We start from the raw sequence: 48420 nt of genomic DNA on the forward strand, positions 1-48420 counted from the left end.
GCCACCAGCGGACAGCACACGCGCACGCAAACGCCCGGCCGGGAACATCCCGGCCGGGCGTTTTCGCGTACCCGGCCACCGAACTACGCGCGCCGCCGACCATGGCGGCGTCTTCCGGCACCCGCCGTGCAGGACGTGCCGGGGTTCGGGGCGGGTCCGGCCGAGGCCGCAGGTTGAGCGAGGATGCGCCGCGGTGAGCTCCGGACTGTGGAGTCTCATGGTGGGCTCGTGTCGGTGTCGTGGCTGCCGTGACTGTCCGGGCCTTTCTTGGAGAAGGGGTGGAGGCCCAGGAGGTCCCTGGCTGCCTTTCCCCGGGTGCTGCCGGGGCTGATCAGCACGATGATCACAAGCACCACGTAGGAGCCTGCGATGGTGGCGGCAAGGATGAGAGCGGCGCTGGTGCCGCTGTGGAGGAGTTCGAAGATAGTCACCGTCGCTTGCCCGGGTAGCCCCCTTCTTTGCAGGCGCCCGGGGGAGCGTTAGGGCCTAGGAGGGGAGCGACCGGGCGCCGAGTCGGTCGTGGCCATGAGGGGGGCGAAGCATCGATTCGTCTTGAGAGCCATTGCGGCGGGCCTTTGGCGGTTGGGGGTCGGTGGTCGGCGGCGGTTGACCCGCGCGCTTTCGTCTACGTCCCATTTCGTCGCACTGGCGGCGTCAGGTCACGTCACGGAGACTCGTGACTTGACGGCTCGGAGTACGACGATCACCACCGGGACCGCACTCGCCGACCGAAGAGCACCGATGAGCAGCGGCGCGTCCGCCCTACCGGCAGCCTCCTGGCGCCCGCGGCACGCGCGGACACTCCGCCCCAAGCGAAACGTCACCCTGCGATGACGCCAAGTGATTCTCGGGAGGCCTGGGCCGAGCCGCGCGGCGTGCGCCGTCGGGATCCGCCGACTCGTCGAAACCTGCCCGAGCCTCGTGGGGCGGCGCAGTGTCGGCGGCAAGTGGCCTGACCGTGGCTCGGCGAGGGTTCAGGCGGCCGGTTCCAGGCGGACGCAGCACCGGCCGGGTTCCGCTGCCAGGCGCGCATCGAGGCGATCGTCGCCGAGTCCGGCAAGGATGCCGTGCAGCAGGTGGAGGTTCATGCCGCAGACGGTCCCGGTGTGGTGCCGGGCCAGAGCGTGGAAGGGGCAGTTGGCCAACGCGATGGCGTCGCCCTCGCGCCGCGGCTCGAAGCCGTGCTGCTCCAGCGTCTCGACGATTCCCCCCGACGCGTCCCGGCCCAGTTCTTCGCCCAGTTCCTCGGCCTTGCGGTGGAGGACGGCCCGCACTGGTTCCCCGGTGGCCTCCGATACCTCGATCGCCTGCGCGAGCAGTTCCCCGGCCAGCTCGTACCGCCGGTCGGGCAGGCTGACGGCGATGTGCCGGTCCGAGCGCAGGTAGAGCTTGGCCGGCCGGCCTGCGCCGGGTCCCGTGCGTCCTGTGCGCCGCTCGTAGACGACGTCGAGCAGTGATGCGTCGGCCAGGCGGTCCAGGTGGAACGCGGCGGTCTGCCGTGCCAGCCCGAGCGCGGCCGCGGCTTCGTCCCGGCTGACGGGCTCCGGCTGACGCACCACGTGCTCGTAGAGACGTCTGCGGGTCGGCTCGTCCAGCGCGGCGACGGCGGCAACGTCAGGGTCGGAGGTGTCCTTCGGCTGGTCCACAAACCCAGTGTAAAACCAACAACTCTTGACTAAAGAAGGAATCGGAGTTTCTATCGTTAATGAAGCTTGTTGATAGAAGGAGGGTGTCATGACAGCCTCGAACACCACGCCCGTCACTCGCCGACGCGCCGAGCTCAGCGAGCCGGGACGCCAGGCGTTCTGGATCCTGCGCGCCGGCTTCACGGTGGCCCCGATCCTGTTCGGCCTCGACAAGTTCACGAACCTGCTCGTCGACTGGCCTTCCTACCTCGCGCCCTGGATCGACGATGTCGTCCCCGGCAGCGCGCAGGCCGCCATGTACGCCGTCGGCGTGATCGAGATCGTCGCGGGCATCGTCGTGGCCATCGCCCCGCGCTTCGGAGGCTGGCTGGTCGCCGGTTGGCTCGCAGGCATCATCGTCAACCTGCTGACCATCCCCGGCTTCTACGACATCGCGCTGCGCGACTTCGGCCTGCTGCTCGGCGCCGTCGCCCTGGCCCGCCTCGCTGAGCACTACCACCGCGAAGACCGCTGAAGCGCCCGACCTGCAGCGGCCCAGAGCGCCCGGGCGGTACGGCCCGCCGCGCGGCCCGGGCGGAAATCGATGCAGCCAGTCGCGACCCCGTGGAACTGTCGCAACCAGTTAGCGCACCGTCCGACTCCTCGCCCTCGACTGTGCAGCCCAACGGCGCTGGTCTACCCCTGGCAGAGCGACTGGTGGATGATCTGCCACGTGACGGAGGAAGTGGAACCAGGAGCGGGCGCATGCGGAGATGAGGCCCAGGCCTGGCGCGCCCGGTTCGGCTGGGCGGTTGGGCTGCTCTCGGACGATCTCGCTGAGCGGGCTGCGGCACTTGCGCATCTGGACAAGGCCAAGAGGAACGTCTGGGACGCCCTCGATCGGTTCAACGACGTGTGGCAGCTGACGAGGCCGCTGGGGGCGGAGGAGCAGTACCGGGAACCGGTCTTCAGGCGGGCGAGGGAGGCGTACTCCGATGCCTGTGAGCACTCACTGCCCGAAGGGTTGTGTCACCGCCCGCGCGGTGCCGACATCACGGTGTGGCCGGGTCTGCCCTACGCTCTCCTCTTCCTGGAGTGGGAGGCGCGGCACCCCGAGGAGTGGACGCGGCATGCGAAGGCGTGGGGCACGAAAGAGGCGCTCATACGAGATGTGGCTGTTGCTGACCACGATGCAACGGTCAAGGCGAAGCTCACCGATCTGATCGAGGTCGTCGTACAGCGGGCCTACCGCTGTAAGGACCGCGAGTACGTGCGCGTCGCACGGGCCGTCGACAGCGAGGATCTGCGTGGCAGGCTCGGTAAGGCTGCTCAATCGGATGATCCTTGGGCGCGGTGCCAGGCCGGGTATGTTCTCTGGCTCCTCGATCGCCCCGAGGTGCCGAATACGCGCCACGTCTGGCGGACATGGATCGCGGCACCTTCCGGAAGCTGAACTCGGGCCGATTCATGCCTCGGGCTGCCGGGCCGCCCGCAAGAGGAGCAGGGCGATGTCGTCCGTGCGGGGTGCGGTGTGTTGGGCGTGCCGCAGGAGGGTGTCGGCCACATCGTCCAGGTTCTGCGTTCCGGACCGGTCGAGGTGCCGGGCGAGGCTCAAAGTCGCCGCTTCGATATCGGCGCCGGGTGTTTCGACAAGCCCGTCGGTGTAGAGGACCAGAAGCGCGCCCGCCGGGAAGGAGATCTCACGCGTGGGGTACTCGGCGGATGGCTCGATGCCGAGCAGCAGTCCGGGTGGCACCTGCAGTACGTCGGTGGCTCCGCCCGGGTACTGCAGCAGGGGTGGCGGATGGCCGGCGCTGGCGAGCCGCGCCCGCCCGAGCGCGAGGTCGATCTGGGCGATCAGGCAACTGGTGAACAGGCCCGGGTCGAGGTCGGTCAGCAGGCGGTTGGTCCGGGCGAGGAGTTCCGAGGGCGGTGTGCCGGCGGTGCCGTGGGCGTGGACGGCGGTGCGGACCTGCCCCATCAGTGCGGCGGCATTGACGTTGTGGCCCTGGACGTCGCCGATGGCGGCGAGGACTGTCGAGGGAGTGGGTCGGATCAGGTCGTAGAAGTCGCCGCCGATGTCCATGCCGTGCCCCGCCGGCCGGTAACGAGCGGTGACCTCCAGATTCGGGACGCCCGGCAGGGTGTGGGGGAGCAGGCCGGTCTGCAGGGTATGGGCCAGGGCGTTCTTGGCGTCGTAGAGCCGGGCACGGTCCAGTGCCTGGGCGATCAGCCCGGCCAGCGAGGTCAGTAGGGCCCGCTCCGCCGGCGGAAAGGGCCGGGGCCGGTCGTACGAGAGGACCAGCAAGCCCACCGCGTGGCCGGAGGCGGTGAGTGGCAGGAACGCCCAGGCGTTGCGTCCCTCCTGGCGCGGCGCGGTGGGGTGGGCGCGCCGGAACTCCTCGTAGCTGGGGAAGAAGACCGGGGCACCGGTGGCGAGCACCTGCGCGTTGGTGACGCTCGACGTCAGCGGCGCGCCGTCGAACCGTTCGATGAACCCGGGCCGGTAGCCGCGGTGGCCGATGATCCGCAGCCGTCCTTCCTCGACCGCCATGAGTACCAGGCCTTGCGGGCCGAGTGCCGGAACGATCTGATCGGCCAGGCGTTCCATCACGTCGCGGACGCCGATGGCCTCGGCAAGGGCGGCGGCCAGGTGCGTCAGGTGGTAAAGCCCCAGGGCGCCCACCGGCTCCTGTGCCACGTGCGACATGCGTGCCGTAGCCGGGGCGGGGGCGAGAGCGGCTGGGTCGGCCTTGCCGGCGGTGACCGATTCGGCGGGCGAGATGTGCAGGCTGATGCCGCGCTCGTCGGGATAGAGCTGGAAGAACAAGCGTACGTCAGGTGGGCGGACCGCGGTGAAGGCCGTCGGCTGGCGGGCCACCACGGCGGCCCGGTAGCGGTCCTCCACGAGGGGATCGCGCAGCCACGGCAGGACCTCCCAGGGGCGCCTGCCCAGGAGCTGGGACGCTTCGCTGCCGACCAGGACGGCGCCTGCCGCGTTGATGAAGGTGATCTTGCCGTCGAGGTCCAGTGCGCAGCAGCCCAGGGGCATCCGTTCGGCGAAGTCGAGGGCGGCCGCCGCCCGGGCGGGGTCCTCCTGCAGCCGCACCGGTGCGGGGACGAGACGCGGCTCACCTTCGGGCGGCCACTCCGCGCCACCCTCCACCGCAGCCTGCCGCAGACGCTGCCCCGCGTGGCGGGCGAAGGTGTCGATCGCCTCCTGCTCCCGCTCGCTGAGCCGCGGCGGGTGCCAGACCGGCCACAGGAGGACGATGCCGCCCCGCACCTCGTCGTCGCCGTCGGCGAGCGGAGTCGCGGCGAGGAGGAAGTCGTACGGGAGCACCAGCCCCAGCCGCGGGTACCGGCGGGCGATCTCCTCCTGGCCGCCGCCCAGCCAGACGAGTCGCCGCTCGCGGATCGCGTCGGACACGGGGATGGCCTCGTCGAGGGAGACGCGTGCCCACGGAGCGGTGATGGGCGGGGGTACCCCCGCCACGAGCCCGAGCCGCAGGACCCGCTCGCCCGACCCCAGCAGGTACACCAGGCCCACGGAGGCGCCGGTCTCCTCCATGAGGTCGGCCAAAGGCCCGTCCAGCCGGTCCCGACCTCGGTCGGCTGTCCAGTCCGTCCCGCCCGTGTGCCGCACCGGCGCTCACCCGGCCTTTGGGTGAATATCGCTCATAAGAGGACGATAGGCCCGGCCCTCCGTAGCGGCATCACCCGGGCGGTCCGTAGCGGGTGCCCGGTGAAGACGGCGCGGATGCCGGCGCGGCGACGAGCCGGTGGCGGCTGGGGCCGACCAGTGCTCTGTAGGCCGTTCCGCTGCGCAACGGCCACCGGCTCCCGCCTCTGCCGAGCCGGAGCCGGTGGGTGAGCTGGAGACGCCTACCGTGCGGATGACCGACCGTTGCTGTGCGCCAAGCCCGGCAGCGGTCTCGTACCCGATTCCCTTGGTCGCGCCGGTGACCCTGTACACCCTGATTCCGCATGCCAGTAGCGTGCTCGGACTGGCAGGGTTGCGGCTATGTCGAGAGATCCGTTGCTGGCCAGAGCCCGGCGGCTGTGGGAAGGTCTGGCCCGGGTGCCGGTGTCGTTCGCGCCACTGGGTGGGGTGAGCGTGGTCGTCTCGACGGAATCGGCGTTGAGCCCGGTCGGCTGGGTCGGCGTCGTGACTCTGGGCGGGTCGGCGATCGTGACCGCGCCAAGCGCGAGTACGGCTGCGATCGTTCGGGACGCTCTGGCGATGCTGCCGGTGGAGGCAGTCGCGGACGCCGAAGCGGTCCGCGAGGTCCTGCCGGTGGCTCGGGTGCTCGGTCCGGCGGCATTGTCGTACGTGTCCCCAGCGGGCTTCCGCCGTGCAGAGCCTGATGTGCTGGCGGTGGAACAGCTGCCGGGCAGTCATCCGGAACTTCGGAAGCTGGAGAAGCTGGCAAGCCATGAAGACGCGGGCGAGGCCGCTCTGGACGAGATCACCTCTCCCGCCTTCGTGGTCCGCGAGCGCGGTCAGGTAGTCGCCGCTGCTGGATACCGGGCTTGGCCGGGCTGGACCGCCCACATCAGTGTGCTCACCGCGCCGGAGTCGCGGGGGCAAGGGCTGGCCCGGTTGACGGGTTCGGCGGCGGTAGCACACGCGCTCGCGGCAGAACGGCTGCCGCAATGGCGTGCCCGCCCGGCGGCCTCCCGGCGCGTCGCGGCATCACTGGGGTTCGAGGAACTGGGTTCGCAACTCAGTATCGAGATCGCCTAGGAGAATTACTTGGCAGAGGTGTCGGCTCGTCCACGAGCCGACATCGAACAGATGGCAATCCGATCGAGTGGGGGCGGGGACGCTACCGCCACGACGGTCGGCGGAAGGAGGCCGTGGTGTGCAAGGTGGACCACCAGGCGGCGGCAGCGGCCGCAATCGCGGAACTGACGACGGCGCACCCGTACCTGGCGGGGGATCCCACCCCGCACCCCGCACTGGCAGGGTGCGAGGAGGTCGCCTGGTCGACCCTGCCCGGATGCACGGAGGGTGTCCCGGCCGTGCTGTACGGACTGGTGGACCCCGAAGCCGCCGAGGTCGCGGGACGGGCGCTGCGCTGGCTGGTGCTGGCAGGGCCGATGCGCATCACCGCGGCGATGCCTGCGGTAGTGCCGTTCCTGCTCCGTCTGGCGGCCGACCCCGCGGTGCCCCACCGGGGCAAGCTGTTCGACGTCGTGTTGGTGGCCGCGGCTTTGTCCGAGGCGGTGGACCCCGGTAACTCGTGGGACTTGGCCATCAGCGGCCCCGAAGAAGAGCACCCCGAGCGAGCCCTGTGCCGCGCGGCCTTCGAGGCTAACGCGGCATGGGTGCGCCAGCTGCTGGTCGAGGACCAACTCCCGGCGGGCGAGCCGCTGCACCAGGACGAACGCGCTTCGCTGCTACGGGCCGCCGGACTGCGGGGATCGTCTTCGGGGCGCCGCTGGTGAGCGCGTCCGTATGGCCGTCCAGGCAGCGAAGCGCCGTCGCACGGTCTACTGCTGGCAGCGCCCGAAGGTCACGACATAGGTTCCGCCCTGGCTCGCGCCGGCCCCGGCCGGGTCCGCCGAACCAGGCTGGGCCCAGGCGCCGATCTCTCGCATCGACGGGTCCAGGATGATCTGGCGGTGGCCCCACGTGCTGACGTTCATCCACCAGTTGACCGCGGCGTTCGGGGTCCCCGAGCCGCCCCAGCCGGTGTACGTGATCTCGGCGACGGCCCATGACGTGGGGTTGGGGCAGTAGCCCGCGGCGAGGATCCGGCTTTGCGGTGTCGATCCGGTCTGCGGGTTGCGGTGCGAATCCTTGCCGGGGCCCCACCACTTCAGCTGCACGGCGGCGGCGGAGTGCTGCTGCGCCGCAGTTGTCAGGGCCTGGTTCGTGGTGAGGGCAGAGAGCCCCCTCTGTGTGCGCTGGGCGTTGATGAGGCAGATCAGCGCATTGCGGACGGCGCTGTCGTTGCTGCTGCTCGGGGCTCGGGCAGCGGCCGCCGCGTCGCACGCGACGGCCGTCGCCGGTGCTGCCGAGACCGGCACGAGTGCGGCCGACAGGACTCCGGCCACAGCGAGGCTCCGTGCGGTTCTGGTGAGCGAAGCGTGGCTGCTCAAAGAGGTCCACCTCCCCTTAACCCGAAGAGTGGTTCCCAGCGGTCGAGGCGCCACGTCGCTCAAGTTGCGGCACGTGGCATGGCCCGCCGCTACGGCTTCTCCTCCAGGCTGCCAGCCGTCGCGTCGACTCGCCATCCGTACCGCCACGCGCGCCGGTTCGGGTCTGCCACGTATGCCGTCTGGCGAGGGGTGTCCGGCAGCCCTCGGACGCGCATGTGAGGCTGCCGGGCCGGACGACGGCCAGGTTGTCAGTCCCCCTTGTTAGGGTCACGCACTCCGTGATCCAAAAGGGAGAGGGAGCCCCTGATGAGCGACAACGACGTGCGGAAGCTCGGCGTCCGCATCTACGACCAATGGACGGCGATGTGGAACGGCGATGTGCACCTCGCCGAAGAGATCATGGCTCCGGAGTTCACCCTGCGCTATGCACAGGCGGGTACGGAGGCATTTGACGATGCCCGCACTCCGGCGCAGCTCGCCGACATCATCGCGACCTGGCACCAGAACCGCCGCGGGCTCCGCTTCGCGGCCGAGGGCATGGCGGTAGTGGACCTGGCACTGGCCGACGGCGTACCGGCCGGGTTGGTCGCCCGCCCCTACGTCGCGAGCTTCACGGGCGAGGACGGCCAGACCGTCGCCAGGAGCGGGACCGATACCCTCAGGGTCTCCAGCGGCTTGATAAGCGAGGTCTGGTCGGTTTCCTCCGGTGTCGGGGGTAGAACTTTCTACCGGTAGGCCTATCCCTGCGATCAGTTGCGGGACCGGATGAGCACCGGGACGAGCTGGAGTGCGGCCTGGCAGGCGAGGGCGAGTTCGTCGGTTCGTGTGGCCAGGCCGCGCCCCGCTTGAGGCGGTTGATGCAGCGTTCGGGACCGCGCAGCACCCGATGTCGCTCAGGGGTTGGTCGAGGCGGATCGCGTCGAGACCAGCTGCACGGATGCGTTCGGCGGTCTCCGCCGCCGTCACTGCAATCCGACGCGGGCATCAACGGCGGTCATCAGGAGCGCAGGCCGGCTTGCCTGAGCGCCACCCGGGACAGGTCACCGATGACCTGCTCGTCTGCTCGGCGCCAGGCATCGGCGAGTCCACCCGGCGGAACGGAGACCGCGGCGAGGTCTCGTACCGGCCCGGTCAGGGCCCGCAGGGCGAGCAGATCAGCACCGCCGGGAGTGTTGAGAAGGTCTCGGATCAGAGCAGTGCGCCGGATCCAGCGCACGCGCGGGGGAAGCCAGAGCGCCAGCACGAACGCCACCGAGGTGAAGATCAGGGCGAATGCGGTGAGGTCGGCCACACGACCCACCGCGTCCTGCATCGACTGCCCGGCATCGGAGAGCCCGTTGCTGGCCTCGGCGGCGGATTGCAGCGGCTTCTTCAGGATGCCCCCGACCAGCGGCACGTTCGAGGCGGCGTCCCCCGCATCGCCGAGGCCGGAGGCAAGACTGCCGCCCGCGTCCTCTACCTTCCGCCCCGGCTCGGCCAGCAGCATGATCCCATCGTGGACCGCCAGCGCGAACCTCACCGAGGCGATCACCAGGACCACGGCGATCAAGTCAGCGAGTACCTGTCGGCAACGACGTGCTCGAGTCTGGGCGTAAAGGCGCATCGGCGTGCTCCTGTTCCGGCGACATCAGCGGACAAGACCGGTTTCCAACCGGGTGACACACGACAGCCGTGACAGCAGGCCACGGCCCACCGCACGACCGTACGCGGCAACCGCCTTGTCCGGGCGTCTTCACATGCCGACGGCACCGGCACGTTCACACCGGACCGGGACCGCGGACAGGTCCGCTCGCGGTCGCGGGTGCCGCGCGCTCGGTCACGACACCGCGTCCCGGTTGGCGCCGCCGTGTGCAGGACAGACAGCAGCTCCAGGACGCCGTGGCCTCGTCCCCGGACGTGCGCGGGCTGCGCCCGGGCGTCCGCCTGCGTGCCTGGCGTTCGCGTACGTGTCCGTCGCCGTGCCGTAGGGCGTCGCGCGCTCCGTCAAGCTGTCTGCCGGGCAGCGGCACGCGTTCCGCCATCTGACAGCGGGGGAACGCTGGTTCGACGCTGACACCGCTGACGCACACGACGTCCGCAACAGCCACGTCCACATCCGAACCCCCGCCCCCTCCGGGACCGCGCCGAGAGCGGGTGACCCGCTGGACGGCCACGCCGTCCAGCCCGTTCCCCGCTCAGGTAACCGGCGAGAAGGCCGCCGGCCAGCGCCGCGCAGCGCGGGCCCGGGGCGGCTTGCGGAAGGCCCAACACCCACGACAGCGATCCGCCTCGTCACATGGGACACGGTCCAAGCGGATGGCCGGAGGCCCTGCGCCCCGGCAGGCGAGGGGAGAGCCGGTGGAGCAAGATGGACGTGTCCGGACCTGTCAAGCTGAGAAAGCCGTGGTCCTGATGCCCGATAGAGGTACGACGCTCAGCGGCAAGCGGCAATTGGTCCAGGTGGTAGCCACTGCCACGCTCGCTGCCTGCACGCTGTTGCCGGCCAACGGTTTCGCGCTGGCCGCGAGGCAGGCCCACGCCACCACGACGGTCGCGAGTTCACCCGCGGCGCCATCCCCGGCTCAGACTCAGTACGACCGGATCGCCACTCAGACGCTCGACGACATCGTGAACGGCAACTTCACCGCGGCCACGGCCCACTTCGATACGACGGTCCGTAAACTACTGCCCCCTGACGCCCTCGCGTCGGCCTGGGAGACCTACCAGGATGGGTTCGGACGCTATCAGTCACACGGGGCCCCCAAGGACCTCGCATTCGGCGAGTTCACCGTGGTCAACGTGCCGTTGAGCATGGAACGCAAGCCCGGGGAGTTCCGTGTGACCTTCCACAAGGACGGCAGCATCGCCGGACTGTACTTCCTCGGGACAGGAGCGCCGATCTCGTAGACCAACCTGCAAGCGTGCCGGCTCCGCTCCGGAACAAGAGCGGCCCCACGTGGAGCTGGAAGCCGGCCCGGCCGTGCACGGCTGGAGTGAGAGACGGCGCTGGCGTGTGTTGCGCGAACGGAATTGGCCGAACGGAAGTAGCCGCGCGGCCCGGCGTGGCACCGCTCCAGACGGGCTTCGGCCACGCGGATGCGGGCGTGGGCGTGCCGCGGGCGTGCCGGGGCGTGCCACGGCTCGCCGGTACGTGTCTTCGGCATCACCCAAACCCTCCGGGAGTTCGGCATGGCCCGTATCACCATCAACGGCGTGACGGTGGACCCGCTGGTCCAGGCTGGAGAGATGGCCACCGCATCGCTGGTGTCCGAGGACGCCTCCGCGTCCAACCATCTGCTCGTGCAGACCACACACCCACCCACAGCCGAGGAGAAGGAACGACTCGCCGAGCTCGGGTTGGTGATCCACGAATACGTTCCGGACGACACCTATCTTTGCGGCTACCGGCCCACGGATCTGGACGCCGTGCGCGCGCTGCCCTTCGTGGCCTGGGCGGATGTGTACCTCAACGGCTTCAAGATCGCCCAGTCGCTCCGGTCCACCCGGCTGAGCCCGGGTGTCGCCGTCCTGGCCGGGCCCCTGGAGACGGGGGGCGCCCGGACCCGCACCGTCGACATCGTCCTGCACGAGGACGTCGACGCGAGCACGGACGGAGTACGGGACCGGATCGCCGCGGCAGCCGGAGTCAGCCCCGGCGACGTACAGCCCGGTGGCCGCAAGGTACGCATGACGCTCCGTGAGGAGGACCTGCCCGCACTGGCCGCGCTCGACGAGGTGAGGGAGATCGAGGAGGTCCCCGAGAGGGTGCTGTACAACACCGTGGCGGGGACGCTGATGCACGCGCAGGTGTCCTTCAACGGCACGAAGTTCCGGGGCGGGGGCCAGATCGTGTGCGTCGCCGACACCGGTTTCGACAAAGGCTCGGCCACCAACGTGCACCCTGCCTTCACCGGTCGGGTCAAGCGCCTGATGGCCTTGGGACGTACGAGCCCCGCGCGGGCGGACGACCCCGACGGGCACGGCACCCATGTGGCGGGCTCGATCCTCGGCGACGGGACGTCTGCGTCGATGGGCGGCGCCGTCACGGGCACGGCTCCCGGGGCGAGGCTGGTCCTGCAGTCCGTGATGGCCGAGGACGGCTCCCTCTCCGGTATCCCGGACGACCTGCGTGACCTGTTCGAGCCGCCGTTCGTGGAGGACGGGGTGCGGATCCACACCAACTCGTGGGGACCGGAGATCCCGGGCTTGCCGTACAACCAGAGCGCGCGCGAGGCCGATGAGATGGTCTGGGACAACAAGGACTTCGTCATCTGCTTCGCCGCGGGCAACGACGGCACGGACCGGGACGGTGACGGCCGCGTGAACCTGAGGTCCGTCAGCGGGGAGACCGGGGCCAAGAACGTCATCACCGTCGGTGCCAGCGAAGGCAACCGCCCCGAGATCTCCCGCACCTATGACGAGCTGAGGCCGCTGTCGTTCCCCGCCTCGCCGATCCGCGGCGACAGGATGGCGGACAACCCCGCCGGGATGGCGGCCTTCAGCAGCCGTGGCCCGACCCAGGAGGGGCGGATCGCGCCCGATGTCGTCGCCCCCGGCACGTCGATCCTGTCGACGCGCTCGCGCTTGGCACCCGATCTCCGGCGCTTCGGTGTCTCCACCGACCCCGCGTACATGTTCGACAGCGGCACCAGCATGGCCACCCCTCTGGTCGCCGGCTGCGTGGCGGTGCTGCGCGAGACGCTGGTGAAGAACGGCACGCCGAAGCCCAGCGCCGCGCTCATCAAGGCCATGCTGATCAACGGCGCCGAGGAGCTTCCCGGCCAGTACAGCCCCACCGAGGCGGGTGCCTGCCCGAACAACAACTCCGGCTTCGGCATCGTCAACCTCCAGCGTGCCGTGGTCCTCCCGACCGACGCCCGCATGGCGGGCTTCACCGATGCGAAGGAGCTGGACCGGGGAGAAGAGCGCGCGTTCCGCATCACGATCCCGGAGGGGGCGGCCCCCACCCTGAAGGTCACCCTCGTCTGGACGGACCCCCCTGGCAGGGCCCTGCAGAACGACCTCGACCTGACTGTCCGCACCGGCGGTCAGGAACGCCACGGCATCATGGGCACTGATCCCGGTTTCGACCGTGTCAACAACGTCGAGCAGGTCCACTGGCGAGTCATCCCTGCCGGGGAGGCCGAGATCGTCGTCAGCGCTCACCGGATCACCCGGTTCGCCCAGCCCTACGCCGTCGCCTGGCGCATTCTCTGACGTATATGACGTATATACGGGCAATGCCCGGGCCCGGCGGATCTATGAAGGGATCGCCCGCCTCGCCCGCCTCGCCCGCGCCGGACGTCCATCACCAGGCGGCCATCGGGCGCAGAGGCGTCGGTGGGGGAGCGGGGTGGTCACGGGGAGCACGAGACCGAGTGCAGACAGTCGTTCGTTCGGGCCCGGCTCCCTGCACCGGCATCCGGGGGCGACCTACCATGAAAGACAAGGTCTTCTTGATCCCCGCACCTGCCCCGGCGAAATGGTAGGGAGGGCGGAATGGAGTTCTGGAACGGATCCGGGCGAGTGGACGGCTCGCGCTATCTGCCGATCTCCGAGCACGGCCTGATCGGTGATCTTCGCACCGCCGCGCTCGTCGGGACCAACGGCACGATCGACTGGTACTGCTGCCCGCGCTTCGACGCACCGAGCGTGTTCGCGTCCATCCTCGACGCCGACCGGGGCGGATCGTGGGAGCTGGCAGCCGAGGTGCCGACCCGTACTCGGCAGTTCTACTTCCCCGACACCAACGTGCTGATCACGCGGTTCTACGCCGCCGACGGGGTGGCGGAGATCCAGGACTTCATGCCGGTCGTCGACGAGTCGCGCGAGGCAGCCCGGCACCGGCTGATCCGGCGGGTGATATGCGTTCGGGGAACCCTTCCGTTCGGAGCGCGGATAGCTCCCCGCTTCGGCTACGGCGCCGAAGCGCACACTGTACGCACGCAGGCCCACGAGGCAGTCTTCGAGTCCCCCTCGATCTCGCTGGCGCTGACCTCCACCGCGCTGCTCGAGACCGACGGCACGGACGTGTGGTCGCACTTCAAGCTCCTCGAAGGCGAGTCCGTGGTCTTCGCCCTCGACCAGATCGGCGATGACGTCCGCCCGCGGGCTTGTCCGCACGCCGAGGCGGAGGTGCAGTTCGAGGCGACGGTCCGGTTCTGGCGCCACTGGCTGGGCCGCTCGCGCTACCGCGGCCGGTGGCGGGAGATGGTGCACCGCTCCGCGCTGGTGCTGAAGCTGCTCACCTACGTGCCGACCGGTGCGATCGTGGCCGCGCCGACGACCAGCCTGCCCGAACGGATCGGTGGTGAGCGCAACTGGGACTACCGCTACGTGTGGGTCCGCGACGCCGCCTTTTGCATCTACGCCATGCTCCGCCTCGGCTTCACCTCGGAGGCCGAGGCATTCATGGGCTTCCTGTCCGACCGGGGCATCATGCGGGGCGCCGGCCCCAACGGTCCGCTGCAGATCATGTACGGCATCGACGGGCGCACCGACCTGCCCGAGTCCGAGCTGCCTCACCTAGAGGGCCACCTGGGATCCGCTCCGGTGCGGGTGGGGAACGCTGCCACCAAGCAGCTCCAACTGGACATCTACGGAGCGCTGATCGATTCCGTCTACCTGTACGACAAGTGGGGGCAGCCCATCAGCAGCGATCACTGGGACGAGGTCGGCGCTGTGGTGGACTGGCTCTGCGACCACTGGGACCAGCCCGACGAGGGTGTCTGGGAGACCCGAGGCGGCCGGAAAAACTTCGTCTACTCGCGGCTGATGTGCTGGGTGGCGATCGAACGGGCCATTCGGATGGCCAACCGGCGCGGCCTGCCGGCCGATCTTCCCCGCTGGCAGCACAGCCGGGACGCGATCTACCGGCAGGTCATGCGAGAGGGCTGGTCGGCCAAGCGCGGGGCGTTCGTCCAAGGGCTGGGCGACGACGTACTCGATGCCTCCGTGCTGATGATGCCGATGGCCAAGTTCATCTCACCCAGCGACCCCAAGTGGCTCGCGACCCTGGACGCGCTCACCGCGGATCTTGTCTCCGACTCGCTGGTCTACCGCTACGACCCGGAGGCCAGCCCGGACGGCCTGCGGGGTTCCGAGGGCACGTTCTCGATCTGCTCCTTCTGGTACGTCGAGGCGCTCACCCGCGCCGGGCGCATGGAGGAGGCCCGGCTGGCCTTCGAGAAGATGCTCACCTACGCCAACCACCTCGGTCTCTACGCCGAGGAGATCGGCCGGACCGGAGAACAACTCGGCAACTTCCCGCAGGCGTTCACCCACCTTTCGCTGATCAGCGCCGCCTTCAACCTCGACCGTGCCCTCGGCTGAGCCCCACGGCCGAAGGCCCCGGCCGCCCCGGCCGCTGGGTACGGTCATTGGCGGCTGACCGTACGGGTCACCCCCGCGACGATCGTCGTCGCCAGGATCCAGCCGGTGATGATCAGGGCGTACGACAGCCACTGGTACCAGCCGTCAGGGGCGAACGCCGATTCCTGGCCGAAGCTGACGACCGGGAGGAGCAGGTCGAGGGTGTAGAAGACGGGGTTGAAGCCAGGGGCCTCGTCCGCCTTGACGGGGCGCGGGTGGTGCAGGCCGTACGCGATCGATCCGACGGCCATCAGCGACAGCAGCCAGACAGCCGCGCGCGCCGGGCGGAAGCCGTAGCCGACGGTGACGTCCTGGACGTACCCCCACAGCCTGCCGTACCAGGTGAGCGTGGTGCGTCGGCGGCGCTGCTTGGCGAGTTGGACGAGCCGGGCCGCGTCGTCGTCGCCGACGTGGCGGTAGGCCGCCATCAACTGCTCGTAGGAGTGCGGCTCGTACCGGTCGCCGTCCCGCTCCAGCATCGGCAGGCGGCGCTCGGCGGGCTCGTGCGGGGTGAGTACGGTGTACGTGAGATTGGTGAGATGCACCTGGTCCGGCAGCATCTCCGGTTCGAGGGTCAGGATCTCTATCTGAGAACGCCGGAGATTCAGGGCTCCCTCGATGCGATCGCCATCGTGCAGCCACAGTTCACCGATGACACAACTACTCGCCCGAAGGGCCGTGTCCCCCGGATGCGACAAGTGGGCGTGGAGCAGGTCGAGACGGCCCGATATGCGCGAGCCGCGGAGCTCGATCCGGCCCTGCGCACGGATGCGTCGCGTCCGTACGTGGGCTCCCACGTTGAGGTTCTGCGCGTCCAGCGCGGTGCCATCGGGCTGGTTGAACTCGGCTTCCTGAACGTTGATCCGCCCGGCGACGGAGGCGCCGGTGAGCCGTACCTGTCCCTGGGAGCGCATCTGCGGCGCCCACAGGTCGCCTCCGATCACCGCCTGGTTGAGCTGCAGTACCGGCTCGGAGTCGTCCGGCGCCGTGAACTCCGCCCGCTCCATGAACAGTGCCCCGGAGATCTGTGCCCCGCCGAGCCGCACCGGCCCCCGCGTACGGCAGTCCGTCATCCGCAGCACCCCCTCGACCCGCAAGGTCTCCGAGGCCAGGCCCGGCAGTACGGACCAGCTCAGATCGAGCTGGCGCAGCTGGGCACCGTACAGGTCTGGAACGCCGTCGAACCGGCAGTGGCTCAGCCGGATGGCGGCGTCGATCGTGGCGTGCTTCAGGTCCAGTACGCCGGTGATCCGCGCCCCCGTGATCTCGAGCGCGGTGATCTCCCCCTCCTCCTGCGGAGCCTTGAGCAGCAGTGCCCGCAGCACCCTCGCCCGCACGGTCCGCTCGGCGCCCAAGGTGTTGCCGAGCGCCGGATCCTCGTTCTCGGCCGCACGGAAGTCCACGGACTCGCCTCGTGGAAAGGCCCGCCATATACGTGCCTCGGCCGGCGTCAGATCGTTGGTCTCACTCACGCCGGGACTCTGACGTGCCGCGTTCGGCCTGTCAACTGCCTTACGGAGCACGCCATGGTGTCCGACGACGTCTTGGCCGCATGAGTCACGCCTGCTCCTCCCTGTAGAGGACGAGGTGCTCGTGGAAGAGCACACCGTCGCGGAGGTCGCCGGTGGCGGTGAAGCCGGTGTCGTCGACGTAATCGATGTGGTTGCCGGTGACCGTGTAGCGGCCGGTGTAGGCACTGCTGCGGTTGCCGCGCGCCTCGTCGTAGCGGCCGTCGGCGCGGAGCTCCTGTCGAATGTGTCCGTCTCCGGTCACCCACATCCCGACCACGTTCGCGTTACCGGCCCCTCGCCCGGCGGTTTCCTCCGGCGGGCCCGATTGGTTCCTCACCATGTGTTCCTCCTCGCTCGCGGGTGCTGATCACCAGCCTGGGCGGCCCCGGGGAAGGGAGCCAGGACGGGTCGTGCCTGGGTGTGGGGCACCCAGGCACGTGGCTGTGGAACGCCATAGCCTGATGGGGTGACCAGCAACGATCTCGGAGACTTCCTGCGCGCCCACCGCGCCCGACTGAGACCCGATGACGTCGGGCTCGCTTCCTACGGCGCCCGCCGGGTGGCGGGGCTGCGACGTGAGGAGGTCGCCGTACTGGCCGGCATGAACAGCGACTACTACGCCCGCCTCGAACAGGGCCGCGAGCGCAGCCCTTCCTCGCAGATCCTCGAGGTCATCAGCAACGCGCTGCGGATGGATGACGAAGCGCGGGAGCACATGTTCCGGCTGGCGGGCACCACCCCGGACGGTGAGCGTCCGCAGCCGAGGGAAACGGTCGATACTGCGCTGCGGCAGCTGCTGGACGGATACCCGAACGCCGCGGCGTTCGTCCTGAATCCGGCCACCGACTTCCTGGCCTCGAACGCTCTGGCCGACGCACTGTTCGCGCCGTTCGAGAACGCGGACAACATGGCCCGCATGGTCTTCCTCGACCCGGCCGCCCGGAGCTTCTTCACGCAGTGGGGGCGGGCAGCCGAGGCTGTGGTTGCCGGACTGCGCCACGCCACGGGCCTCGACCCGCACTATCGGCGCCTGCACGACCTCGTCGACTCCCTGACCGAGGCGAGCGAGGAGTTCGCAGCCCTGTGGTCCTCGCACACCGTGCACGGGAAGACCCGTGACGGCAAGGAACTTCTCCACCCCGACGTCGGGCCTCTCGCGCTCACCTTCCAGACCTTTGACGTACGCGGAGCGGCGGGCCAGCAGTTGGTGATCTACCACGCCGAACCGGGAAGCCCCAGCGATCAGGCGCTGTCCCTGCTCGGCAGCCTCCACGCCACACGCGGCGCACAGGCAGCAGACTCAGGGCCATGAAGGCGGCGCTGCTGAGGAACACGGCACGGCGTGGTCAGCGGCGGGTGAAGCGGTATCCGGCGTGGTGCAGGCTGCCGTCCTGGAATTCGCCGAAGGCCCAGAAACCCAGGTCATCGAGGTAGTCGATTCGGTTGCCGGTGATCCAGTAGCGGCCCTGGTAGGCGCTGGGACGGTCCCCACGTCTCTCGTCGTAGCGCCCGTCGGGCAGCAGTTCCTGCCGAACCAAGTCGTTGTCGTCGACCCACATCCCCAGGAACGGGTGCGCCGGGTCGTGGGCGGGCGCGCCTTCGGAGGCCGCCTCGGGGGTGGTGTCGGCTGCCTCGACAGGGCGGCCGTTCCAGAGGCGGATCTGTCCGCCGGTGACCAGGATGTTCGGCACGCCGTGACGACAGCGTCCTACGCGATCTGCGCGCCCCGCGGGCTCACCCGGGGAACGGTGGTCATGTCAGGACCTGCTTCGGTCATCGGGAAACCGTGGAGAGAGATGGGTGGCGGGGGTCAGACGGCGGGGGTGTTGAGCACGTACTCGCGGGAGGCGTGGACCTGCTCGCGCAGGGCGGGCAGGTCCACATCGAGGACCTGGCCGTTCCACTTGCGGGGCTCGCCGTTGATGAGGACGGCGCTGATGTTGCGGGCGTCCGAGCCCAGCACGACTGTGCCGATCGGGTCGTTGAGCGGCATGTTGTTGAGGTCCTCGGCCTGGATCACCAGCAGGTCGGCCTTCTTGCCCGGGGTGAGCGAGCCGGTGACCCCTGCCAGCCCGTTGGTGCGGGCGCCCTGGAGGGTGGCGAAGTCCAGGACGTCGTGGGTGGCGATGCGAACCGGCTGTTGGCCGGTGCCGTAGACGGCGTTGACCGCGCGCATCCGCTGGATGGCGTGCAGGGCCCGCATCTGCGTGAACATGTCGCTGACCAGCGCCACCTCGACGTCGATGCTCAGGCCGGGCCGGACCCCGACCGCCAGGGCCTCGTCGATCGCGGGGATCGCGGTCTCCAGCCCGATCTGGGCGTCCGAGGTCGGGGCCAGGGCGATGGTCGTGCCGCTCTCCCCGATCGCCCTCCACGCTGCCCGGGTCAGACCGGTGGCGTGGATGAGGGTGAGGTCCGCGCCGAGAAGGCCGTCCTGCTCCCACCCCAGGATGGCGTCGGAAGAGGAGGTGCCGAAGACGGCGTCGACGCTCACACCGATGCCCAGGTCCTTGGCCGTGCGGGCGAGTTCGGTGCCGTAGGCGAGGGTGGGCCCGGCGATCTCGTCGGTGGCCAGGGCGGCCAGGCGCAGGCTCAGAAGCTGGTCGTCGCTGGCGAAGTACTTCTCCTTGAGGCGGGCCAGGTCGCCGGGCCACTGCTTGTCGCAGTCACCGAAGTGCGGGCCCATGGAGGCGTGCACGCCGCGTATACGGGTGTCGATGAGGGCCTGGACGGCGGCGTCGGAATGCTCGGGGGTACGGGAGTTGTGCGAGAAGTCGAGCATGCACGTGATGCCGCCGTCGATCGCCGTCAGCGCGGCCAGCTTGGTGCCGACGTACATGTCTTCGGGCCGGTAGACAGTGGCGTAGCCGGCGAGGGTGGACATCACATAAGCACCGAGGTCATCGACGTCCGGCATGATCCGGCGCAGCTGGGTCTCCCAGGCGTGCCGGTGCGTGTCGACGAAGCCCGGCGTGAGGATGGTGCCGGAGGCCTCGACGACCACAGCGCCGTCCCGGTTCAGGTCAGAACCGATCGCGGTGATGATCTCGCCCTCGACGAGCAGGTCGGAGCTGTGAAGGACACCTAGGTCGGGGTCCATGGTGACGATGGTCGCGCCGGTGAACAGGATGCGCTGCTTCGGGTCGGCGGACCGGTGTTGAAGCTGTTCGAGTACGGCGGGGCTGGTGGTGCCAGTGGGAATCAAGGGGAGGTCCTGTCCTTCCTGCCAGGCGGTGGGCCGGCACGGGGTGAGTGGTGACCCCAGCCTCGGCCCATCCGGCAGCGGCAACCAGGCCGCCGTTTGCCCTGGTACAGCGCACCCATGCAGGCGTCCCGGCATCAGCACGTGTCAGGAGCAGCGCCAGTGCTCCTGGTACCCCATCGGCAGAGCCCTGCAGTGGATCGAGAGACCCAGACACCGGGCAGCCCCGACCGAGAGGGCGAAAGGGTGTCGCACGGCGGGCGCAGGTCTGCTGCAGCGCCGCGTGCCAACGCGCGACCATGTGCGCGCCGTTGCGACGGCCTTGTCGGTTCCTTAGCGTGCTGGACGCAGGTCTGGCGGGGGACCGAAGTCTCTGCCGGACCGTCGTACTCACGGGACTCAGGGGGCGACATGCCGGAACCGGACGCGACTTCGCATGACACGCCGGAGCAGCAAGGGCCGCGTGCACGGCCCAGGGGGCGAATCTTCCAGACCTCGACGATGACGGCCATGCTGGAAGGTGTCTACGAGGGAACGACAACCATCGCCGAGCTCCGCCGCAACGGAGACTTCGGCATCGGAACCTTCGACCGGCTCGACGGTGAGATGATCGTCCTCGAGGGCCGGTGCTATCGGTTACGCGCCGACGGGAGCGCTGGTGAAGCCGACCTGGCCACGCGAACGCCCCTCGCGGCGGTCACCTACTTCCACGGCGAGCACGACTGGCGGATCACGGAGCCGACGGACGCCGCAGGGCTGCGCACGATGATCGACAACTGGCTCCCGACCCCCAACCTGTTCTACGCGGTCCGCGTAGACGGACATTTCGACCACATGGTCACCCGGATGCTCCCCGAGCAGCACCGCCCTTACCCCCGGCTGATCGACGCGGTGGCCGGGCAGATCATCTCCACCCACACCGACCTCCACGGGACGTTCGTCGGTTTCCGCAGCCCCAGCCACATGCTCGGGGTGGCCGCAGCCGGCTACCACCTGCACTTCATCTCCAACTGCCGCACACGTGGGGGGCACGCCTACGACTTCGTACTCCGCTCCGGACGGGTGCGCGTCGACGTGGGGTACGAACTGTTCCTGCGCATGCCGCGTACACAGGACTTCCGCTGTGCTCAGCTCGGCCGGGGCGATATCGCAGGTGAGATCGAGGCGGTGCTCCAGGGTGGCCCGAAGCCGTAACCGGGGGTTCGCAGGGCGCCGTTGCCGCAGGCCCTCCGCATGGAGGCCCCGGGCTCGGGCCTGGGGTGTCCTGTGCGTCGCACGGGACACCCATAGACCGTCTTCCACGGCCCGAACCGCTCGGGCAGGTCTCCCGCCACTGCACCCCGGTCCACACCCGGTGCAGAGCCCCGTCAATCACATGCCGGTGATCCCGCCACCATGATCGGACGGGTAAGTCCTGGCTAGGCCGTCGGGCTCGGATCAACGCCACACGAGCCCCCCACGCTGGATGCACGCAGCATTCCGCGCACGTCCTCGTAGCGGTCCACGTGCCCTCGGATCTCCCGTTCAGTACCAAAGGTGAAGATCGCCCATGGCCCGTCCACCACCACAGGGTCACCCCACCACACCTCGACATCGGGTTCGGAGGGCGGCGGCGGTGTCCAGCCGGGATCCACCGCGGCAATGCTGGCGAACAACCGCTCCATGTCAGGAGAGGCAGGACCGTTGAGCAACATGCCGAAGTTGGCAGGCCGCCGGAACACGGTCCCCTCACCCCATATGACCCACGCCTCGCGCTCGTCCTCCGACATCCCGTCCCGTCCCTCGTGCCGTTCTGCCTCTGTCAGCCCATTCGAACAGTAGGGGCTGGGCGGCATCATGCCGCCACCGCAGCACCCCTGGTCATCCGGCTCCTCGCGTGATCGCCCGGACAAGTCCTGGTCGTCGACGGCTAGCGGGGGAGCGTTGATGTGGCCGTGGCGTTGTCGACTTGGTGTGCTCACTGTTGGGGAGCGGCATACCGACATACCACCTGTCACTTGTGCGGCCCATGTTCACGCTCGTGGAAGCCCGGCCTGCGGTGCGGGGTTGTCGCGGCGGGCGCGGCGGGTTCCGATCAGCAGCAGGACGCACGCGAGCGCGAAGAGCGGCCAGGGCGTGAACGGGAGGACCGCGGCGTCGACGACGGTCCAGCTCACCAGCGTCCAGGCGATGAATGCTGGCGGGATGATGCCGCGGCGGTCCAGCCACAGCACCGTCAGACCGACCAGGACGAGCGGTATGCCGAAGCTTTCCAGGCTCAGCCATAACGCGCTGCCCGCCGGGCTCATGTCGGCGAGGTCCTCGCTCCACAGTCCGCCGCTGAACCATGTCCCGGCGTGGCGCGCGGCTTTCTGCACTGTCAGGGCGCCGAGCGTGTGTGCGGTTCCGCAGAACGTGATGATCCAGCCAGCCCATTTGATCATCTGGGTCTCCCTTGTTGTCGCGAAGCCGCGCGGTGCGACTTCATCACGGTTGCCTCTGCGTAGCCGGGGCTCGCAATCCCGGCAGCCATAGTTCCGATACTGTAGTTTCGATACTCTAGTTCCGTATCATGTGGGCATGACAGTGAGAAGGCAACGGGGTGGACGCCCCCGAGACAGTCGCGTGGATCACAACATCCTGCAGACCACGCGTGAGTTGATCGACGAGGTCGGCTACCCGGCCCTGACCGTCGACCAGGTCGCGGCGCGCGCCGGGGTGGGCAAGGCGGCGATCTACCGCCGCTACGCCTCCAAAGCCGAGATGGCGTTCGTCGCGACCATGCACGAGCAGCAGTTGCCTCCATTGGCCGGCGCCGGCTCCTTGCACGGGGACCTGCTGGCACTGGTCCGCACGTTTCACGTGCGCATGGCCGCCCCGGCGGCCCGACAGCTGGCACCGGCCCTGATCAGTGAACTCGCCGTCAATCCCGAACTGAATACCCGGTTCCAGGACACGTTCCTGGCCGCCGAGCAGGCCGCCTTCGCCGAAATCATCGAACAGGCCGTGGCACGCGGCGAGCTGGCCGGGACCGTCGACCCCGCGATGGCCCACCTGCTGCTGCTCGGCTCCCTGGCGTCCGCCCTGTACATCCTCAACCTGCCAGTCGACGACGCGATGGTCACCGACCTCGCCGCCGCCGCCACAGCAGGAATCACCGCCCTGGCCGACCGGCACCGCAGCGACCACGACGAAGCCGCCGAGCCGCGCTGACAGGGCCGTTTCTCCTGGTCAGGTGGCCGTCGGGGACCCAAAGAACCCCACCGGCCCCGCGCTGGTTCTCACCAGCCACCAGATGAGCCACGCGCTCCACGAGGGGCAAGACCGACTGACCCCGGGCCGGCGTCACCTCCGCGGTGATGGCGGTCTTGCCGAACAGTCGGCTATCCGGGAAGGCTCGGGTTCACGCGCCTGCGACGCAGACGAGGGGGAACGGCGCCGCTCTCCTTCCACGGAGAGTGACGCGCCCAATGGCCGTACGTGGGAATTCGCGCTGGCCGCTGTCACCTGGTGGATGCGTCGAACGCCCCGTCGACAGCCGTCCGCAGTTCGACAACGACCCCTTACGCCCGGCGACGGTTCGGCCCGGCTCTCCCGGATTCGGATTCGGTCAATCTGCTGCTGCTTTGGCTGATATGGCCCGACTGATGCACTTTCAGGGAAATCTGACCGAAGATCATCCCACTTCGCGCGCTCCGTCCCTTCATGATTCCCTACGGGCGCCCACCCGGGCCGTCACGGGCGGCACGCAGCCGTCGGCAGCAGTGTGGGAGGGCGGAATTGACACACGTACTGGTCGAACGCGACGACGTACTCCGGGCCGCGGCTGCTGCCCTGGCCCGGGCGCGCTCCGGGAGGGGCAGTTGGCTGATGCTGGCCGCGCCGCCAGGCCGGGGCCGCACCGCCATGCTCGACGCCGTCATCCGACGAGCGAGCGCCGACGACGGCATACGGGTGCTGTCGGCGCGCTGCGCACCCGAGGAGACGGCCTTCCCCTTCGCCCTCGTCCGCCAGGTCTTCCCGACCGCCGATGGAATTCCCTTCGGCGACCTCGCCGCCGAGCAGGAGCAACAGGTCTTCCACCAGCTGCTGGACCTGCTTTCCCGGACCGCCGAGGCCAATCCCGTGCTGCTGGCCGTCGACGACCTGCACTGCGCGGATCCGGTGTCACGCCGCTGGACCGGGTACCTGGCGCGCCGGATCGCCCGGCTTCCGGTCCTCCTGCTGGCCACCGAATGCCGCGAACACACCGACGTCACCTGGCTGCCCCGGACCACGGGCGCGTGCCACCCGCTTCCCCCGCTCGGGCCGGACGCCGTCACGCAGCTCGCGCGCGATCGCGGACTGGCCCCCGAGCGCCATGCGATGTGCCGGGACGCGACCGGCGGCAACCCGGCCCTCGTACAGGCCCTCCTCGCCGACCTCGCCGACTCGACCGGCCCCGCTGCCCTCGCCTCCCTGTCCGACCCCACTGGCCCAGCAGCCGGCCGACCCCCGCACCACCCGGAGGGCGGCGCCCCGCTCACCCGCTACCGCGACGCGCTCGCGCGCTGGATCCGGCACCGTGCCGACGACGAAACCCGCCACATGGGCCTCGCCCTCGCCGCCACCGCCCAGTGTTCTCCAGCCACAGGTTCCGCCCTGCTCCAGGAGGCACTGGCGTTGTGCCCCGCCCGTCACGCGGGCGCGCCGAGCGCTCCGCGGCTGGCCCGGCTGTTCTCCCACCCGCTCGCTCTGGAAGCCGTACTGGAGGCCGCCGACCCCGCCGAACTGGCCGCCCTGCACACCCATGCCGCCCGGCTGCTCCACGACCGCGGCGCTCCCGCCCCAACCGTCGCCGACCGGCTGCTGCACCTGGACCGCCCGTGTGAGGCATGGATGGCCCGCTGCCTCGAGGACGCGGCCGACGAGGCCGTGCGGGCCGGGCGTATCGGAGAAGCCGTCGGCCTGCTGCGCCACGCCCTGCGCGCGCAGCCGCCACTGGCCCGGCACCGGCACGCCGACCTCACCCTGCGCTTGGGATCACTCGAGTTCCCGCACAGCGCGCAGGCCGGCATCCGCAGGCTCCGCGAGGGCCTCGACCTGCACCCAGAGGGCCACGAGCGCGCCGCCGCCGCACCCGCCCTCGGCGCGGCCCTCGCCGCCAGCGGCCGTACGGACAGTGCGCTGAGCGTCCTGCACCGGGCGAGCAGCAGCACGGACGACGACGAGCTGGTGCACATCCTGCGGACCGTCACCGCCCTCATCTCCTCGCACGACGCGGCCGCCTGGCGCGATGCCGTAGCAGGCCTGCGCGCCCTCGTTCCCACGGCCCCGGCCACCGTCGAACCGCTGGTCTGCGGTCTGATCACCGAGTACGAGACCGGCGCCGGGCTCCTCTCCGCAGCCGAGGTCCTCGCCCGGATCCGGCCCCGGCTCGCTGCGGCACCGGTCCACCCGCTGCTGCGCACCGCCTGGATGGGCAGCGCTGCCACCCTGCTGCAGTGGGCGGACCAGCTGGAGGACGCCCGGGCCCTTGCCGAGCAGGGGCTGCCCGCACCGCCCGCGTCGCCGGACCTGACCGACGTGGGCCTGCAATGTCTGCTGAGCGCCCGGGCGGAAGCCGCGCTCTGGGCCGGTGACTTCCGGCGCGTCATCGCCGAGAACACCCTCCTGGCGCACACCTGCACCGGACGCGGCATCCGCGCGCCCCACCTGGTCTCGATGGTGGCGCTCGCCCGGTACGAACTCGGGCAGCACGAACAGGCCTGGCAGCTACTTTCAGCACCCGACACGACCACCGCGGACAGCTCCTGGGAGTGGAACGAACTGCGCTACGCACGCGCCCTGCTCCACAGCGTGGAAGGACGCTGGCAGGCCGCCCTCGACGACTACCTGGCCTGCGGCACCGGCCAGAGCGCTCGCGACTTCGTCAGCCCCGTAGCCACACCGTGGCGCTCCGGCGCGGCCCTCGTTCTGGCCCGCCTCGGCCGTGCGGGCCGGGCCCGAGAGCTGGCGGAGGAGGAACTGCACCACGCGCGCCGCTGGGGAACCCCTCGTACGGTCGGCAGGGCGCTCCGGGCCCACGCCGCGGCCGTCGGCGGCCGACGGGGCCTGGACTCGCTCGTCGAGGCGGCCGCCCTGCTCGAGGGAGCGCCCGCACCGGTGGAACGCATCGAGACCCTGATCGACCTCGGCCGAGCACGCATCGAGGCGGGGCTCGGCCGCAGGGGCCGGGACGATCTGCGAGCCGCGGAGGCCGAAGCGGTCCGCCTGCTGTCCCCGACGGGTGCCGACGACGGCCCGGACCACCGCCTCGGGCAAGCCCCGGACGACCGCCTCGGGCATGGCCAGGACAACCGCCTCGGGCCAGGCCCGGGCGACGGCGGCCCCGAGCCGGCAGCACCACCGACGGGCCGGCTCGTGCGGGCCACGCGGGCAGCGCTGCGCGCCGCGAACGCCCGCACCACGACACGGGCCCGGACCGGCCCGAGCGCATTGACCGGAGCGGAACGCCGGGTCGTCGACCTCGCCGCCCTGGGGCACACGAACACGCAGATCGGCGAGGCGCTCCACCTGACCCGGCGCACGGTGGAGTCTCACCTCACCAGCGCCTACCGGAAACTGAAGGTGACCCGCCGCACCCAGCTCGCGGTCGGCCTGGCCGGAACGGACACCGCCGGGGGAGTGCCACCGGGGTGACCACGAAAACTAGGGGAGCGTCGTGTTCGTGGTCTTCCACGATGTGCGCGGACACCGCTGCCGGACAGAGTGGGCACCGCGCCGGTCCGGCCCCCACGGACCGGCGCCACCTCCATCCGACCGGCGCCGTAGCACCCGCAACGGGGTCGCGTACGAAAGGTACCGAGCATGATCTTCACGATGCGCACGTCCGCCAGTTCGGCCCTGGTCGCCCTGATCGCGGTCGCGGGGACGACCCTCCCCGCGACCGCCGCCGAGGCCCGCCCCGCCGCCGTTCCCACGGCGCAGAGCGCCTCGGATCTGGGGGCCATGCTGGCCCCCAACGAGCTGTGGCAGCTGCGCAAGCGCGGCAGCCGCTACGAGATCGCCAACGCCCACAGCGGCATGTGTCTGAAGGTGAAGGGCGCCTCGAACGACAACGGGGCCCCGGTGGTTCAGACCGAATGCGGCACCGCGAGCGAGCAGTTGTGGAAGTCGGAGGTCACCGACGGCGGTACGTTCATCCAGCTGCGCAACGCCAACTCCGGCAAGTGCCTCGACATCTCCGGGGGTTCGGCGCGCAAGGGCGCCAAGATCGTCCAGTGGGACTGCAGCGGCGGCCTGAACCAGAAGTGGTGGGACACGGACGGCATCGACGGCAACCCCGGCTACTGGATCAGCGGTACCACCCCGAGCGGTGCCCCCACCTGGATGTGCCTGGACATGCCCGGCGCCAGCACCACCTCCGGCACGCAGGCGGCCGTATGGGAGTGCGTCTAGGCTGCCGATGCCCCCGCCTGCCCGGCCGGGGAGGGCAGGACCGCGGCCAAGCGGCGGTGAGGGCGTCGACCGACGGGAGGCCGGGGGGCCGTATGCGATCGCCGAGCGGCTGTGAGCCTGCGAAATCTGCACTCCGGCGAACAGAGCGACCCTGTGACCGAGCACCAGGCCCGTCCGATGAGCACTGGACTTGTCGTGCGGTGTGGTGAAGCCGGCTTCCGGCGCGGCGATGAGTTTGCGGGCACCCGCAGGTCTATCTCTTGACGGAGACAACCGACTCATCGGGAGTAAGCCATGGGCCTCATTCACATCGAGCTGTTCGCGACCCTCGACCTCGTCGGGCAGGCGCCCGGCGGTCCCGACGAGGACCCGGTGGGGTTCCCGTTCGGCGGCTGGCAGGCGCCCCTGCTGGACGAGGTCGCCGGGGCGCAGGTCGGTGCCGCGTACGAGGGCACGGACGCCCTCCTGCTCGGCCGGCGGACGTACGACATCTTCGCCGCCTACTGGCCTCACCAGAAGGGCGGCGAGGACAACGAGATCGCCACGCTCTTCAACAGCGTCCCGAAGTACGTGGCCTCTCGCGGCAGGCCCGACCTCTCGTGGGCCGGGTCCACGCAGCTCGGCCCGGACCTCGCCGACGCGGTGCGCGAGATCCGGGACCGCCACGAGCACGTGAAGGTCGTCGGGAGCCTGAACCTCGTGCAGACCCTCCTGCGCGAGAAGCTCTTCGACCGTCTCGACCTCTGGCTGCACCCGATCGTGCTCGGCGTCGGGAAGAAGGTGTTCGACGGTGGCGCGGTGCCCACCAACGTCAAGCTCCTCGCACCCCCGGCAGCCAGCCCGAAGGGCACCGTGTACCTGCGCTACGGGCTCGCCGACGGCACGCCCGCGACGGGGGACATGAGCGCACCCGATCGCGGTGTCGGAAGCGACGACTGAAGCCACCCTGCGCCTGGCGGGTCCGTGTCCCTGCGGAACAGGTGCCGGGATGCCGGCTACCCGCCCTGCCCCGTGCCCGAGAGACCGCGGGCGGTGCTGGAAGTCCCGAACGTCATCCGTGGGAGACCTGGGGTGGGCGGGCCTGTGCTGATGCGGCCCGCCCACCCCGGTGCTCACCCGCCGCTCACGATCTCGTTCACGATCCAGGCGCCGAGTTCTTCGGTCATGGTGGTGTGTCCTTCATTGCGGCTGGCGCACACGAAGGCGTCGAGGGCGCTGTCGTCCTGTGTGGTCGGACGGTAGAGCGCCTTTGTGTCGTTGATGTCGCCGACGGCGACGGCGCTGATGCTTGGGATGAAGCAGGACGTGCTGATGACGTCCGGGTCCACGGTGTTGCCGAGGAGGCCCATGAGGATGGCGGCCAGGCCGAAACTGCCGGTGTCGCCGACAGGGGACGGCATGGTGAACATGCCTCCGGGAGCGCCGTCGATCTCGGGCAGACCGCTGGTGCGAACCGACGTCGGCTCGTCGCCCGTCTTCTGCAGGCGGGCGACGACCTGGTCACCCTGTGCCTGCGTCTTGAGCCATGTGTCGTGCAGCGTGTCGCCGTCACACCTCACCGCGGCCGCGCCGGCCTTGACGCCGTTCCCGGCACCGGTGTCCACTCCGTTCGCGACGCCGATCTTACGGACGGTGCGCGGCCATCCCCCGAGCTCGTCGAGCTTCTGGAGGAACGCCACCCGCTCCGGCGCCTGCTGGGGGGTTTCGTCGGCCTTTTCGATGTGCCACCGTGCCATCTGCCGTGCGGCGGGGCTGTTGAGCAGTCCGGAGAGCTGGCGCAGGACGGGGCCCAGGGTGGGAGCGTCTCCCCAGTTGTCCGTGGCGAAGTGCGCGAAGGCCTGGAGGGCGATGGGGAACCATGCGCCGTGGTGGGGGGAGTCGTAGGAGATGTAGGTGGAGGTCTCGTGGTCGGGAAGCTCGGGGGCGTGCTCCATCTTGGCCAGTGCGTAGCGGGTGACCAGTCCGCCCATGCTGAATCCGCCTACGGTCAGCTTCGCCCGGCCCACTCGCTCGGCGATGGCGCGGCGGATGCATTCGATGGCGGTGTCGGCGTTGTCCGTGATCGATGCCGTCCGGTCGTCGTACCCGAGGATGATCACGTCGCGACCGGCCGCGTGGAGTTCGGAGACGAAGCGGTAGTCGCCGTTCTCCTCCAGACCGTGCCAGAGCTGGTCGAGGTTGCTCGACCCGCTCGAGAAGCCGTCGGAGAGGATGACGGGCCTGACGAGCTGCCTGCGGTTCAGCGGGCTGTAATAAACCCAGGCCGTTCCGCCGGCAAGGCGCCATTCGTCATGCGGTTCCGGCGCGGGAGGAAACGAGGAGCGGGTCCCGGGGGAGACCGGACCCCAGATGTCAACGACGGGGGTGGACATGCTCAGTTGACTCCTTGCGTACGTCGCGGATACACGGAAATGAGCTGGTCCCGCTCACGCAGCGCTGCGCGGGGGCGTGACCACTCCACAGCATAGTCACAGATTGAATACAAATGGCTACTCTGAGTAGGGAAGGGGTGGCGTCGTCCCCTGTCACCACCCGCAGCCCGGCCACGCGCGGTTCCGTCGGCCGGGCCCTCAAGACCCCGTGGCCCGGGTCCGTCGGCCAGCCGTGGTCAGTCTCCGGTGCCGCCGTCGTACGTCGGGCAGGTCATCCCCGACACCCCACCGCGGCCCCCAGCCAGGACGCCATGGGCAGCAAGGGCCGCACCGCCGTCAACTCCCCGTCCGTCATGTCCGGCGGATACCGGCGCTGCCGGTCGCGGTGGTCGGCAGCGGTTGCCGTACACGTGGGGCCCTGCGCTCACGCAGTGAGTTTGCGACGCATTGCAGGGCGCCTCGCGAAGGCAATCGCTCTCAGATCTGAGCCTGCAAGCTACGCAACACCGTGTGGGTCTGCCACATTTCGGCGCGAACATCATCGGGCATCATCTGGGTCAGATGCCTGGGTGCTCAACGGGAGAGGGAGCCACGATGCAACCGATCATCATCGTCCTGATCATTCTGGTGGTGCTGGTCTTCATCGCCCTGATCAAGTCGATTCAGGTGATCCCGCAGGCCAGCGCCGCCATCGTCGAACGCTTCGGCCGCTACACGCGCACCCTCAACGGGGGCCTCAACTTCGTCGTCCCGTTCATCGACTCCATCCGCAACCGCATCGATCTGCGCGAGCAGGTCGTGCCGTTCCCGCCGCAGCCGGTCATCACCCAGGACAACCTGGTCGTAACATCGACACGATCATCTACTACCAGGTGACCGACGCCCGCGCCGCGACCTACGAGGTCGCCAGCTACATCCAGGCCATCGAGCAGCTCACCGTCACCACGCTGCGCAACATCATCGGCGGCATGGACCTGGAGCGGACCCACACCTCCCGCGAGGGGGTCAACGCGGCTCTGCGCAGTGCTCTCGACGAGGCCACCGGCGAGTGGGGTATCCGGGTCAACCGCGTCAAGCTGGGGACCATTGAGCCATCCGCTTCTGCCCAGGAATCGATTTCTACCCAGGACTTGGAGAAGGGGGAGCGCGCCGAGGCCGACAAGCGGGCCGCGCTGATACGGGCGGAGACAGAACGCAAAGTAGCCGCCGTCATCGCCGCCGGGCAGAGGACGGCACCGATCGCACCACCGTCGCGACCACAGGGGAATTTCCAGCGTCCCGGGCACCAGTCGTTACGGGAGGGCGATCCCCGCCGTATCGACCGTTACCAGCTGACGGCCCGGCTGGGCCAGGGCGGCATGGGGACGGTCTATCTCGGTCGCTCCCCCGGGGAGCGCATGGTCGCGGGCAAGGTCATCCAGCCTGAATTGGCTGCCGATCCCGCCTTTCGTCAGCGGTTCGGTCGCGAGATCGAAGCCGCACGTCGTGTTGGAGGATTCCACACCGCGTCGGTGGTCGCCGCCGGACGCACACAGCGAACCGCCCTGGCTGGTCACCGAGTACATCCCCGGCCCGTCGCTGCACGACGTCCTGCGGCAGCTCGGTGCTCTGCCCGTCAAAACCCTCCAAGTCCTGACCGTCGGTATCGCCGAAGCCCTTGAGGGCATTCACGCCTGCGGCATCGTCCATCGTGACCGCAAGCCCAGCAACGTCATCATTTCCGACACCGGCCCTCGCGTCATCGACTTCGGCATCGCCCGAGCCCTCGACGGCACCGCGATCACCCGCACCGATCAAGTCATCGGCACGCGGGGCTTCCTCGCCCCGGAGCAGCTCCCCGGCGCACCGATCACCTTTGCCACGGACGTCTACGCCTTCGGCATGGTGCTGTGCCACGCCGCGGGGGCCGTGCCATCCGAGGACGGCGAATCCCTCGAGTCTGCCCTCAGCCTGCTGCCGTCCCGCCTGTTCGACCTCATCACTCGCTGCCTTGACCGTGATCCCGCATGCCGCCCGACGCCCACTCAGGTGCTGAACAGCTCTCTCACAGCCGACCATCGGCCGGCGACTGGCTGCCGCCTCCCGTACGTACGATGGTCGATCTACACAATGCCCCTACCGCGGCCTCGGCGGATTGACAGTCCCGGCTGCCACAGGACGGTACGAAGCGGGGCAAGAAGCCGTGCACGGTTTCGGTCAGCGTGAGGGAGGGGTTCGGCGTCCGGTGGATGCTTGATCGTCAGGGGTGTCGTGGCGGCGCCGTCGCCGTGATCGGCGGGGCCGGCAGCTTCGTGGCCGTCAGCGAACTGCTGGGATCCTCACTGGTCGGCGCCTTCCCGCTGAGGGAGGCCACCGAGCTGGGCGGCCCGACCGGCCGGGGGACCACCGTTGGATTCGCCATCGGGATCGGCGCGAAGACGGTGGCGATACTGAAACTGCCCATGACCTCCGTGTGCTTGCCACCTTGCCGCTCGGCGCGGACGGTCTGACCGTGATGCCGCTGTTGATCGTCGCCGTCGTGGCCGCATACGTCGGCACGCTCCGGCCCACCCGGCCACCCCCCCCGGCGGGGCCGCCGCCCGGAGCGCGACCACGGCCGGCAGTGCCCGCCGCGTAACCACCAACGCCACGCGCTGAGCGGAGCCGCTCTCCAGGTGGTCACCGCGATGAGCCTGCATCTGCGCCTCGCGACCAAAGGCGCACCGCAGCCGCCCCGCCCTGACGTTCACCCCCACCGAAGGGCCGCCTTCACCGCCTGCCGTTGTCCGTGGCAGGGCAGAGGCGTTCGGGGGGCACCGGCGTGGCCCGCTTGACCCGTCGGGCCAGGGGCCGCGGAGTCGGGACGCGGCGCCCCGCGGGCGCCGGCACCCCTGCCCGCCGGGGCCGCCCGTACAACACGCTGTCCGGGGACACCAGGCGGCCCTGACCTCCGGGAGCGGTTGTGCCGATGGTCGTCGACCTGGTCGTGATCGGCACGGCCATCACCCTCGGACCGCTGCACAACAGCGCCTTCATCCTGCTGCTCGCGTCGCGCCGCGGTGTTCGCAAGGGGCTCGCCTTCCTGCTGTCCTGGCTGGCAAACCTGGTCGCGGTGGTCGCCTGCGTCGTGCTGCTGACCGGTGGGACGCCGCCCGTCCACCACAGCACGCCGTCAACCGCCGCGCTCGCCGCCAAGCTGGCGATCGGCGTAGGCCTGGTGCTGTTCGGCGGCTACCGGCTCCGCCAGCCGTCCCGCCCCTACCGGCCACCGAGCTGGGCGGCCCGCATCGACAACGCCTCGCTAGGCACCTCTGCCGCTCTCGCCTGGTTGCTCCAGCCGTGGGCCCTGGTCGGTGCCGGTGCCGCCACGGTCGTCGACGCCGACCTCTCCTCCCTCTCCGACTGGCTCGCGCTGACCGGCTACTGCCTGCTGGCCACCCTCAGCCTTCTGGTCATGGAGATGTACACCGTCTGGGCGCCGGGCGCCGCGCAGACTCGGCTGAACGCTCTGCGGACCTGGCTCGAGCACCACCAGGACCAGCTGATCGTCACCCTCGCGCTGCTGGCCGGACTCTGGCTGACCAGCAGCAGCATCTACGCACTCGTCGCCTGAGGGGTGTCGTGTGATGTGCGCTGGGTGTACGTCAATCCTTCCCGTGGACGGGCGGTCGTGAGCGGTCGGCAGTCGGCGCAGGCGGAGGACCTTTCCTTGCGGGGCGGGAGCGGTTGCGGATCCGGCAGGCGCAACTGCTTGCGCTCACACGGCGCTGAGCCCTACGAGAACGCTGATCGCAACCACAGTCAATGAATTCACCTGAGTGGAGCAATCGAGAGGTCGCCGGGCGGGTGGATGTACGCCGAATGGGCGATGGTGATCTCACTGTCCGGCGTGCGGAGGTCTCCACGCCGGATTCACCAAGTGCAGCCGATCCGGGGCTGCGGAGTTCGGTAACACGGCCTGCATTGAAACCCGTAACGGGGTGTCCCATGAAACGGAAGTCTTTCGCAACGGCGACTGCGATTCTGTGCGGTCTTGTCGTGATGGGTCCGACGTCGCCTGCTTCCGCGCATGTGCGCGCCGCATCGGCGCCTGCTTCTGGCGAGAAATCTCCTACCTGCCCCTCGCCCAACGCCCCGCCCGGAACAGGCTCACAGATCAGCGCCGCCGACGCTGCCGAGATCGTCCGCATCCACAACGATGCGCGCCATCAGGCCGTCCAAAAATACAACCCTGGCCTTCCCGTTGTTTCGGTTGTGTGGAATCCCAAGCTTGCCTGTGACGCGCAGGCTTGGGCCGATGACCCGGCATCCAGCCAGGGCGGCGGGCTCCATCACAGCAGCCGTGCCACAAATGGAAACGAGGGTGAGAATCTTTTCAATGCTTTCCCTGGTCCGGCACGGCCCATGATGGCGCTGGACCCTTCCGTGAGCTTCAGCTGGATAGCCGAGAAGCCCAAATTCGACGCCGATAACAACGCCCCGATCAACATCAATGCATCCTCGGGTGCCAACTATCGTGCGTGGGGTCATTACTCTCAGATGATATGGATGTCCCCCGCGTCGCCCACCACCGCTATCGGTTGTGGCGTGAAGCAGGGCGTGCCTGTGTCGAGCAGCACGGGGTGGATTCTGGTGTGCCGGTACACCGCGGCAGGCAACATCAACGGGCAGCGGGCCATCGCCCAGTCCGGGGCAGCCGTGGCCTGTGACCCGGCGGTCGCCAACCGGGCTCCGACCGCCGGGACGGCGGCCCAGGCGAGGGATTCGGTGACGTGTCTGATCAATGCACAGCGCACTCAGCGCGGGCTGCCTGCCCTCACCGTCAACCAGGCGCTGACGAACGCGGCCGGGCAGCATGCCAGCGCGGCCGTCCAGCTGAAGTGGTGGGGTCCGGGCAAGGACCCCCACCGCAATCCCCAGACCGGCTCCACACCGCAGAGCCGCATCCAGGCGGCCGCGTACTGTCCGAACCCCCGGTCGTGGGAGTTCAGCGAGATCACGTACACCGGGTGGGGCGGATCGGGAACCCCGCAGGCGGCCGTCAACTGGTGGATGAACAGCCCCGGCCACCGCGCCATCATCCTCAAGCCGTCCCTGCGCGACATCGGGACTTCGGCCCAGCCCGGCTCGGCGGACCCGGCCGGAGCCTCGTCGTCCAACGCCGGCACCTACGTCGTGGACTTCGGACGATGCCAGCAGTGAATCCGCCCGCCGCCAGCGGTCCGGTCGTCGCCTGACGGATCGCGCGGCCTGGTCGGACCGGTCCTGGTCCTCCGCCGGAGCGGAGGGCCGGGACCGGCCCGTATGCGGATGGTGGGCAGCCGTAGCATCCTGCATGGACGTCCTCGCCGTGCGGGGTCACTCCCGTACGACATCGCTGAGCCGCGCGTCGGCGGCCCGGAGTTGGGGCCAAATACGCGTGGTGGCGTCGGCGCCGCGACGCCAGTTCTGCCGTTCGGTGTTGACTGGTCGGCGACGGGGGTGGCCTTGCCGGCCAGGTGGTCATCGAAGCTGACGATCATCTCGGGCTCGGCGATTCGACGGCCGGCGCCGAGTACAGCGTGGAGTCCCTGACCCAGCACGGCTGGACCAAGACCACCACCTCGGGCGCCCACCGCATCCGGTCAGGAACGTGATCTGTGCACCTGCGGCGGGCCCACGAAGCGGTGTGCGGACATCGGTGCCGGTCGCGTCTGACTGTCTCCCTCTCCGGCGGGGGGACCCCTGGCGGGATTGTCACACCGAGGCGTTAGAGTGTGCGCCGCGGTTGAGACGGCTGACCAGCGTACTCGTCGGGCAGGGCCCGCCGCGGCACCTCTTGACATGCCGTCAAGGGGTACGGGGGCGGCCGCCGGGCTGTTGCGGCGCGTCTCCGTTCGGAAACCGGAAACAGCCAGGAGAACCATGAGAAAGAGAGCGCGGAGAGCGAGCATTCTCGCCGCCGCCACCGCCGTCGCGGCCACGGGCATGCTCATAGCCGCACCGAACGCCAGCGCGGGCACGTCCGAGATCGTGAACCCCGGCTTCGAGAGCGGCAACGCGTCCTGGAACGAGAAGGTGACCCCGTTCGCAGGGCACCCGATCAACAACTCCTCCGCGTGGCCGGCCCACTCGGGCACCGGCAAGGCGGAGCTGGGCGGCCAGGGCCTGACGGGCATGAGCCGCGTCTCGCAGCAGGTCACCATCCCGGCGTACCGGGTTCCGGTGCTGTCGTTCTGGGTGCGCAGCGACGTGCTCAACGCCGGGGCAGGCGGCTTCGGCTTCCGTCAGCTGATCGTGGAGGCCACGGCGGAGGACGGCACGCCTTATGAGTTGCACGACCGCATGAACAAGGGCGGGACCAACGGTTCTTACGAGAAGGTGACGGTCACGCTGCCCGACGCCTTCTACGGCTCGTCCCCGCAGAAGGTGAACATCAGCTTCATGGTGATCGAGGACTCGGCGAACCGGATGCCGTTCCTGATCGACGACGTGAGCATGGAGTACCGCTTCAAGACGATCGACCGTCCGGTGATCATTCCGGGCGGGATCTTCCGGCCCATCGGCGGCTGATTCCCGCCCGCTGGGCAAGGCGGCGTGGCTGACGTGTACCCACGGTGGCCGCGCCGCGATGCCGCCGTTCGCCGTCCGTCGATCGGCGTCCGTGCGGGTTGCCTGCTGCCGTGATGGCGACTGTTCCCGCGTCCGGTGCGACGGGGACGGTTCGACAGGGCACTCAACTCCAGACATGTGATCCCGGGCCTGAAGGCGCCAATACCACGTCCTCTTCCGAGCCGGACAGCCCGCACGTCCTACCTGGCGACACTGACCCGCCCGCTGGCCCCCGAGGCCGCCGCGACCGTACTGACGCAGACGGGTGCGGCGATGGCACAGGACGTCGAGAGAACGCTGAGCGGCCACACGGTGTGCTACCCACCCGCAGAGCCGGACACGCTCCTCGAACCCCTCTACCCGGACCGGCTCGGGGAGGATTTCGTCGCCCTGCAGACCGCGGGCCACTCACTGCCGGACTACGCCGCCGACGACTGGGCCGCCCAGGCCCCCGCCCGTCTGCTGGTTCCCACCGGCCCTGAGTCGGACTCGGCGTCGCCCCCGTCCTGGTCCCGCCCAGCGCTCACAGTGCTGATCGAAACCTCCCTGCGCTGGCGCCATGTGGCCGAAAGTCAGCTCTATCCGCTCCTGACCGCCCACCCCCGGCTCGCCCGGGCCGCCGGCGGGGCCGCCCTGGCCCGGCTCACCGAGATCGAGCGCGTCGACCTCAGGGTCCTCAAAGCCATCGAGCCCCATCTACCCCGACTGAGTGTCGATCTTGCGCCAGCGACCGCCGCCATCACACGCGTCCTCACCGCCGACCGCCTCAAGAGCACCGACGACTCCCATGAGCGCGCGCAGCTGTACATCACGCTGGCGGGCTCCCTGCTTGTGGCCGGCCTGCATGAGGAGGCCCTGCCTGAGATCACCGAAGCCACGCTGATCTGGCGGCGGCTGGCTCAGCCCGCACACGAGGCCGTAATGATCCGGCGTCGGCACGTCCGGGCGAACCGGCGTGCCCACATTCCCGTCCTCGCCGACATCCTCGACAACCTCTCCGCCCTGTATGCCGGGCTGGGGCAGCGTCAGCGGGCGCGTGAACTGACCGAGGAAGCGGTCGGGCTGTACCGGGAGGCGGTTGGGGCCAACCCCGCAGCCCACACGCCGGCCCTGGCAATCGCACTGAACAACCTGGCGATCGGGTTGAGTTGAGTGGTTCTGTCATCGCCTGATGGTGTGGGTACGGGCGGAATCTGCTGGTCCGCGGCCGGTGGTCTGTTGGGTGGCGGGGGAGTGAACGCAAGCCTTACCCGAGCGACTTATCGGACGAGCAGTGGTCGTTGATCGAGCCGGTGATCACGGCGTGGAAGGGCCGGCACCGCTCGGTCAGCGGCCACCAGGGCGCCTACGAGATGCGGGAGATCGTGAACGCGATCCTCTACCAGGGCCGGACGGGCTGCCAGTGGGCCTACCTGCCGCACGGTCTTCCCCAGAAGAGCGCGACGTACTACTACTTCGCCGCCTGGCAGGGACGACAGAACCGACCAGGTCATCCACGAACGCCTGCGCTGCCAGGTCCGTGAGCGGGCCCGGCGATCAGAGGACCCGACCCTGGTGGTGCTGGACACCCAGAGTGTCGACGCGGCCGCCGGGGTCCCGGCCACGACGACCGGCCGGGATCCGGCGAAGCGGGTGCCGGGCCGCAAGCGGGGCCTGGCCGTGGACGTGCTCGGGCTGGTCGTCGCTGTCATCGTGCTGGCCGCGAGCGCGCATGACAACGCCGCGGGCATCGCCCTGCTGGACCAGGTCGCCGAGAACGCCAGTGGCACGGTCGAGAAGGCGCTGGTTGACCAGGGCTTCAAGAACCAGGTCGTCGCACATGGCTTCGGCCTGGGCATAGACGTCGAGATCGTCGCACGCAACCCGCAGGAGAGGGGGTTCGTTCCGCAGCCGAAGCGGTGGGGGGTCGAGCAGACCTACGGGATCCTGATACTGCACCGGCGCCTGGTCCGCGACTACGAGCACCGTCCTGCCTCCTCCGCCTCCCGCGTCTACTGGGCCATGGCCCACGTCATGGTCCGCCGTCTCACCGGCGCGGATACTCCGACCTGGTGCGAAGAGCGGGCGGTGACAGCATGAACATCCAGCCCCTGCTCGATGCCCTGGACATCCAGGAAGGCGCCGCCCGGGCCCTGGCCGACGACCTCCGCGCACAGATCGGCGACCTGCAGACCCGGTTGTGGGAGGCCGAGACCCACCTGGAGCACCTCGTGATCACCCGCAAGACCGTCACCGGTCTCGCCGACCGGCTCCCGGCCGTCGCGCCGGACCTGCCCGAGCACCCGGACTACCCCCGCCTCCTCGCCGTCTTCAACGAGGCCACCGACCCGCTGCGGGCCCGTGATATCTGCGAAGCCCTCGGCCACGAGCTGCTGCCGAAGAACATCGCGGGAACCCGCGCCAAGCTGAAACGTCGGCGCTGCCGCCCTCAGCGGTCAGCCGCCCCTATCCGCATACCTCACACAGCACGGGATACAGCCACCGCTCCAGGCCCTTCAGGGACTTCGCGAAGATTCACCTTGACGAGCCGAAGTCAGTAGTACTCCAGTGTGACTTCGCGATCTACGCGCTGGAGGGGGCGGAGAGCCGCTGCCGGTAATGGCTGCGACGTGCCGAAGCTTGGTGGCTTCTGCCGCCAGTTCGACCAGTGCGGGAGTGCGTTCAGGGCTGTGATCGGCGGGCTGAACAGTGCGCCGATCAGGCGGCGGAGATCTCCAGGACCGTCAGGTCGACCGGGTCTCCGCTTTGGGCCGGGCGGTTGGGATCCGCACGTCTGGTCGGCCTCGCGTCGTCGACTGCCGCGGCAAGGAACGCGATTGCGAGCATGGCCAGGGTGACGTGCCGGTGCCAGGCTGTCCAGTTGCGAACCTGGTGGTGGCCCAAGCCGACCTGCCCCTTGGCCGCCTGGAAGCACTCAGCCGCTGCATCGGACCGGGACGCTATGGCCGGCGTGCTCCGCCAGATGCCAGCAGTTCTTGCGCTCGGTCCCGGACAGCAACCCGAGCAGATAGGCGCGGGCCGCGGCCCGAGGTTCCACTCGCTCGAACAGGCCCGCAATCCGACCATGGCCATCGAGCAGGGTCTACGCTACGGCCCGCGGCTACCGCACGATCTTCAAGAGTCCACACAAGCCCTTGATCATCTCGCGGTGGCCGCACGCATCAGGCGTCGTAGTACTCGCCGTCGTCACCCTGGAGCTTCGCCTCCAGGGCATCCGCCACTTCGCGCATCGTCGCAATCACCGCGTCGCTCGGGTTCTTGGACACGATCCGCCCGGCGCTCCACCACATCGGGGCCACCTCGAGGCCGGGATCGGCAGTGACCACCGCTTCCAATCCGCTGCGGTGACGTCCTGGCCCTCACCGTCAGTTGTGTTCGCGTGGTTCGTCGCCTGCCGTCTTGGCCTGCTTGCGGTAGGCCCCCGGCGGCGATCCGAAGTGTCGTTTGAAAGCTTTGGCGAAGGCGAACTCCGACGTGTACCCCGTGTGCTGCGCGATTGTGCTCAGCGGGGCCGGCGATTGGTGCAGCAACCGCGCCGCCGTGGCCATCCGCCAGTTGGTCAGGTAGGTCAACGGCGGCTCGCCGACCACCGAGGCGAAGCGGCGGGCGAACGCCGCGCGGGACAGCCCGGCGCGGGTGCCCAGCGACTCCACGGTCCAGGGATGGCCAGGATCGTCGTGGATCGCCTTCAGGGCCGGGGCGACTGCCGGGTCGGTCAGCGCGGCCGCCCAACCCCGGGTCCGTTCCCTCGGTAGTTCGGCGTACCACGACCGGAGGATGTACAGCAGCAGCAGATCGATGAGCGCCGTGACGACCGCGTCCGAGCCCGGCTGCGGCGCGTGGAACTCGGCGCACAGCTGATCGACCGCCGAGCGCAGCACCGGGTGGCGGCCGGGAACCGCGGGGAGGTGGATGACCTCCGGTAGATCGCTGAACAGCGGATGCGGGCGCTCAACGTCGATCGCGTACGCGCCGCACACCAGCACCGTTTGCAGCCCTGGTCCGTCCACGGTGACCTGGCCGATCGGCGAGGAACGGTCCACGCGGTCTGGTACGAAGTCCACCGGATCGCGGTCCGGCACGTCGCACAGGGTGTGTCCGCTGCCGCGCCGCAGGAACACGATGTCGCCGGGTCCGAGCGCGAGCGGTTGGCCGTGCGGTGGCAGCAGGTGGCAGTGCCCTTCCACGACCACGTGGAATCCGGCTCCTGAGATGGGTTGGAACTTAAGGGCCCACGGGGCGTGCGCGTCGGTGCGGGTCACCATCGGGCGTCCCGTGCGCAGGACTTCGAGGGTGTCGCTCAGGATGTCCATAGCGCCACTCTAGTGCCTGCATGGCGAGACGATATGACAGGGAATTGAGATCTCAAGTCATTCAGCGTCTCGATATGGAGGCGTACGTTCTTGCCATGGCGGTTGCCGCACCCCGGCACTGCATCGACGAAGGAATGGATCCCATGTCTCTGGCTGGCAAGAAGATCGTGATCATCGGTGGAACCTCTGGCATCGGCTTCGCGGTAGCCCAACAGGCCGCGGCGGCTGGCGCGGACGTCGTGGTCGCCTCTAGCAATCAGGACCGCGTGGACACTGCGACGAAGCGGTTGGGCGAGCGGGCCGAAGGCCGCCGCCTGGACGTCGCCGACGGCAACGCCATCGCCGCGTTCTTCGAGCAGGTCGGGGAGTTCGACCACCTCGTCTACACCGCGGGCGAATCTCTGCTGATCAAGCCGTTGGTCGACACCACCCCGCAGGAGGCCAGGGCCGTCTTCGAGCGCCGGTTCTGGGGCGCGTTCCTCTCCGCCAAGTACGCTGCACCGCGACTGCGCGACGGCGGCTCAATCACTTTCAGCTCCGGCGTCCTCGCGATCCGCCCCCTGTCCGGAACCGCGCTCACGGCAGGTATCACCGGCGGCATCGAGGCCCTGTCCCGGGCACTCGCCGTCGAACTCGCCCCTCTGCGCGTCAACGTGATCCAGCCCGGTGTGATCCGCACCGAGCTGTGGGACGGCAGTGTCCCGGACCCGGAGGCTTTCCTCCAGGGCGCCGGGTCCGAGCTGCTCACGCGGCGTGTCGGCACTGCCGAGGAAGCCGCGGCGGCCTATCTCTTCGTCTTGGCCAACGCCTACGTCACCGGCACCACGCTCGCGATAGACGGCGGCGCGGCACTGGTGTGACATAGGCGCCACGCATCTGGGCCCTGCCGCTGTCAGGGTCCGCCGTCAAGTTCCTCCAGTACCTCGTCTCCCGGAGCGACTTTGGGGGAGCGCTGCCGGTACGCCAGAAGGACATGGCGGCCGAGTACGGGGTCACGCCCCAGGCCGTCAGCGGCCTCATGGCGCCTCTGTGTGACCTGAACATCGTGCTCAGGCCGCGCAGTGAGGAGCGCACCGGCAACTCCTACCGGCTTCACCCCTCGCAAGTACGAGACCCCCGAGGCCATGGAGGCCGCGTTTCGCACCGCCCTCGTCCGCATCCAGGCCGGGGACCTTCCCAATCTGAAGCTCCCGACGTACCACCAGGCGCCGCCCGCCCCGACGGGCCGCCCGAAGCTCCAGGTCGCCTGACCGGGGCTGCGGGAGCCGGACAAGACAGAAGGCCCCCACCGAGGTGGGGGCCTTCTGCGCCTGAGTAACAGTTGGTGCTCTCACTATATCCGCCTCTCCCCAGGTCCGGACAGCTGGATTGCGCGGCACGCGACGTCCGTGTTCCCCATCGAGCCGCTCCGGGGCTGCCGCTGCCGAACCCCGGCGAGTTCTGATAGTCCACCGGTCCGGCGGCACCCGATGTGGTGGGAGCGCCTCACGGGTTGAGAGCGCTTGTATTCACTCGCTCCAAGGTGTGCAGGGTTGCGGTCCAGCCAGCTGCGTGCTGCCGCGCGTTCGTCCGGACGAGCGATCTCGGACGTAGCCAAGTAGACGACGAAGGGGTGATTTCCTTCGCGCGTTTGGCGGCGCAGTTTGGGTGCTGCTCTGTTTCACCGGACGCCGACAGTTGTGCTGTGCCGCCGAATCTTGCACGCGTGTCTATGTGCTGCGCAGGAGCGAACGCCGCCGAAGGGGTTAGTCGGAGAACAACTCGCCGTGCACTTTCCAGTGCTGGGTGGCTGCGTTGCTGCCCGTGACGACGTATTGGCCCCTATTGGGGATTTTCGTCGTGCGATCCTTGCCGTCCACACTCCAATGCACGACGACACTCCATGTGCATCTATGCGAGGTGGCGTGGACGGACAGGGTGACCGACTCCTTGTCGGATTGCGTCACCTGGTACTTGGGGGATTTGATCTGCTTGCCGTCTCTGCTTTTAAATGCAATCTCTACGGGGCTGGCATCAGCCTCCAGGACCGTCGAGCTATGGGGGATCATGGACGTAGGCACACGGTCGTCATAGATGGGTACTCCCGCGGTGCTGGGGCCGCAGTTCACTTTTGGTTCCAGCTGCTTGACGACCACGGTCTTGTCTGATTTTCCGCGAAGGATGAACGAGAGTCTCTGTGAAACCGCTGTAGCTCCGTTCTCCGTCGCCCATGAGTCCAGTCTGTCGTATTCGACTTGTGCCGGCGGAGGCGCAAGGTCGCCATAGGTCTTTCCTCCGAAGACCCATGCGCTCGCTGTGGGTTCTTCGACGTCGATGCTAAGTCCATGTTGTTCTTTGCCGACAATGCGCCTTACAAGGTGACCTGTGGCCGGCCATAGCCATTCGGTCACGGCGACCAGAATGATTCCGCCGATCATGGTGAGAACCAGGCCTCTGACGTCAGGCGAAAGACGCTGCCACCACCGCTTGGCCTCTACGCGGACACGAGCGCGACGCGAGGCCTCTGAGGGAGCTCGTGCGGGATCCTCCTGTGCCATGAGGCCACGCTAGAGCCCCCGACTCGCACACCCCCGTGCCCGACACCGCAACCCACCCGGCTGGTGGAATCCCCTTTGTGCCTGTGCATTGGAGCGAGGACGGCGAGCTGTTGATCGACGTGTGCAGACGTGTGCAGTTTGTCGTCGCTACGGAGGCCCCTGAGGTGCATGCGGCCTGGCCGGCGTTGAGATCGGGCGGCGCATGCAGCTCGGCACGTCTTCCCTTTGGTCCGGGGCAGGCCGCGGTGCGCCTCTCGCCAGGCGTATGCGGCGCGCGAGTCCAAGAGTTCCTGGTACACAGGATGCTCTCGGGGGACTCGCAGCCGGAACTGGTCCTCCGTTCGAGCAAGCGCAGCGTGCGCGTCGTCGTCGACGACGACTCCCAGGTCGATCCGGTCCCGGCCGTCTCCGACGACGCCGAACACGGACTTGCCGTTGATCAATCGACGGCCCGTTCGGTCACGACCGATTCCCACGGCACCGGTCACCAGTCACCAAGAACCCGACCACCGCCACCGCAGCGGGTCGTGGGCCTGGTGACTGGTGCGGGGCGGGCCGGTGAGTGCTGACCGATCGTCGTGACCGATCCGGTGATCGGTGACCGGTGACCGGTGACTGATCCGAGTCGCGGTGACCGGTGACCGATCGACTGCCCGTCGGTCACCGGTCATGACCGATTCCCACGTGACCGGTCACCACGACTCCGGATACCGACCGCTGCCCGCGTCGCAGACCGCGGGCTCGGTGACTTTCGTGGAGCGGGCCGGTGAGTGGAGGTCGCTACGCTGACTCGTCGCTGACTGGGGAGGCTGTGCGATGAGTTCGGTGCTGCGTATCGATCCCGACGGTGGAACGACCCTCATGCCGTGGCCCGGTGATGCGCTGCAACGGGGCTTGCTGATCCGGGCCGGGGTCGGAGGCTCGGCGGATATTGCGGTATACCACCGCCGTGCCGTGCTCCATGCCCATGGCAACGGGCAGTCCGAGCGTCTGCCGCTGAACCTGGCTGTGTGGGTGCTGGCTTCGGTGTGGCGGGGGGTCGAGCTGCCGTACGGTCTTCACGGCACGGTGATGGTGACGGGCCAGCAGTTCCAGGAGCTGGATACGGACCTGGTGGCGGAGGTTCAGGGCGTGTGCGTGGAGGTGGCCGAAGTACGGGCAGAGTGGCAGGACCGGCCGCCGGCCGGCGAGGGCGCCGTTCGCGCCGAGTTCCTCGCCGCGGCCGGGTACGCCAGGGATGCACTGCGCGCTCCGCCGGCCTGAGCGGCTGTGGGGCTACGGGACGTACTCCAGCGGCCTCTCGCCGCGTCTCCCCCTCCCGGTTCGGCGCCGCAGTGGCCCGACGGCTCAGCTGAACAGTGCCTCGCCCTTGTCGGACCTTGTCGAACGTGAACGCACGAGGGTGGCGGACATGCGGCTGTGGTGAATCCCGCCGATGCCGATGCGGTTCTACGAAGTGACTGAGGCCCTGCTGGATACCGGCAGGGCCTCAGTTCGTCTACTGCAGCCAGACTTTTTTGGTGAACCATCTGATGTCGCCGAGGGCGTCTTCCGCCTGACCTCCGAGAACTGAGTCTTCGAGTAGCGATTCGAGCCGGCTCATCAGCTCGGCGCTCACGGTCCCGTGGATGCGCCCCAGGTGTCCCATGCACGTGACGGCCAGGGCGACAATCTGCGGGTCATTTTCTGGTCCCAGGCAGTCGAGGAGGATGCGTTCCATCTTCCTCCGATCCGGATGATTCAGGGTCAACGCGAGGAGTGCCCTGGTGGAGCGACTGCTGTCAGAGCTGCGGAGGTCCGCCGCCATGGCTTCTCTCCACTGCCGGAGTTCTTCATCTCCGTTGGTCACTATGTTCTCTGTCCTTGGACCTGATCCTCTTGTGCAGCGTACGAGCGCATCACGGTGTCATGCCCGCCCGGTGAATGGCTCGGCGGGGGCGGGCTTGCCGGAGAGGACTTGGGTGATGGTGTCTTCGAGGGTGAGGTCATAGGTGCGTGCCATCTGCTGGATGCGGGCGACGGTCCGGCGGGGGATCGAGCTGCCGTACGGTCTTCACGGCACGGTGATGGTGACCGGCCCGCAGTTCCAGGAGCTGGATACGGACCTGGTGGCGGAGGTTCAGGGCGTGTGCGTGGAGGTGGCCGAGGTACGGGCAGAGTGGCAGGACCGGCCGCCGGCCAGCGAGGGCGCCGTTCGTGCCGAGCTCCTCGCCGCGGCCGGGTACGCCAGGAAATGCACTGCGCGCTCCGCCGGCTTACCGAGGCTGAGCAAATAGGGGCACCTGAGCCGTGACGCGTCGAAGGGGGCATTCAGTAGAAGGCGGCTTTCCAGTTGGGTAAGGATGACGGCACCCATGACGCGACCCGATTCGTCCAGAACGGCGGGCCGCCAAGGTCCCTACCGATACCCCGCCGGGGCTCCTGTCCCTCGCTGCCTGGCGGCACGGATACGTCGAGCTGCCAGTCTCCGTCTGACCCAGTCGGGTCCATGGTTGTGCCCGCGAGCCAGATCCCTTCGAGGTGATGCGGGTAGCGCTGTGGAATCGTGTGCGCCGTAGATCCCTACTCGTGTGTCAGGCGGGGGCACTGTTCCCCACCTTGCGCCCGCTGCCCCGCCGACGTCGTCGGAGGCCGCTCGACCGGGCTGTTCCTGAACGGAGAGGCGCCACCCGGGCTTCTTGTACTCAAGGGGAGGCGAGGCTCGCGCGGGCTGCGGTCATGAAGGCGATCTTGTGTTCTTCAAGGTGCTCGTTGACCTCGACGTCGCCGATCTCGCGCCACACCGCCTGGTTGAGTGCCCGGGCGTATGCATGCACAGGGGCGTGCAGGTCCGCATCGCTGAGCAGCACGAGGTGCCGTTCAGCGATCCAGAGTCTGGTCATGGCAGCCGAAGCTGTACGGTTCCAGTCATCGTCATCGCCCCACGCCTCGGGGCGGCTGTAGGCCGCCCGTTCGGCATCCTGGACGCAGGCGATGAAGTCCTTGATCGCCTGGATCAGTTCTGCCCGGCGCGCCTCCCTGGTGGCGGCTGTCTGGCGGCGTTCCTCCAACCGTTCAGCGGAGCGCTGAGTGGCGCGTTGGGAGAGCGCCGTCAGGCCACCACCGAGGGCGACGCCTGCGAGTGAAAAGACTGGTGCCCACACTTCCATCGCCACGCGGCGCCCCCCTACGACAAAATCCTTGCCCGTCACGTGCACATGGTCTGGTGGCGGTGCAGTGAGCCGTCCGGATGGGCGGTCGAGCCCGACTGTGTACAGCCGGACAGATCAGCGGGCGTCAGGTCACGCACGAGGACCGGCACGACAACCGCGGCCTCGTCACGAAGAAGGCTCATGCGCCTATCCGATCATCCCGAGGACCTGTGGACCAGAGAATTTCGCGTACAGGCCTCCGCAACGTGGTGGTTTCGCGGCTCTCGCAACCCCTCACAGCCCTCGTCCACGTTGGGGCAACAGGACAAGCAACTTTGGGGCCGGTCCAAACAGGGGGTGGTGGCGGTCACGAATCGCCATCGCCGCGCAGGATCTTCCAGGTCTTCATGCGGGCGAAGACGTGCTCGCGGCGAGCGCGGACCTGCTCGTGGGACTGGTTGTGGGCCTGATTCCAGTCGCGCAGTTCTTCGCCTTCGCGGCGACGGTGGGTATGACGAGTCCTGTACCTGAATAGCCTCCGTCGGCGATCGTGGTGCTCTGCAGACAGCCCTGGCCCCTCGATTCACCCCATGCCCTGCAGTCGTTGCGGTAGCCAGGCAGTGGCCGACCGACCACCACGACGAGTCGGGTGTCCGCGTCAATGACGACCTGGTGGTTGGTGGAGTACCGATAGTTCTTGGGCTGTTCGGCGACCGAGTGGTCGCGGGTGGATACCAGGGTGCCGTCCACGATCAGGACGGTGTCCTTGCGGATCCGCTTGCGGGGCTGGAGCGCCAGCGACGGGCCGAGGTTGTTGATGATGCGGTCGGCCGCAGACTTCGAGACACCGAACAGCGGTGCGAGCTGGCGCAGAGTTGAGTTCGTGCGCCAATACGCCGCCACGAGCAGCACACGGTTCTCCAGCGGAAGGCCCCACGGGCGGCCCTTGCGGACCGGATCTGCGCCTTCGTGGGCGTAACGCCGTGATCAGCTTGCGAAAGCAGCGCGGGCTCAGTCCGGAGAACGGGCTATTCAGGACGGCTCCGACGCCGTGATCACCCCAGCCACTGCCAGATCGTCTCACCCGCCGTCCCGTCTCACTGCGGCGTGAGGGAATCTCTGACTGCGTATCGCTTGGCCGGGCCACAAGTCGTCATAGGCGGCGTCCATGAACTGCACCTGTGCCCCGCGCAGTGCCGACGCATCGGCTATCTCGCCCCGGGCCGCCTCAGCGACGCGGCCCGCATAACGATACGTAGCGCCCCGCAGGGGCGCACTTCTGGCCGCCAGGTCGATCTCTGCTTGCGCAAGCCACAGGTCATCGACGAGCTGGTCGAGCACGGGATCGGTTGCGGTTCCTGCCACTGGGCGCGTGAGCGCGGCCTTCTCCACCTGCGACGCAATGCTCAGGAACTTCAGGATCACATTCTTCAGTTCCGCACGGTGCGCAGCCGACTCCTGTACCTCAAGCTGCCGGGAGCTCACCCGCGACACCATGTACTGGCCAAACAGCGACCCGCCCGCGCCGAGCGCAACACCTGCCAGAGACAACAACGCCGGCCCCAAAGTTCCCCAAGATCCCATGACAGGAGTATCTCAACTCGCCGATTGAGAGAGCCGGGCTGCCCATCGACCGCCCGCACCGGGGCAGACGTCTCTGGCTGGCCTTCTCCCGGCCCAGCCGGCAGACCCCGCTTCTGGTCAGCCGAACCAGCGGAACCGACAGCGGAGCGGCTACCGCTCGCCTGCCGAGGCAGGTAGGTACGGCCCGTACCCGGAACGGTTGCGGGAGCAGTTCGAGGGTGTGATCTGGCGGTTCCGGTCCAGTGCCCAGTGGCGGGAGATGCCTGCCGAGTTCGGCCCCTGGGCCACCGTCTACGGACGCTTCCGCGTCTGGCGGGACGCCGGTGTCTTCACTGCCCTGCTGGAAGGCCTGATCGCCGAGGGCGCCCGCGTGGGGAGAACAGACTTGTCGCTGGTCAGCGTGGATTCCACCACGGTCCGCGCGCATCATGACGCCGCAGGGATGCGCGTCAGCAAGCACCTCATGGACGCTCTGGAAGAAGCCGCGCACGAGCAGGAAGCAGCACGGCAAAAAAGGGCGGACCAGAGGAACAGAACGGACAGGCCGCGCGCCGGCACATCCGACGCAGACGCAAGCTCCGCCTGAGGGAAGCTCTGCTCGGCAGGTCCCGGGGCGGCCTGACCAGCAAGATTCATCTTGCCGCGGACCGCAGGTGCCGTCCGCTCGCGCTGGTCCTGACCGCCGGGCAGGCCGGGGA

Annotated in this window: 46 protein-coding genes and 5 pseudogenes; 30 read left to right on the top strand and 21 right to left on the bottom strand. The window is 69.0% G+C overall.

The window, feature by feature from the left end; translation table 11 throughout:
* Nucleotides 1–215 precede the first annotated feature (215 nt).
* Both ACFYOB_RS37920 and ACFYOB_RS37925 read right to left on the bottom strand, forming a co-directional pair.
* Nucleotides 216–431, bottom strand: a complete 216-nt coding sequence (locus ACFYOB_RS37920) for a hypothetical protein (RefSeq protein WP_388568646.1) — start codon at nucleotides 429–431, stop codon at nucleotides 216–218.
* A 543-nt stretch (nucleotides 432–974) separates the two neighbouring features.
* Complete coding sequence (locus ACFYOB_RS37925) at nucleotides 975–1646, bottom strand: helix-turn-helix transcriptional regulator (protein WP_388568649.1); 672 nt, start codon at nucleotides 1644–1646, stop codon at nucleotides 975–977.
* A gap of 88 nt (nucleotides 1647–1734) precedes the next feature.
* Between ACFYOB_RS37925 and ACFYOB_RS37930 the strand changes: the two genes are divergently transcribed.
* Nucleotides 1735–2160 carry a hypothetical protein gene (locus ACFYOB_RS37930; protein WP_388568651.1) on the top strand — a complete coding sequence of 142 codons (426 nt, stop codon included), beginning with the start codon at nucleotides 1735–1737 and terminating at the stop codon, nucleotides 2158–2160.
* 198 nt (nucleotides 2161–2358) lie between these two features.
* Complete coding sequence (locus ACFYOB_RS37935) at nucleotides 2359–3078, top strand: hypothetical protein (protein ID WP_388568654.1); 720 nt, start codon at nucleotides 2359–2361, stop codon at nucleotides 3076–3078.
* Nucleotides 3079–3090: 12 nt separating this feature from the next.
* On the opposite strand, the gene ACFYOB_RS37940 is transcribed toward ACFYOB_RS37935, so the two are convergent.
* Nucleotides 3091–5196 (bottom strand): SpoIIE family protein phosphatase, encoded by a 2106-nt coding sequence (locus ACFYOB_RS37940; RefSeq protein ID WP_388568749.1) that lies wholly within the window; start codon nucleotides 5194–5196, stop codon nucleotides 3091–3093.
* Between the two features lie 453 nt (nucleotides 5197–5649).
* Here ACFYOB_RS37940 and ACFYOB_RS37945 point away from each other — a divergent pair, with 453 nt between their 5' ends.
* Together ACFYOB_RS37945 and ACFYOB_RS37950 are read left to right on the top strand one after the other, a co-directional pair.
* The gene (locus tag ACFYOB_RS37945) at nucleotides 5650–6372 is read left to right on the top strand and encodes a GNAT family N-acetyltransferase (protein ID WP_388568657.1); all 723 of its coding nucleotides are present in this window, start codon (nucleotides 5650–5652) and stop codon (nucleotides 6370–6372) included.
* Nucleotides 6373–6488: 116 nt separating this feature from the next.
* Complete coding sequence (locus tag ACFYOB_RS37950; RefSeq protein ID WP_388568659.1) at nucleotides 6489–7076, top strand: hypothetical protein; 588 nt, start codon at nucleotides 6489–6491, stop codon at nucleotides 7074–7076.
* 45 nt (nucleotides 7077–7121) lie between these two features.
* Here the strand turns inward: ACFYOB_RS37950 and ACFYOB_RS37955 are convergent, their stop codons facing one another.
* Nucleotides 7122–7688 carry a CAP domain-containing protein gene (locus ACFYOB_RS37955; protein WP_388568662.1) on the bottom strand — a complete coding sequence of 189 codons (567 nt, stop codon included), beginning with the start codon at nucleotides 7686–7688 and terminating at the stop codon, nucleotides 7122–7124.
* 351 nt (nucleotides 7689–8039) lie between these two features.
* On the opposite strand from ACFYOB_RS37955, the gene ACFYOB_RS37960 reads away from it, so the two are divergent.
* Nucleotides 8040–8468: a hypothetical protein gene (locus ACFYOB_RS37960; RefSeq protein WP_388568664.1), complete on the top strand. Its 429-nt coding sequence runs from the start codon at nucleotides 8040–8042 to the stop codon at nucleotides 8466–8468.
* Nucleotides 8469–8730: 262 nt separating this feature from the next.
* Here ACFYOB_RS37960 and ACFYOB_RS37965 read toward each other — a convergent pair whose 3' ends face one another.
* Nucleotides 8731–9219: a hypothetical protein gene (locus ACFYOB_RS37965; RefSeq protein ID WP_388568667.1), complete on the bottom strand. Its 489-nt coding sequence runs from the start codon at nucleotides 9217–9219 to the stop codon at nucleotides 8731–8733.
* A gap of 905 nt (nucleotides 9220–10124) precedes the next feature.
* Here ACFYOB_RS37965 and ACFYOB_RS37970 point away from each other — a divergent pair.
* The 3 genes from ACFYOB_RS37970 (at nucleotide 10125) to ACFYOB_RS37980 (ending at nucleotide 15044) form a co-directional block, all read left to right on the top strand.
* Nucleotides 10125–10619: a DUF3887 domain-containing protein gene (locus tag ACFYOB_RS37970; RefSeq protein ID WP_388568751.1), complete on the top strand. Its 495-nt coding sequence runs from the start codon at nucleotides 10125–10127 to the stop codon at nucleotides 10617–10619.
* A 282-nt stretch (nucleotides 10620–10901) separates the two neighbouring features.
* Nucleotides 10902–12929: a S8 family serine peptidase gene (locus ACFYOB_RS37975; protein WP_388568670.1), complete on the top strand. Its 2028-nt coding sequence runs from the start codon at nucleotides 10902–10904 to the stop codon at nucleotides 12927–12929.
* 282 nt (nucleotides 12930–13211) lie between these two features.
* The gene (locus tag ACFYOB_RS37980; protein WP_388568673.1) at nucleotides 13212–15044 is read left to right on the top strand and encodes a glycoside hydrolase family 15 protein; all 1833 of its coding nucleotides are present in this window, start codon (nucleotides 13212–13214) and stop codon (nucleotides 15042–15044) included.
* Nucleotides 15045–15088: 44 nt separating this feature from the next.
* On the opposite strand, the gene ACFYOB_RS37985 is transcribed toward ACFYOB_RS37980, so the two are convergent.
* Nucleotides 15089–16555, bottom strand: coding sequence for a membrane-associated oxidoreductase (locus ACFYOB_RS37985; protein ID WP_388568676.1), 1467 nt, complete (start codon nucleotides 16553–16555; stop codon nucleotides 15089–15091).
* A gap of 85 nt (nucleotides 16556–16640) precedes the next feature.
* Nucleotides 16641–16934: an Atu4866 domain-containing protein gene (locus tag ACFYOB_RS37990; RefSeq protein ID WP_388568679.1), complete on the bottom strand. Its 294-nt coding sequence runs from the start codon at nucleotides 16932–16934 to the stop codon at nucleotides 16641–16643.
* A 126-nt stretch (nucleotides 16935–17060) separates the two neighbouring features.
* Between ACFYOB_RS37990 and ACFYOB_RS37995 the strand changes: the two genes are divergently transcribed.
* Entirely contained in the window at nucleotides 17061–17906 is an 846-nt protein-coding gene (locus ACFYOB_RS37995; RefSeq protein WP_388568682.1) for a helix-turn-helix transcriptional regulator, read from the top strand.
* A 34-nt stretch (nucleotides 17907–17940) separates the two neighbouring features.
* On the opposite strand, the gene ACFYOB_RS38000 is transcribed toward ACFYOB_RS37995, so the two are convergent.
* Entirely contained in the window at nucleotides 17941–18285 is a 345-nt protein-coding gene (locus ACFYOB_RS38000) for an Atu4866 domain-containing protein (RefSeq protein WP_388568684.1), read from the bottom strand.
* Between the two features lie 119 nt (nucleotides 18286–18404).
* Nucleotides 18405–19799 carry an amidohydrolase family protein gene (locus ACFYOB_RS38005; protein ID WP_388568687.1) on the bottom strand — a complete coding sequence of 465 codons (1395 nt, stop codon included), beginning with the start codon at nucleotides 19797–19799 and terminating at the stop codon, nucleotides 18405–18407.
* Nucleotides 19800–20207: 408 nt separating this feature from the next.
* Here ACFYOB_RS38005 and budA point away from each other — a divergent pair, with 408 nt between their 5' ends.
* A complete protein-coding gene (budA, locus tag ACFYOB_RS38010; protein WP_388568690.1) occupies nucleotides 20208–20990 on the top strand; it encodes an acetolactate decarboxylase in 783 nt (260 codons plus the stop codon).
* A 224-nt stretch (nucleotides 20991–21214) separates the two neighbouring features.
* Here budA and ACFYOB_RS38015 read toward each other — a convergent pair whose 3' ends face one another.
* Both ACFYOB_RS38015 and ACFYOB_RS38020 read right to left on the bottom strand, forming a co-directional pair.
* Nucleotides 21215–21565 carry a hypothetical protein gene (locus ACFYOB_RS38015; protein WP_388568693.1) on the bottom strand — a complete coding sequence of 117 codons (351 nt, stop codon included), beginning with the start codon at nucleotides 21563–21565 and terminating at the stop codon, nucleotides 21215–21217.
* 243 nt (nucleotides 21566–21808) lie between these two features.
* Nucleotides 21809–22219, bottom strand: a complete 411-nt coding sequence (locus ACFYOB_RS38020) for a DUF6463 family protein (protein ID WP_388568695.1) — start codon at nucleotides 22217–22219, stop codon at nucleotides 21809–21811.
* Nucleotides 22220–22400: 181 nt separating this feature from the next.
* Between ACFYOB_RS38020 and ACFYOB_RS38025 the strand changes: the two genes are divergently transcribed.
* From ACFYOB_RS38025 to ACFYOB_RS38040, 4 genes are all read left to right on the top strand, one after another.
* Complete coding sequence (locus ACFYOB_RS38025) at nucleotides 22401–22988, top strand: TetR/AcrR family transcriptional regulator (RefSeq protein ID WP_388568697.1); 588 nt, start codon at nucleotides 22401–22403, stop codon at nucleotides 22986–22988.
* Between the two features lie 567 nt (nucleotides 22989–23555).
* Entirely contained in the window at nucleotides 23556–26456 is a 2901-nt protein-coding gene (locus ACFYOB_RS38030; protein ID WP_388568699.1) for an AAA family ATPase, read from the top strand.
* Between the two features lie 168 nt (nucleotides 26457–26624).
* Nucleotides 26625–27215 (top strand): RICIN domain-containing protein, encoded by a 591-nt coding sequence (locus ACFYOB_RS38035; protein WP_388568701.1) that lies wholly within the window; start codon nucleotides 26625–26627, stop codon nucleotides 27213–27215.
* A gap of 294 nt (nucleotides 27216–27509) precedes the next feature.
* Entirely contained in the window at nucleotides 27510–28154 is a 645-nt protein-coding gene (locus ACFYOB_RS38040) for a dihydrofolate reductase family protein (protein ID WP_388568704.1), read from the top strand.
* 173 nt (nucleotides 28155–28327) lie between these two features.
* Here the strand turns inward: ACFYOB_RS38040 and ACFYOB_RS38045 are convergent, their stop codons facing one another.
* The gene (locus ACFYOB_RS38045) at nucleotides 28328–29587 is read right to left on the bottom strand and encodes an esterase/lipase family protein (RefSeq protein ID WP_388568707.1); all 1260 of its coding nucleotides are present in this window, start codon (nucleotides 29585–29587) and stop codon (nucleotides 28328–28330) included.
* Nucleotides 29588–30181: 594 nt separating this feature from the next.
* Between ACFYOB_RS38045 and ACFYOB_RS38050 the strand changes: the two are divergent.
* From ACFYOB_RS38050 to ACFYOB_RS38100, 11 genes and pseudogenes are all read left to right on the top strand, one after another.
* Nucleotides 30182–30897, top strand: a pseudogene (locus ACFYOB_RS38050) (SPFH domain-containing protein); the annotation flags it as partial.
* A 175-nt stretch (nucleotides 30898–31072) separates the two neighbouring features.
* Nucleotides 31073–31792 carry a serine/threonine-protein kinase gene (locus ACFYOB_RS38055; RefSeq protein WP_388568709.1) on the top strand — a complete coding sequence of 240 codons (720 nt, stop codon included), beginning with the start codon at nucleotides 31073–31075 and terminating at the stop codon, nucleotides 31790–31792.
* 23 nt (nucleotides 31793–31815) lie between these two features.
* Nucleotides 31816–32076 (top strand): hypothetical protein, encoded by a 261-nt coding sequence (locus ACFYOB_RS38060; protein ID WP_388568712.1) that lies wholly within the window; start codon nucleotides 31816–31818, stop codon nucleotides 32074–32076.
* Nucleotides 32077–32534: 458 nt separating this feature from the next.
* On the top strand, nucleotides 32535–33179 hold the full coding sequence (locus ACFYOB_RS38065; RefSeq protein WP_388568753.1) for a GAP family protein: 645 nt from the start codon (nucleotides 32535–32537) through the stop codon (nucleotides 33177–33179).
* 428 nt (nucleotides 33180–33607) lie between these two features.
* Nucleotides 33608–34150 (top strand): annotated as a pseudogene (locus ACFYOB_RS38070) (CAP domain-containing protein); the annotation flags it as partial.
* 21 nt (nucleotides 34151–34171) lie between these two features.
* Nucleotides 34172–34768 (top strand): CAP domain-containing protein, encoded by a 597-nt coding sequence (locus ACFYOB_RS38075; RefSeq protein WP_388568755.1) that lies wholly within the window; start codon nucleotides 34172–34174, stop codon nucleotides 34766–34768.
* Nucleotides 34769–35064: 296 nt separating this feature from the next.
* The gene (locus ACFYOB_RS38080) at nucleotides 35065–35202 is read left to right on the top strand and encodes a hypothetical protein (RefSeq protein WP_388568714.1); all 138 of its coding nucleotides are present in this window, start codon (nucleotides 35065–35067) and stop codon (nucleotides 35200–35202) included.
* Between the two features lie 268 nt (nucleotides 35203–35470).
* Nucleotides 35471–36118 carry a hypothetical protein gene (locus ACFYOB_RS38085; protein WP_388568717.1) on the top strand — a complete coding sequence of 216 codons (648 nt, stop codon included), beginning with the start codon at nucleotides 35471–35473 and terminating at the stop codon, nucleotides 36116–36118.
* Nucleotides 36119–36430: 312 nt separating this feature from the next.
* Nucleotides 36431–37309, top strand: a complete 879-nt coding sequence (locus ACFYOB_RS38090) for a tetratricopeptide repeat protein (protein ID WP_388568719.1) — start codon at nucleotides 36431–36433, stop codon at nucleotides 37307–37309.
* A gap of 44 nt (nucleotides 37310–37353) precedes the next feature.
* Nucleotides 37354–38236: pseudogene (locus ACFYOB_RS38095) on the top strand (IS5 family transposase).
* Entirely contained in the window at nucleotides 38233–38697 is a 465-nt protein-coding gene (locus ACFYOB_RS38100; RefSeq protein WP_388568721.1) for a hypothetical protein, read from the top strand. The pseudogene ACFYOB_RS38095 and the gene ACFYOB_RS38100 overlap by 4 nt, the downstream one beginning before the upstream one ends.
* Before the next feature lie 157 nt (nucleotides 38698–38854).
* Here ACFYOB_RS38100 and ACFYOB_RS38105 read toward each other — a convergent pair whose 3' ends face one another.
* The 3 genes from ACFYOB_RS38105 to ACFYOB_RS38115 form a co-directional block, all read right to left on the bottom strand.
* A complete protein-coding gene (locus ACFYOB_RS38105; RefSeq protein WP_388568724.1) occupies nucleotides 38855–38983 on the bottom strand; it encodes a hypothetical protein in 129 nt (42 codons plus the stop codon).
* 335 nt (nucleotides 38984–39318) lie between these two features.
* The gene (locus ACFYOB_RS38110; protein WP_388568726.1) at nucleotides 39319–39483 is read right to left on the bottom strand and encodes a hypothetical protein; all 165 of its coding nucleotides are present in this window, start codon (nucleotides 39481–39483) and stop codon (nucleotides 39319–39321) included.
* 39 nt (nucleotides 39484–39522) lie between these two features.
* Nucleotides 39523–40470, bottom strand: a complete 948-nt coding sequence (locus ACFYOB_RS38115; RefSeq protein WP_388568728.1) for an AraC family transcriptional regulator — start codon at nucleotides 40468–40470, stop codon at nucleotides 39523–39525.
* Between the two features lie 44 nt (nucleotides 40471–40514).
* Between ACFYOB_RS38115 and ACFYOB_RS38120 the strand changes: the two genes are divergently transcribed.
* Together ACFYOB_RS38120 and ACFYOB_RS38125 are read left to right on the top strand one after the other, a co-directional pair.
* Nucleotides 40515–41330: an SDR family oxidoreductase gene (locus tag ACFYOB_RS38120; RefSeq protein ID WP_388568730.1), complete on the top strand. Its 816-nt coding sequence runs from the start codon at nucleotides 40515–40517 to the stop codon at nucleotides 41328–41330.
* Nucleotides 41331–41531: 201 nt separating this feature from the next.
* Nucleotides 41532–41720, top strand: a complete 189-nt coding sequence (locus ACFYOB_RS38125; protein ID WP_388568733.1) for a hypothetical protein — start codon at nucleotides 41532–41534, stop codon at nucleotides 41718–41720.
* Between the two features lie 495 nt (nucleotides 41721–42215).
* Here ACFYOB_RS38125 and ACFYOB_RS38130 read toward each other — a convergent pair whose 3' ends face one another.
* Entirely contained in the window at nucleotides 42216–42887 is a 672-nt protein-coding gene (locus ACFYOB_RS38130) for a hypothetical protein (protein WP_388568736.1), read from the bottom strand.
* Between the two features lie 936 nt (nucleotides 42888–43823).
* Between ACFYOB_RS38130 and ACFYOB_RS38135 the strand changes: the two genes are divergently transcribed.
* Nucleotides 43824–44270, top strand: coding sequence for a hypothetical protein (locus ACFYOB_RS38135; protein ID WP_388568739.1), 447 nt, complete (start codon nucleotides 43824–43826; stop codon nucleotides 44268–44270).
* 235 nt (nucleotides 44271–44505) lie between these two features.
* On the opposite strand, the gene ACFYOB_RS38140 is transcribed toward ACFYOB_RS38135, so the two are convergent.
* Nucleotides 44506–44856, bottom strand: a complete 351-nt coding sequence (locus ACFYOB_RS38140; protein ID WP_388568741.1) for a hypothetical protein — start codon at nucleotides 44854–44856, stop codon at nucleotides 44506–44508.
* Nucleotides 44857–45016: 160 nt separating this feature from the next.
* On the opposite strand from ACFYOB_RS38140, the gene ACFYOB_RS38145 reads away from it, so the two are divergent.
* Entirely contained in the window at nucleotides 45017–45283 is a 267-nt protein-coding gene (locus ACFYOB_RS38145) for a hypothetical protein (protein WP_388568743.1), read from the top strand.
* A gap of 408 nt (nucleotides 45284–45691) precedes the next feature.
* Here the strand turns inward: ACFYOB_RS38145 and ACFYOB_RS38150 are convergent, their stop codons facing one another.
* From ACFYOB_RS38150 to ACFYOB_RS38165, 4 genes and pseudogenes are all read right to left on the bottom strand, one after another.
* A complete protein-coding gene (locus tag ACFYOB_RS38150) occupies nucleotides 45692–46162 on the bottom strand; it encodes a hypothetical protein (RefSeq protein ID WP_388568758.1) in 471 nt (156 codons plus the stop codon).
* 32 nt (nucleotides 46163–46194) lie between these two features.
* Complete coding sequence (locus tag ACFYOB_RS38155; RefSeq protein ID WP_388568745.1) at nucleotides 46195–46341, bottom strand: hypothetical protein; 147 nt, start codon at nucleotides 46339–46341, stop codon at nucleotides 46195–46197.
* A 164-nt stretch (nucleotides 46342–46505) separates the two neighbouring features.
* Nucleotides 46506–47206, bottom strand: a pseudogene (locus ACFYOB_RS38160) (transposase family protein).
* A 12-nt stretch (nucleotides 47207–47218) separates the two neighbouring features.
* Nucleotides 47219–47722 carry a hypothetical protein gene (locus ACFYOB_RS38165; protein WP_388568747.1) on the bottom strand — a complete coding sequence of 168 codons (504 nt, stop codon included), beginning with the start codon at nucleotides 47720–47722 and terminating at the stop codon, nucleotides 47219–47221.
* Nucleotides 47723–47894: 172 nt separating this feature from the next.
* Between ACFYOB_RS38165 and ACFYOB_RS38170 the strand changes: the two are divergent.
* Nucleotides 47895–48420: pseudogene (locus tag ACFYOB_RS38170) on the top strand (transposase); the annotation flags it as partial.

This window comes from Streptomyces sp. NPDC006463 (assembly GCF_042870715.1).
GTDB lineage: Bacteria > Actinomycetota > Actinomycetes > Streptomycetales > Streptomycetaceae > Streptomyces.

What these genes read in the sequence shown, in the direction of transcription:
- ACFYOB_RS37930 (WP_388568651.1), top strand. Translation starts at nt 1,735, where the DNA reads ATGACAGCCTCGAACACCACGCCCGTCACTCGCCGACGCGCCGAGCTC.
- ACFYOB_RS37940 (WP_388568749.1), bottom strand. Translation starts at nt 5,196, where the DNA reads ATGGAGGAGACCGGCGCCTCCGTGGGCCTGGTGTACCTGCTGGGGTCG.
- ACFYOB_RS37945 (WP_388568657.1), top strand. Translation starts at nt 5,650, where the DNA reads ATGTCGAGAGATCCGTTGCTGGCCAGAGCCCGGCGGCTGTGGGAAGGT.
- ACFYOB_RS37960 (WP_388568664.1), top strand. Translation starts at nt 8,040, where the DNA reads ATGAGCGACAACGACGTGCGGAAGCTCGGCGTCCGCATCTACGACCAA.
- ACFYOB_RS37965 (WP_388568667.1), bottom strand. Translation starts at nt 9,219, where the DNA reads ATGCTGCTGGCCGAGCCGGGGCGGAAGGTAGAGGACGCGGGCGGCAGT.
- ACFYOB_RS37970 (WP_388568751.1), top strand. Translation starts at nt 10,125, where the DNA reads ATGCCCGATAGAGGTACGACGCTCAGCGGCAAGCGGCAATTGGTCCAG.
- ACFYOB_RS37975 (WP_388568670.1), top strand. Translation starts at nt 10,902, where the DNA reads ATGGCCCGTATCACCATCAACGGCGTGACGGTGGACCCGCTGGTCCAG.
- ACFYOB_RS37980 (WP_388568673.1), top strand. Translation starts at nt 13,212, where the DNA reads ATGGAGTTCTGGAACGGATCCGGGCGAGTGGACGGCTCGCGCTATCTG.
- ACFYOB_RS37990 (WP_388568679.1), bottom strand. Translation starts at nt 16,934, where the DNA reads ATGGTGAGGAACCAATCGGGCCCGCCGGAGGAAACCGCCGGGCGAGGG.
- budA (WP_388568690.1), top strand. Translation starts at nt 20,208, where the DNA reads ATGCCGGAACCGGACGCGACTTCGCATGACACGCCGGAGCAGCAAGGG.
- ACFYOB_RS38015 (WP_388568693.1), bottom strand. Translation starts at nt 21,565, where the DNA reads ATGTCGGAGGACGAGCGCGAGGCGTGGGTCATATGGGGTGAGGGGACC.
- ACFYOB_RS38020 (WP_388568695.1), bottom strand. Translation starts at nt 22,219, where the DNA reads ATGATCAAATGGGCTGGCTGGATCATCACGTTCTGCGGAACCGCACAC.
- ACFYOB_RS38035 (WP_388568701.1), top strand. Translation starts at nt 26,625, where the DNA reads ATGATCTTCACGATGCGCACGTCCGCCAGTTCGGCCCTGGTCGCCCTG.
- ACFYOB_RS38040 (WP_388568704.1), top strand. Translation starts at nt 27,510, where the DNA reads ATGGGCCTCATTCACATCGAGCTGTTCGCGACCCTCGACCTCGTCGGG.
- ACFYOB_RS38045 (WP_388568707.1), bottom strand. Translation starts at nt 29,587, where the DNA reads ATGTCCACCCCCGTCGTTGACATCTGGGGTCCGGTCTCCCCCGGGACC.
- ACFYOB_RS38060 (WP_388568712.1), top strand. Translation starts at nt 31,816, where the DNA reads ATGCTTGATCGTCAGGGGTGTCGTGGCGGCGCCGTCGCCGTGATCGGC.
- ACFYOB_RS38065 (WP_388568753.1), top strand. Translation starts at nt 32,535, where the DNA reads ATGGTCGTCGACCTGGTCGTGATCGGCACGGCCATCACCCTCGGACCG.
- ACFYOB_RS38085 (WP_388568717.1), top strand. Translation starts at nt 35,471, where the DNA reads ATGAGAAAGAGAGCGCGGAGAGCGAGCATTCTCGCCGCCGCCACCGCC.
- ACFYOB_RS38090 (WP_388568719.1), top strand. Translation starts at nt 36,431, where the DNA reads ATGGCACAGGACGTCGAGAGAACGCTGAGCGGCCACACGGTGTGCTAC.
- ACFYOB_RS38100 (WP_388568721.1), top strand. Translation starts at nt 38,233, where the DNA reads ATGAACATCCAGCCCCTGCTCGATGCCCTGGACATCCAGGAAGGCGCC.
- ACFYOB_RS38105 (WP_388568724.1), bottom strand. Translation starts at nt 38,983, where the DNA reads ATGCTCGCAATCGCGTTCCTTGCCGCGGCAGTCGACGACGCGAGGCCG.
- ACFYOB_RS38115 (WP_388568728.1), bottom strand. Translation starts at nt 40,470, where the DNA reads ATGGACATCCTGAGCGACACCCTCGAAGTCCTGCGCACGGGACGCCCG.
- ACFYOB_RS38130 (WP_388568736.1), bottom strand. Translation starts at nt 42,887, where the DNA reads ATGATCGGCGGAATCATTCTGGTCGCCGTGACCGAATGGCTATGGCCG.
- ACFYOB_RS38135 (WP_388568739.1), top strand. Translation starts at nt 43,824, where the DNA reads ATGAGTTCGGTGCTGCGTATCGATCCCGACGGTGGAACGACCCTCATG.
- ACFYOB_RS38145 (WP_388568743.1), top strand. Translation starts at nt 45,017, where the DNA reads ATGCGGGCGACGGTCCGGCGGGGGATCGAGCTGCCGTACGGTCTTCAC.
- ACFYOB_RS38155 (WP_388568745.1), bottom strand. Translation starts at nt 46,341, where the DNA reads ATGAGCCTTCTTCGTGACGAGGCCGCGGTTGTCGTGCCGGTCCTCGTG.
- ACFYOB_RS38165 (WP_388568747.1), bottom strand. Translation starts at nt 47,722, where the DNA reads ATGGGATCTTGGGGAACTTTGGGGCCGGCGTTGTTGTCTCTGGCAGGT.